This is a genomic window from Granulibacter bethesdensis, from assembly GCF_001889525.1.
Lineage (GTDB): Bacteria > Pseudomonadota > Alphaproteobacteria > Acetobacterales > Acetobacteraceae > Granulibacter > Granulibacter bethesdensis_C.
On sequence record NZ_CP018192.1, the window covers coordinates 112,977 to 170,647 of the forward strand.

Sequence of the window (57,671 nt, forward strand, 5' to 3'; positions counted from 1 at the left end):
ACCGATATCAATCGGATGTATCTCGAAAGCCATACGCTGCATGTGGAGCGCCTGGGCCGTGGTTGTGCGTGGCTTGATGCCGGAACATGTGACTCCCTGCTGCATGCCGCGACCTTCGTGCAGACCATTCAGGATCGGCAGGGTCTGCTGGTGGGCTGTCCGGAAGAGGTTGCCTTCCGGATGGGCTTTATCGATGCGGATCAGCTGAAGGCGCAGGCGCGTCTGCTTGCGAAAACCGAGCTGGGCCGCCTGCTGGCCGAGCTGGTCGAAGGGGCGCAGTAAGCGCTTTTTCTGTCTGTTGATTCTCTGGATGACCGACATAATTCAGGTGTGCGATGAAATTCGAACGGCTGGCTATCCCTGAGGTGATTTTGGTGACGCCGGACCGGTTCGGCGATAATCGGGGATTTTTCTCCGAGACCTATCAGCATCGCAAATACGCTGAAGGCGGGATCGCCGGAACTTTTGTTCAGGACAATCACAGCCTGTCTGCCCAGCGTGGCACTATTCGTGGCCTGCATTGTCAGGTGGCGCCGAATGTGCAGGGCAAGCTGGTCCGCTGCGTGCGGGGAGCGATCTGGGATGTCGCTGTGGATGCGCGCACTGGCTCCCCGACTTACGGCCAGTGGGTGGCGGCGGAGCTATCGGCGGAGAACTGGCAGCAGCTCTGGGTTCCCGGCGGCTTTCTGCATGCATTCTGCACGCTCCAGCCGGATACGGAAGTCATTTACAAGGTCACCGGCGATTACGATAAATCCGCCGAGCGCGGCGTGATCTGGAACGATGCGGAACTGAACCTGCCCTGGCCCGTTGCGCCCGAAGAGGTTGTGACATCCGAGAAAGATCTCCAGTTGCCGCCTTTCTCGGCGGCAAAAGGCTGGTTCACCTACGGGGAGCAGTGAGCATGAGCGGCCCTATTCTGGTGACGGGTGGCAGCGGTCAGGTCGCCCTTGCGCTTGAGGAAGCCGCGAAGGCACGAGATGTTTCTGTCCGACGGGTAGGGCGGCCGGAATTCGATTTCGACCGTCCAGACTCGATTGAAACCGTGTTTCGTGAGGTATCACCTTCCTTGGTGGTCAATGCGGCCGCCTATACGACGGTCGATGCGGCCGAGAGTGATGTCGCGGCGGCGGAGCGTGCCAATCGCGACGGTCCCGCCCGGCTGGCCGAGCTATGCGCGGTGGCGGGGATTCCGCTGATTCACATCTCCACTGATTACGTGTTCGACGGCAGCAAAGGTGCGCCGTATGTGGAGACCGATCCAACCAACCCGACCGGTGTCTATGGCCGGACCAAGCTGGCGGGGGAGGATGCGGTGCTGGCCACCTGCCGTCAGGCCATCGTGCTGCGTACCGCGTGGGTCGTGTCCCATACCGGCAAGAATTTCGTGAAAACAATGCTGAATGCCGCCCGCAAGACCGACACATTGCGGGTGGTAGCCGATCAGCAGGGCAATCCCACCAGCGCCGCCGATCTGGCGGAAGCCATTCTCGACATCGCGAAAAAGCTGGAAAAAGGCTGGAACGACACCTATTTCGGCCCGACCCATGCGGCTGGAACCGGTGCCACCACCTGGCATGGTCTGGCGGAAGCGGTGTTCGAACAGGCGGCGAAGCATGGTGCTCCCCGGCCTGCCGTGCATCCTATCAAGACGTCTGACTGGCCGACCCCGGCCCGTCGCCCGGCTGATTCCCGGCTGGACTGCACGCGGCTGGAAACGGTGTTCGGGGTGCGCATGCCGGACTGGCAGGGCAGCATCGCACTTATCGTTGATCAACTCAGCACGGAAGGCGCGCCGGGCTGACCGGATTGAGCACGGCCGAACCGCCTGTCGCCATTTTGCTGGCGACCTATCAGGGTGCCCGCTACCTGCCGGAGCAGCTGGATAGTCTGCTGGAGCAGACTTATCAGAACTGGGTGCTGTTCTGGCGGGATGACGGTTCCACCGATGCGACCATTGCCGTGATGGACGCATTTGCGGCAAAGGCCGGGCCGGAGCGGTGCCGCCATGCCGGAGGTCCATCCGGATTGGGGGCATGCGGCAGCTTCATGTGGTTGCTGTGCCATGCCCATGCGGCGATGCCGGAGGCCCTGCTGGCCTTTTGCGATCAGGACGATGTCTGGCTGCCCCAGAAGCTGGCACGCGCCATAGCGCGGATACAGATGCTTGATCCCCATATGGCCGGTCTGTATTGCGCACGGCAGAGGCTGGTGGATGGTGATCTGAAGCTTCTCTCTGTTTCTCCCCCCTTTGATCCGGGGCTGGAGCAAACCCTGTCATTGCCGCGGGCACTGGCGCAGAATGTCGTGACCGGATGCACGGCGGTGCTGACCCCTGCATTGGGCTCGCTGATGCTGGTCAGGCCTCCGCCGGAAGATGGCATGCATGACTGGTGGGCCTTCATTCTCACGGCCGGTTGTGGCGGTGTGCTCATGACCGATGACAAGGCCGTCATGCTTTACCGGCAGCATCAGGATAATACGGTGGGGGCCCCTTCCTCGACGCTGGTACGGGCTATTGCAGCGTTGCGTCGTGGACCGCGGCGTTTCATGACCCTGTTCCGGCAGCATCTGGCCGTGCTGGCAGAGATGGAAACCTGCCTTACTCCTTCCGCCCGCAACGATCTGGCGCGGATGCGGCATGCCATGCTGGGCGGCCCGATCTCCCGGGTCCGCGGGTGGTTTATCCCCGGACTGCGTCGCCATGGCCTGGCCGAGACCTGGCTGTTCCGCTTGTGGTTTCTGCTCGGCTGACGGGGGTCGTGGCGCACTCTTGACGATGTCACGACGGGTCGCACCTAATCTCCGGGTGCTTGATGGAGCAGGAAAAGACGATGACAGGCCCGGCCCGTGTGCAGTCAGTCTCGTTCGGGCGGCGTGCCGTGCTGGGTGCGGGCGCCGGTCTGGGATTTTGTCTTTGTTGCCTGCGCCCGACCCGCGCCGCAGCGCCTGACTGGGTTTTTCAGGAGGCTGCGCCGGGCATTTTCGTCCGCCATGGCGTGGATGAGGACGCGACCGCCGAGAATCAGGATGCCATCGCCAATATCGGCTTCGTAATCGGCCAGCATTCGGTCGCGGTGATCGATCCGGGCGGCTGTCTTGAGGACGGGCGGCGTCTGCGGGCGGCCATTCGCTCGCGGACCAGCCTTCCGGTCAGCCATGTGATCATCACCCATGTCCATCCTGACCATGGCTTCGGGGCAGGGGCTTTTCTGGACGACCATCCGGTGATTGTCGGCCATGCCAGACTGGCGGCAGCCCTTGCGGCTCGGGGCACGTTCTATCGCGACAAGCTGGATGAGATTCTCGGCCAGGGTCGGGCAGGGCCGGTGGTGATGCCGACCATGCCGGTCCGGGACACAGCGGAGATTGATCTGGGCAATCGCGTGCTGGCGCTGACGGCGCATCCGAAGGCGCATACGGATGCCGATCTGTCGGTGCTGGACCGCTCTACCGGTACGTTGTTTACCGGAGACCTGCTGTTTGTCCGCCGTGTTCCGGCGCTGGATGGCAGTCTCAAGGGCTGGCTTGGCGTTTTGAAGACGTTACCGGCGATCCACCCGGCACGGATGGTGCCGGGTCATGGCCCGGTGGATGCGGCCTCCCTGACTGGATGGAGCGCCGGGGTGGAAGCCTTGCGGCTGTATCTGGACACGCTGCTGACGGAAACCCGCAAAGCTATTGCTGATAATGTCCCGATCGGTCAGGCCGCGCATCAGGTAGCGGTCGGGCAGAAGGACCGCTGGACGCTGTTTGCGGATTATAATGGCCGCAATGTCGAGGAGGCCTATCACGAACTTGAATGGGAATAAGGGCGCTGGCGCGTTTGGGCGCTTGACTTGCGCGGCAGTTACGCCGAGGGTCGCAAGCATCCGAGGGGGGCCCTGGCAGAGGGCTGAGATACCGTCAGGCCGCCATTATGGCAGGCGCATGGTGACCCTGACACCTGATCCGGTTAGCACCGGCGTAGGGACGGGATCGCGCCGAAAACGGGCATCGCCCGAACGGCACCCTTTCTCCGCGTTGGTTCTGTAGTCGGTTCGCGGAGCTTGAGGAAACGCGCATGACCGTTCAGACCAAACCCACCACTGTCACGCTTGGCCCGATTACGGGCTCCCGCAAGATTTACGTGCCTGTCGAGGGACGGGACGATATGGCGATCCCGTTCCGGGAAATAGCGCTCGATCCTTCCGCGGGGGAGGAGCCGGTGCGGGTCTACGACACATCCGGCCCGTATACCGATCCATCCTCGCATATCGATCTGGAGCAGGGTCTGCTGCCGCTGCGCGCACCGTGGCTGACCAGGCGTGGTTATGCCAGCGTCACCCCGCGCGAGGTGACGGCGGCCGATAACGGCTATGCCCCGGCGGATCGTCTGGTGATGCCCTGTCCCGCCCCGCATACCGTGTTCGAGGGCAAGCCGGCCCAGTTGGTCACCCAGCTTGAATTCGCCCGTGCCGGGATCATCACGGAAGAGATGATCTATGTCGCGCATCGCGAAAACATGGGCCGTGCCCGCATGCTGGAAGGGGCTGAGGCCCGCCGCGCCGATGGCGAGGATTTCGGTGCCAGCATCCCCGCCTTCATCACCCCCGAATTCGTGCGGGCCGAGGTAGCGGCAGGCCGGGCCATTATTCCGGCGAACATCAATCACCCGGAGATCGAGCCGATGGCGATCGGCCGGAATTTCCTGGTGAAGATCAACGCGAATATCGGCAACTCCGCCGTGACGTCCTCTGCCGCGGAAGAGGTGGAGAAAATGGTCTGGGCCACGCGCTGGGGCGCGGATACGGTGATGGATTTGTCCACCGGCCGTAACATTCACAATATCCGTGGCTGGATCATGCGGAACTCGCCGGTGCCGATCGGCACCGTGCCGATCTATCAGGCGCTGGAGAAAGTCGGCGGCGAGGCGGAAAAGCTGAGCTGGGAAGTGTTCCGCGACACGCTGATCGAGCAGGCGGAACAGGGCGTCGACTATTTCACCATCCATGCCGGTGTGCGGCTGGCTCATGTGCCGCTGACGGCATCCCGTGTGACGGGGATCGTCTCGCGCGGTGGCTCCATCATGGCGCGCTGGTGCCTGTCCCATCACCGTGAGAGCTTCCTGTATGAGCGCTTCGACGAAATTTGCGAGATCATGCGCAAATACGACGTGTCGTTCTCGCTTGGGGACGGGCTGCGTCCCGGCTCCATCGCCGATGCCAATGATGCCGCGCAGTTCGCCGAGCTGGAAACGCTGGGTGAGCTGACCAAAATCGCCTGGGATCACGGCTGTCAGGTGATGATCGAGGGGCCGGGCCATGTGCCGATGCATAAGATCAAGGCCAACATGGACAAGCAGCTGGCCGTCTGTGGTGAGGCGCCATTCTACACGCTTGGGCCGCTGACCACGGATATCGCGCCCGGCTACGACCATATCACCTCCGCGATTGGCGCGGCGATGATCGGCTGGTTCGGCACCGCCATGCTTTGCTACGTCACGCCCAAGGAGCATCTGGGGCTGCCGGATCGTAATGACGTCAAGACCGGTGTCATCACCTACCGCATTGCCGCCCATGCCGCTGATCTTGCCAAAGGCCATCCTTCGGCCCGGCTGAGGGATGATGCAGTCAGCCGTGCCCGCTTCTCCTTCCGGTGGCAGGATCAGTTCAACCTGTCGCTCGATCCGGATACGGCGCAGGCTTTCCATGATGAGACCATGCCGAAAGAGGCGCACAAAGTGGCTCATTTTTGCTCGATGTGCGGCCCGAAATTCTGTTCTATGAAGATCACGCAGGATTTGAGGGAAGAAGCCGCACGCATGGCGGGGATGGAGTCGAAAAGCGCCGAGTTCCGCGACATGGGTGCGACGCTGTATGTGCCGGAACACGCCCCGGCGAAGGAGGACCGCTGACCGACCGATCTGTTTCCCCGGATCTTGATCCCTCTGCCGTGATTCTGGAGGCGATTGGCCAGCTTCCGGATGATGAGATCGATCTGGCGGATGCCGCGTTGCAGCTTGCCCGCAGGGGCAGGCTGCTGGCAGGTGAGTCCTCCCGTGCGGTCGAGGAGCAGATTATGGCAGCGCGGGCGCATCTGACGGAGCTGGCGCAGGATGGCGCCATGTTGGCTGCGGGGATGGAGGAAACAGACCTTTCAGCGCGGGCGGGGATACTGGCCGGGTTGTTGCAGGGCAGCCACCGCTATACGGGGGATGATACCCGCTTTCCCGATTTCGCCGATCTTCTACGGGTGATCGAACGGCGGGCCGGGTTGCCGGTGGCGCTCGGAATCCTATGGATTCACACTGCACGGGCGGCGGGGTGGGAGGCGTATGGCCTGGATTTTCCCGGACGGTTTCTGGTTTGTCTTGAGGAAGAAGACGGGCAGGGGGCCAGTGCGGAGCGGCGCATTGTGCTGGATGTCTTTGAAGGCGGGGTACCGATGACTGTGCCGGCTCTTCGCGATCTGCTGAAAAAGGCTGAGGGCGCCTCTGCCGAGCTACGACCTGATCAATTTCGACCGATGAGCAATCGGGGGGTGTTGCTGCGCCTTCAGAACAATCTGCGGGCACGGTATCTTGAACTGGGCGCGATGGAGGATGCGCTGGCCTGTTCTGAATCGATGTTGATGATTGCACCTGATGAAGCCCCTTTATGGCGGGAAACCGCGCTGATGAATCAGCGGTTGGATCGCGTTTCCGCCGCGCTACGGTGTTTCGAGCGTTTTCTCATCCTTGATCCGGATAGCGAGAGCGCGCGCCGTGCGCGTGCGGTGATGCAGGATCTGCGTTCACGCCTGCACTGATTTCGCCAAAAAAGCCATCGCTGCAAGAGTCATCGAAAGATCGTGGCCTAATCACCGTATCCGGCTTTAGCCTGACAAAGGTTGCATGATGCAGCATGGAGGTCTGGCAATGACCAGAAGCGGATTGTTCACGGATCTGGCGCAGGATCTTGGTACGGTGACGAAAGCGCGGCATCGTCTGGATATGGCCTGCCGTCGTCCGGAGCAGGATTGTGTGGCGTCCCTGTTGCCGCTCGCTTCCCTGTCCGACCATGCGGCATCACAGGCCGATACGCTGGCCCGGTCTCTGGCAGAGAGGCTGCGTGAGCATGGGCCAGGCAATGGTCTGTCGGCGCTGATACATGAATACGATCTGTCCAGCCAGGAAGGCGTCGCCCTGATGTGTCTGGCAGAGGCGCTGCTGCGTATACCCGATGATGGAACGCGGGATGCGCTGATTCGTGATAAAATCGGTCATGGCGACTGGCATACGCATCTGGGTTGGACACGCCCTTTGTTTGTCAATGCGGCGACATGGAGCCTGGTGCTGACGGGGCGGCTGGTAGCCCCCTCCCCTGCCTCCAATCTTGGGGCGGTATTAACCAGACTGATCGGACGGGCGGGGGAGCCCGTGATCCGCCATGCGATGGATCGGGTTGTTCGTTTGCTGGGTACGCGCTTTGTCGCGGGCGAGACGATCGAAGCGGCGTTGGCTGTTACCAGCCTGCTCTGGACGCAGGGATTTCGTCATTCCTACGACATGCTGGGTGAAGCGGCGATGACCCGCGCCGATGCAGATCGATATTATCGTGCCTATGAACATGCGATTGACTGCATTGGTGCTACCTTGCGGGCGCGTGGATATGAGTCAGCGGAGGATATGACTGCCCTGCTTGAGGCGCCGAGTATTTCGATCAAGCTTTCAGCCCTGCATCCGCGCTATGAACATACGCAACATGCGCGGATTATGCAGGATCTGCCTCCGCTTTTGAGAAATCTGGCCGCGATGGCCCGGGCAAACGGGATCGCCCTGACTATCGATGCGGAGGAAGCGGATCGGCTGCCTCTCTCGCTGGATGTATTGGCGGCTTTATGTGCTGATCCTGTGGTGGCGGGGTGGAATGGCATCGGTTTGGCCGTGCAGGCTTATCAGCGCCGTGCGCCAGCGGTGATCGAAAATTTGATTGATCTTGCCCGCCATCATGGCAGGCGCCTGATGGTACGGCTGGTAAAAGGGGCCTATTGGGACAGCGAAATCAAACGTGCACAAATCGACGGACTGGAAAGTTTTCCGGTTTTCACACGAAAATCTTATACCGATCTTTCCTACGTTGCTTGTGCACGGATGTTGCTGGAAGCGCCTGATGCCGTGTTCCCGCAATTTGCCACGCATAATGCCCGCACAGTGGCTACGATTATCGCGATGGCAGAGGAGATAACCGGCGTATCATTCAATCCTGACCAATATGAATTTCAGTGTCTCCACGGCATGGGCGAGGCACTTTATACCGATGTGGTACGGCCTGATGGTCTGAACAGGCCGTGCAGGATCTACGCCCCCGTTGGTACCCATGAAACTTTACTGGCTTATCTTGTGCGTCGCCTGCTGGAGAATGGTGCGAATACGTCTTTCATCAATCGTGTTGCTGACACCGCGATTTCCCTCGACCAACTCATTGCTGATCCGGTGGAACAGATCCTCGCGATGCGGGCGGAGTGCGGTACACCTCATCCCAAAATACGGTCTCCACGAAGCCTGTACAGGCCGGAGCGGGACAATGCATGGGGGATTGATCTGACAGATGCCACGAGGATGGCACAGCTTGCCGAAGCATGCATCACGCTGTCCTCAAGACGGTGGATGGTTTCCGTAGAGGAATGTGCGCGCGGAGAACGCATTTCGATCCGTAATCCGTCTGCTCCATGGGATCATATCGGCGACGTCGTTTTCGCCACGGCGGAGGAGGTAGACCGTGCAATAGCGTGCGCCAGGCAAGCGGCTCCCTTATGGGCTGCGGAGCCTCTCTCCCGTCGCGCAGCCTGCCTGCGAGAGGCTGCAGATGCGATGGAACGCGATGTTGCCCTGTTCATCAGTCTGGCTGTGCGTGAAGCAGGCAAGACGATCCCGAATGCTATTGGAGAGGTGCGGGAGGCCGTTGATTTCCTGCGCTACTATGCGGCCGGTATCGAGAATGGATGGAATGCGCAGACGCATCCTCCGCTGGGTGTGGTGACATGTATCAGCCCGTGGAATTTCCCGCTGGCCATTTTCACAGGCCAGGTTGCGGCGGCTTTGGCAGCGGGAAATGCCGTGCTGGCAAAACCCGCTGAGCAAACACCGCTCATCGCGGCTGAGGCGGTTGCTGTCCTGCATCGTGCCGGTGTCCCCACGGCGGTGTTGCAGCTTGTTCCTGGCGATGGCGCAGTAGGGGCGATGCTGGTGGCCGATTCACGCGTTGATGGAGTCGTTTTTACCGGCTCTACCGAAGCAGCCCATTCCATTCAGCGTTCTTTGTCACATCGTTTGAATATGCATGGTGATCCGGTTCCGCTGATTGCCGAAACCGGTGGACAAAACGCCATGATTGTCGATAGCACCGCTTTGCCGGAGCAGGTGGTGTCTGATGTTCTGATGTCGGCTTTTGACAGTGCCGGTCAACGTTGTTCGGCCCTGCGTGTGCTGTGTCTTCAGGATGACATTGCTGATCTGGTCATCACCATGCTGCGTGGAGCCTTGCAGGAGCGTATGACGGCACGTCCCGACCGGCTTGACACTGATATAGGTCCTGTCATCAGCGCTGCTGCCAGAGACGCGATTGAGGACCATATTGCAGCGATGGCGCGGGCAGGCTGCATAGTGCATCGTGCGGCTTTGCGGCAGGAGACGGAGGATGGTTTCTTCGTTGCTCCGACCATCATAGAGCTTGGATCACATCCAATCCCCGACAAGGAAATTTTCGGGCCTGTTTTGCATGTGCTGAAATTTCACAGGGATGATCTGTCCGATGTGATCGCCAGGATCAACGCAACCGGATATGCGCTGACCTTTGGCATTCATAGCCGTATCCAGGAAACCGCCGATCATGCCTGCATGAAAATTACGGCCGGCAATATATATGTCAATCGCAGTATGATCGGCGCCGTTGTTGGTGTGCAGCCTTTCGGAGGGCACGGTCTGTCTGGTACCGGTCCGAAGGCGGGTGGTCCACTTTATCTTTCCCGTCTGGTGGCGCATGCGCCACCATCACCCGTGAAACAGTTTTTTATTGAGGAAGAAGAAAACGCTGTACCAGTCCCGATGAAAGTCTGGCAGGCATGGGTAAAGCAGAAGGGAATTGAACCTTTGTCTCTCCCAATCTTGCGGTATGATCGGGATATGGTGCTGCCTGGACCGGTGGGAGAGCAGAATATTTATCGCCTGTCACCCCGATCCACTCTGTTATGCATCGCTTCCGATCTGGAAGGACTATCGTATCTGGTACAATCGGCTCTGGCGGCGGGTATAAAGCATATTGTGGTCTCCATTCCCGCTGACATCACAGGTGTATTCAACACATTGCCGGATTCATTGCGTTCGACCGTGGTTTTGGCTGCATCGGATCAGGAGGGGAATCCGGATGCCGTGCTTTTTGAGGGGGATGATGCGGCCCTGATCGCATTGCAGAAACATCTTGCGCATCAATCCGGCAAAATCGTGCCAGTCTATCGTATCCGCAGGCAGGGCAGAGATATCCCGTTGCTGGCTTTGGTGACAGAATGCACGATCAGCATCAACACGGCTGCTGCCGGGGGGAATGCCGCCCTGATGGCAATGACATAGGCAGTGACGGCTTAAGCATCCATGGGCTGATACGAAAAAAGGGAGGACGCACCAGGCATCCTCCCTTCTTCGTATCCAAGCGGGATAATAAGCCGATCAGTGGTCGCCGTCCGGGGCGTCGCTGTTCAGCTGCACCCAGTTCTGCACGCCCATGCGATTGATCATGTCCTGCTGGGTTTCGATGAAGTCCACATGGTGTTCTTCGTCACGCAGGATGGAGGCCAGAAGATCGCGGGTCGGGAAATCGCGGATGCTTTCGGCATAGGCAATGAATTCACGCAGATCGGCGATGGCGGTGACTTCCAGTTCCAGATCGCGCTGCAGAACTTCTTCCGGCGTTTCGCCGATCAGAACATGGTTCAGACGCTGCACATTCGGCAGGCCTTCCAGAAACAGGATGCGCTTGATCAGCTCATCGGCATGCTTCATTTCTTCCACGGATTCCTTGAATTCGTGGCGGCCCATTTTCGTCATGCCCCAGTTTTCGAGCATGCGGGCATGCAGGAAATACTGGTTAATCGCGGTCAGCTCGTTGGTCAGAACCTTGTTAAGATTCTGGATCGTTGTGGCATCGGCCTTCATTGGTCTCATCTCCCGTTTTCAACTGCGGCGGACCCTATCCGAGGGGCCGGGGGCGGATAAAGCCTGATGATTGCAAGCAGATCGCAGCTAGGGCGGGGTGAAACTGTTTCGCATTACCGCTTGTGCGGGAGATGAGAGGAAGATGCATTTACAGGAAAGTATATTCCTATGATTTTTCAATGCATTGCTTCCACGAAACCGGCTCTGGCAAGCCCGTTCAGTCGCCCGCTTCGAGACTGAGAATGCTTTCGTCATTTGCAACACTGGGTATCATTTTAAGCATGGCCTGGGCGCATCTGCCGCATTGCGCAGTGCAGCCGCAGGCTCGGTACAGCTCTGCCAGACGGCAGGCGCCAGCCTGAGCGGCGGCGCAAACCTGTTTATCCGTCAGGCCGTTACAGATGCAGATATACATCGATGGGGCAAACCTGGATTCGAATAAGGCGGGTGTGAATGAGGCTGCTTAGCTTGGTTGGTATGAAAATGCAAATAGATTGCAATTGCAGATGACGGCATTGGGCGGCAGCGTGTTTTCACGGCATGATGAGGCCGGATAACAACCGGTATCCGACGATTCGTCATGGGACGGCAGGGGCCGGCAGGCAGGGAACAGGGCGATGGCAGGCGGCTTGCGGGTGGCGGTCCAGATGGACCCGATGGACAGCATCAACATTGCCGGCGACAGCAGTTTTGCGCTGATGCTGGAGGCACAGGCCCGTGGCCATGCGCTGTGGCACTACGAAGTCAGGCATATGGCCTTGCGGGAGGGGGGAGGGCAGCTGAATGGCGCGACAGGGGCACGGCTGCTGGCGCGGGCACATCCGGTTTCGGTACGGAGGATCGACGCGGCCTATTACACGTTTGGCCCGACGGAGATTCTCGATCTCGCGACCATGGATGTGGTGCTGATGCGGCAGGATCCGCCTTTCGACATGGCCTATATCACCGCGACCCACATGCTGGAGCATATCCACCCTCACACGCTGGTGGTGAATGATCCGGCAGGCGTGCGGAACGCGCCGGAGAAAATTCTGGTCACCCATTTTCCTGATTTGATGCCGCCGACACTGGTGACATGGGATGTGGAGGCGATCCGCGCTTTCCGTGCCGAGCATCGTGATATCGTGGTCAAACCGCTCTACGGCAATGGGGGGGCCGGGGTGTTCCGGGTCAAGGAAGATGATGAAAATCTAAGTTCTTTGCTGGAAATGTTTTTCTCCCGCTCGCGGGAGCCCCTGATGGTGCAACGCTATGAAGCGGCGGTGCGGCAGGGGGACAAGCGCATCATCCTGATCGATGGGGAGCCGGTGGGTGCGATCAACCGTGTGCCTGCGGCCGGAGAAAGCCGCAGTAACATGCATGTCGGTGGCCGTCCTGAAGCCGCGGGGCTGACGGCGCGGGATCGGGAGATCTGTGCCGCGATTGGTCCAGTGCTGAAGGAGCGCGGCCTGATTTTCGCGGGGATCGACGTGATCGGGAACTGGCTGACGGAGATTAACGTCACCTCGCCGACCGGGCTTCAGGAAATTGGCCGGTTCGATGGGGTCAATCTGGCCGCTCGCATCTGGGATGCCATCGAAAGCCGCAAGGCAGCATTGGCGGCCTGATACAGATCAGGCAGGGCAAGGCCATGATTGATCTGGTTCTGTTCGATATGGATGGGGTGCTGGCGGAGGTCGATAAATCGGCTCGTGCCGCATGGCTCGGGGCGCTGGCCGGATGCAGGGCGGAGGATGTTCAACAGGCCCTGTGGGACTCGGGCTTTGATGATCAGGGCGATGATGGCCGTCTGCGTGGGGAAGCCTATCTGACGGCATTCGGGCAGGTGCTGGGCTATCCGCTTTCTATGCAGGAATGGGCGGAAGCCCGTCGCATTGCCACCCGGCCAAAACCGGAGGTGCTGTCGCTGGTGGCGCGGCTCCATCCCCGGATTGGACGGGCCGTTCTGACCAACAATGCGGATATTCTGCCCGCCTGCATGGCGATGATCTGTTCGCCGGTTGTAACCCTGTTCGGCGGTCAGATTTATGCCAGCGGCGCGTTCGGCAGTGCCAAGCCAGATCCGGCAGTGTTCCTCGCCTGCCTGAAGGAGATAGGCGTCAGGCCGGAGCATACTCTGTTCATCGATGATCGTGCGATGCATGTGGAGGGTGCCCGTCAGGCTGCATGCCATGGGCTGCTGTTTACCTCGGCCGAGGCTCTGGAGGCGGAGTTGAACCGGTATGGTCTGCTCCGTCCGGTGGCTGAGATGTCAGCATAAATGGTGCATTGGCGGCGGTTTTTACGCGTCCCGATGCTGACGATCAGCGTAGGGGTATCTGGTTGCACACCAACCCCGACCCGGATGCCATGGCCGCTCATGATCGCGCATCGTGGTGGAACCGGGGATGCCCCTGAAAACACGATTGCGGCGATCCGGCAGGCAATGGCGCATCGGGTGGATGCCATATGGCTGACAGTGCAACTGAGCCGTGATGGGATTCCGGTTTTGTATCGCCCGGCTGATCTGTCTGCGTTGACGGATGGCGCTGGAAAAACAGCGGCTTTCACGGCTGCCGATCTGTCCCGGATCAATGCCGGTTGGCAGTTTCGCCGCGGAGATTCCTATCCCTGGCGCGATCATCCGGTTGGTATTCCGACATTGCGGGAGGCTTTGCGGGCCATTCCGTCCGATATGCCGATCATTCTCGATATGAAGGCTCTGCCTGCTGCGCCCCAGACCAGGGCGGTGGCGTGGGTTCTGGAGGAGGAGCAGGCATGGGGCCGGGTCACGATTTATGCGACTGATGCGGCCTATCAGCAGAGCTTCGCAGCCTATCCGCAAGCAAGGCTTTTCGAGTCACGCGATGCGACGCGGGCACGGTTGCTGGGTGTTCAGCTTGATCAGCGCTGCGATCATCCTCCGCCCGCGCATGCAAGGGTGGCGTTCGAATTGCACCGTTCCCTGATTGTGGTGGAGCATTTCACATTGGGAGAAGGCCGTTCCACGGTCCAGGCAACGATGTGGACGCCTGCCACCATTGCCTGTTTCCGCCGTCATCCGGATGTGAAGATCGTGGCGATTGCGGTGGACAATGCCGACGATGACAGGCTTGCCGCCTGTCTCGGGGTGGATGCCATCTTGACGGATTCACCGCAGCACATGGTGGCCTTGAGGCAGCAGGAACCGGCAGGGCCACGCTGTGACAGGATCAGCCACGAAAGATAAACCGGCCCGGCTTATTCCGCGGCCTCGGCCTGAGAAGTACGTGCTGGCGGACGCACGCGTAGACGGCGGATGCGGCGCGGATCGGCTTCCAGCACGCGGAATTCCATGCCGGAGGAATGACCGATCACCTCGCCACGGGCGGGCACGCGCCCAGCCAGCGTGAATACCAGCCCGCCGACCGTATCGATATCCGCTTCCCGTTCGTCCTCTGTCAGGACGGCACCGAGGCGTTTCTCGAAATCCTCGATCGGAATGCGGGCATCCAGATCGAGCGTACCGTCAGGCCGTTCCGTGATGGAGGGAGCGGCCTCGTCATGTTCGTCGCTGATGTCGCCGACGATGGTTTCGACCAGATCCTCGATCGTCACCAGCCCGTCGACACCGCCATATTCGTCGATCACCAGTGCCAGATGCATATGGTGCTGCCGCATCTGCAACAGCAGTTCCAGAACCGGCATATGGGGGCCGACCAGCAAAGGTTTGCGCAGAATATCCGTCAGCCGGAATTCCGCCGGATCACCGATATAACCGAACACGTCCTTGATATGGACCATGCCGATCGCGTCATCCAGCTCCTCATTATAAACCGGCAGCCGCGAATGGCCTTCCTGCCGGATCAGCGCCAGCACGTCCTCGAACGCGGTGTCGGCGCGGATGGCGACGATATCGGCGCGGGGGACCATGACATCATCCGCCGTGGTGCCGCGCAGGCGCAGCACATTGCCGATCAGGGCGCGTTCCTGCCGGTCCAGCTCCGGCAGTTCTCCCGGCAGCTGGGCGTGATTGGCGGCTTCCTGCACCAGTTCGGCGATGCTGTCGCGCACGCTGTGCTCGACGGCTTTGTGCAGCAGGCGTTGCCGCAGCCGGGCCATGACGCTACCGCGCGGGATCGGCAGGCGAATGGGGAAAGGTTCCTCGTCGTTCATGACCGTTTCCACGGATTGGGCATGCCCAGACTGCGCATGATGCGGGCTTCTTCCGCTTCCATGCGTCTGGCGTCTCCGGCGTGATGGTGATCGTGCCCGTGCAGATGCAACACGCCATGCACCAGCAGATGGGCCAGATGATGCGCCGGGCGTTTGCGGGCGGCCTTTGCTTCCCGCAGCACGACGCCGAGCGCGAGAACGATTTCGCCCCCTTCAGCACCGGGCATTCCGACCGGTTCGAAAGTCAGCACATTGGTTGGTTTGTCCTTGCCGCGATGCCGGGCATTCAGGCGGCGCACATCACGGTCACAACTCAGCACCACACAATCCGCCGTGCTGCCCGCTGCTCTGGCGACCCGGCGGATCAGCCTGTCGGCATGCGGGATATGCCGCCGCCAGGCCGGCTCCGTGACGATGATCTCGGGCACGATGTAACCGGGTGAGACCCCGTCCTCATCCGTATCCGAAAGGAACCCCGCGGGCGCAAAAGAGGCACTCGCGGGGTTGGGACTACTTGCCGGGTCCATTGATTTCTGACCGTGCTCCTGATCGTGTGCGCTGTTCCGTCTGGCCATGTGTGTCCGCATCACGGCTTCGGTCCTGCTGGGCGGCCGAGCGCTGGTCGTAAGCGTCTACAATGGCCGCGACCAGCGGATGGCGCACCACATCCCGCTTGTCGAAACGGCAGATGCCGAGGGCGGGAATGCCCTCCAGCGTGTCCAGAGCGTCCCGCAACCCGGAGCGCTGCCCGGCCGGAAGATCAATCTGGCTGAGATCACCGGTGATGACCATGCGTGTGCCCTCGCCCATGCGGGTCAGGAACATCTTCATCTGTACCGGGGTGGTGTTCTGGGCCTCGTCCAGAATGACGAAGGAATGGGCCAGGGTTCGGCCTCGCATGAAGGCCAGCGGTGCGACTTCGATTTCGCCGGTGGCCATGCGCCTTGCGGCCTGATCGCCCGGCATCATGTCGTGCAGAGCGTCATAAAGCGGGCGCAGATAGGGATCGACCTTCTCCTTCATGTCGCCGGGCAGGAAGCCGAGCCGTTCCCCGGCCTCGACCGCCGGGCGGGAGAGCACGATCCGGTCCACGCGCCCCGCCTGAAGCATGGCCACGGCCTGAGCCACAGCGAGATAGGTTTTGCCGGTTCCGGCAGGGCCGATGCCGAACACCATTTCCTTGGTGCTGAGCATTTCGATATAGGCAGCCTGCCCTGCGCTGCGCGGGCTGAGCGCACCGCGTCGTGTGCGGATGGAGGGCAGATCGGCCAGCGGCAGGCGCGGCGAGCGATCTCCTTCCTCGAAACGGCTTTTGGTCAGGCGCACTGCTGCATCTACGTCACCCATGGTCACGTCCTCACCCCGTTCGAGCTTCTGCCACAAGGCAGCAAGCGCCAGTTTCACCGCTTCGACCAGATCGGCTTCGCCCGCGATGGCAATTTTGTTGCCACGACAGGATATGCGCACCCCCAGCCCCTGTTCCAGCCGTACCAGATGACGGTCATGATCGCCCAGAAGCTGCGGCAGTAACAGATTGTTGGCGAACTGCACCGTCACGGTTCTGTGGTCCCGCTCTCGGTCACCGGGGCGATAAGGACTGGTCTTTCCCGGCGCAAGCGCCGCCTGTGGGGGGGCGGAGGAAGCCCCTGCTTTCGGCAGGGAGGAGGCGAGAGCCGGGGAAATTTGGGTCACGCGCAGGTGAGCTCCTTTGGATGGGGTGCGCAATCCGGAAGAGTGGCGGACAGGGAGTTGGTGTGCGCGGCAGTGATTGTCACCGGCACTTCCTGTCCGATCAGGGTTGCAGGGGCATCCAGATGCACTGCCTGCAACCAAGGGGATCGGCCGCCGATCTGCCCCGGATGCAGTCCGGGGGTGACCAGCAGCACATTGACGGTCTTGCCGATGCAGGCGGCATTGAATGCTTCCTGCTGGGTGCGGAGCAGGGCCTGCAACCGTTGCAGACGCTCATCCATCACAGGCTCCGGCACGTGGCTGTCACGCTCCGCCGCGGGGGTGCCGGGGCGGGGAGAATATTTGAAGCTGTAGGCCTGTGCGAAGCCGACGCGCTCGATCAGGCGCATCGTATCCTCGAAATCCTCATCGGTTTCGCCTGGATGGCCGACGATGAAGTCGGATGACAGGGCCAGATCGGGCCGTGCCTCCCGCAGACGGTCGACGACCCGGACATAATCCTCTGCCGTGTGGCGCCGGTTCATGGCGGCGAGGATACGGTCGGAGCCGGACTGAACCGGCAGATGCAGGAAGGGCATCAACTGCGGAATATCACGATGCGCGGCAATCAGATCATCGCTGACATCGCGGGGGTGGGAGGTCGTGTAGCGGATGCGCAGCAGATCCGGAATGTCCGCCAACGCCCGGATCAATCGGGCCAGTGTCCAGACCTCACCGTCCTCTCCCAGCCCGTGATAGGCATTGACGTTCTGGCCCAGCAAGGTGATCTCCCGCGCCCCGCCGCGCACCATGCGCCGCGCCTCCGCCAGCACGGAACTGGCCGGACGGCTCACCTCCGCACCGCGTGTATAGGGAACAACGCAGAAGGAGCAGAATTTGTCGCATCCTTCCTGAATGGTCAGAAAGGCCGCCCGTCCACCCGCCAGACCCGGCCCGTGCTGAGGGGCAGCGGCTTCGGGCAGGTAATCGAACTTGTCCTCTGGCGGGAAATCGGTCTCGATCACCCGCTCCCCGTTCATGGCCCGCCGCACCATGCCGCCAAGCCGGTGATAGGTCTGCGGCCCAAGGACGATATCGACATAGGGCGCGCGGGCGAGGATCTGTTCCCCCTCCGCCTGTGCCACGCATCCGGCTACGGCCAGCAGCATGGGCTGCCCTTCCCGTGCGCGGGCTTCTTTCAGCAGGCGTAGACGTCCCAGTTCGGAGAAAACCTTTTCCGTGGCCTTGTCACGGATATGACAGGTATTGAGCACGATCATATCCGCGCCTTCCGGCTCGGCATGCGCGGTATAGCCCAGCGGAGACAGCACATCCGTCATCCGGGCGCTGTCATACACATTCATCTGGCAACCCCAGGTGATGACGTGCAGACGCTTTGTATTGGCGCGTACGGGCGTATCTCCGGTGCCGGGCCGGTCCTGATCGGCGGTGGATAGGGTGGTCTGTGACAGGCCAGTCATGGGCAATTCTCCATCCTCCCTGTGCGGAAGGCTCCGGCACGAGAAAAAACAGCAATTGCCTCAGGGCGCGGTTGGGTCAAGCGCAATGGCCGAATAGGTCTCCCTGCAATAATCGTAGTGTCGGCTCGGGAGGGGGATTTCTGTCAAGCGCGATCTGATGGCAATCTCATTTTTTAGGGCGTGATGCGTTTTTCAGGTCCAGGTGGATCGGGCACACGCCCTTGTTTAAGCGCATCTGTTCCGGCGGTGACGGCGGCATAAACTGCATTGGTCAGGGCCTTGCGATCCGGAAAATCGGCGGGTTCCAGTGGCGGATGCAGCATGACGGAGGCACGTAGCCCTTTCCATTGTGCCAGCCGCCAGAAATGCGCCCCGATCGAGGTCGCACCGTAATAGGCGAAAATAGCCCGGGTGGAGCGTCCGGTCGGCATGGAAGCCAGCCGGTCGTAAACGATGGAGACAGGCTGCACCAGCGGCGGATTGGGTCCGACCGCCAGCGACAGGAAGGCAGACCGGAATGGCAACACGCGGGAGCCATCGGAGGTCGTACCTTCTGGAAACAGCACCAGATTATCGCCGTTTTCGAGGCGGGATGTCATGGCATCCCGCTCCTTCAGGGTAGAGCCGCGCTGGCGACTGACGAAAATGGTCCGTCCCAGTCGGGCCACGGTCTTGACCACCGGCCAGTCCGCAACATCGTCCTTGGAGACGAAACAGGCATGCAGTGTAGAGCCGAGGCAGACGATATCCAGCCATGAGGAATGGTTGGACACGAACAGAACGGGCCGTGCCCTGGTGCCGTCCTTCAATCGGCCGCGTTTGGCCTTCTGCCCGATACAGCGGACTTTCAGCCCCATCAGACGGCCGAACACCCACCAGAAAATCCGCGCGAAGCGCACTTTGGCCGGGCCGGGCACCACCACCAGCACGGACTGGATGGTGATGGCCGTCAGCGTCCACAGAAGCAGGAAAACGGTTCGGCGAATGGCACGAACCCGGCGAAGAATCCGGCCATGGGGACGGAAAACTCCTTGCCATTCATCCGGTTCGGATGCGGTCCGGCTATCGCCTGGAGGCTCAAACGGGATGAGCAGGGGACGTGTCGGGATCGTCTGGTCAGCTGTCATGAAGCACAATCATCACACGCGATTCATTACACAGCCAGACGTATATGCCCAGAGGCTCCACCGCAACGGCGTCACCCTGTTGCCATAAAACCGTCAAATCGGGTTTGTCATCGGAATACCGGCGTCATCGTGGTGCGTTGCATAAGCTTATGATTATTCATCCATTACGGTATCGGGTTGGTAACGATTGTTCACGAGCCTGTTATCATTTGGTTCCTGAAGATTTTTGGGGGTTTTCAAAGCCGGTCAGGCTGGTAGGGAGAAAGTATGACCAGACGCGCCCCCTCTGACGCGCCCGCCCTTCTGTGCCCGGCGATCCGCTGTGGTTCCGTTTCTCGCCCGCGAGCGGTTTTCCCTTTACTGATCCGGATCGTCATGGCCGGGGCCGGAATGCCGGCGCTTTTCATGCATGGAGAGGCTTTGAGGCTGGTTTCATCCGCATGGGCGGCCGACCCGCAACCCTATACGGTAGAGCTGGCCAAAACCGGCGATGCCGCCATTGATCAGGCCCTGACTGACAGCGCGACCCTGATCAGTCTGCGCACGTCCTCTCCGGTCGGTGGATTTGCACTGGTCGCGCGGGCGCAATCCGATCTGGATCGGTTGCAGACCGCCCTGAACAGTTTCGGTTATTACAAGGGCAAGGTGACGATCCGGATTGCCGGAAAGACCCTTGATGACCCCGATCTGCCGACCCTGATCGAACGGGCTCCGAAACAGCCGCCTTTGACGGTGACCATCGCTATTGAGAAAGGGCCTCTGTTCCACCTTCGGAATGTTCGCGTGGAAACACCACCGGGTACCACCCTGCCGGATATGGCCCGCAACGTGCTGCCGGTCAAAACCAGCGATCCCGCGATTGCGGCCAATGTACTGGCGGGGCAGTCGGCTTTGCTCAATGCCTTGCAGAATAATGGCTATGCTCTTGCGAAAGTGCAGGCGCCGGAGGCGTTCGAGCGTCCGGATCAGAATGTGCTTGATGTCGTCTACAAGGTGACGCCGGGGCCGCGGGTCGATCTGGGGCCGATTACGTTCTCGGGTCTGAAGCATACCAACGCGTCCTATGTGGAGCGGCGCTTGCTGCTGAAGTCCGGGCAGGAATATCAGGCCGATAAAATCGGCAGGGCGCGTCAGGATCTGTTGGCAGCCGGGATTTTCAGCTCTGTCCGTATGCGGGCGGCTGATCGCCTGAATACCGAGGGACGCCTGCCGCTGCGGATCGAGTTTACTGAAAGGCCGCGCCATGGCGTGTCTCTGGATGGGCTATACTCGACCGATCTTGGCGGCAGCCTGACCGGGACCTGGACCTATCGCAATATTTTCGGCAACGGTGAAACCCTTGCCCTGTCGGCGGCAGCCACCGAGGTTGCAGCGCAGGTGGCTTCCCAGCCCGGTTACAATATCGGAGCGGTCTATACGATTCCCGACTGGTTACGGCGCAATCAGTCGCTTCAATTCTATGCCACCGGCGTGCGGGAGTATTTTTATTCCTATGACCGCACTGCAATCATCGTCGGGGCGACATTGACACGGAAACTGAGCGATCACTGGAATGGCAGCATCGGCCTGACCGCCATTCAGGAAAGGGTCGGGCAGCAGGGCGTCAGGACCAATTACACGCTGGTGCAGGTGCCGGTGACGCTCAAATACGATGATACCGGCAGCCTTTTCGAGCCGACCCATGGCTATCGCGCCATTATCAGCGCCACACCGACGGAAAGTCTGCCTTCCGGCGGCAGTGGAGCCTCGAAGACCTTTGTTCTGATGAAGGCGCAGGGATCGACTTATATCAATCTGTCACGGCGGGAAGGGCGCAGTATTCTGGCGCTGCGTGCCCTGGTGGGGGCGGCGCCGGGCGTGTCGCTGATGGATCTGCCGCCTGATCAGCGTTTCTATGCTGGTGGCAGCGATACGATCCGCGGCTATAAATACCAGTTCGTCGGGCCGACTTTTCCTAACAATGATCCGACCGGCGGCACGGCCGTGGATGCGGCGACGGTGGAACTGAGGCAGCGTTTCGGCTCCAGCTATGGCGTGGCGCTGTTCGTCGATGCGGGTCAGGTCAGCCAGAATGGCGGCCCGTTTTCGGGTGATCTGCGGGTCGGTGCAGGTATCGGCGCACGTTATTATACTGCGATCGGACCAATTCGGGTGGATTTTGCCCTGCCGCTGATGAAACAGCGGGGCAACAGCAGCTTCCAGGCCTATATCGGCATCGGGGAGGCTTTCTGAGATGCGCCGTGTCCTCAAATGGCTTCTCGGGATCGTCCTGACGCTGCTGGCTCTGCCAGTGCTGGCTCTGGTGCTGTTGGTGATCGGGTTGAATACCGGGATCGGACAGAGACAGGTGGACCGGCTGGCAAACTCCATGACCGGCGGCATGGTCATGATGCAGGGGTTTGGCGGCAGTTTTCCGGATGGTCTGCGTATCGCCCGTCTGGAACTGCATGATGCGAAAGGAACCTGGCTGGAGATCGACCGGCTGGCGCTGGACTGGCGGATTTTGAGGTTGCTGGGGCGGGAGGTCTGGATTGACGCCCTGACTGCCGACCGCATCGCCATTCCCCGTCTGGCGCAGGCCGCACCGGGCGGGGAGGAGACGCCTGCCTCATCCGGGCAAGGTTTTTCGCTGCCGGTGCAGGTTGTGCTGAATCATCTGCGGATCGGCAGGCTGGAGGTTGGCAAACCGGTCGCGGGCACGGCTCTGGTGGCCATGCTGGAAGGGCGGGCCGCGATCCGCAAGCTTGATCTGGCCGCTCCAACCCCTGACCAAATCGCACAGGCGGATCTGGCGCTCGACGTCCATCGTCTGGATGGACCGGATCAGGGGGCCGACCATTATCATCTGGATGCGGCGGTGGATCAGACCCGTATCGCCGCCCATGTCACCACGCAGGAGGCAGTGCATGGCCTCATCGCCACCATGGCGGCCCTGCCGGGTGTTCAGGGGATCAATGCCGATATCAAACTCGATGGTCCGTGGCAGGCGGCCCATGTTGCCGCCACTGTCTCGGCCCTGCCATTACAGGCGGAGATCAAGGGGACGGTCGATACGCTCGGTCGTTCCGCCCTGCTGGATGTAGAGGCTCATGCGGGGGCCATGGAGCCTCGCCCGGATGTGCAATGGCGCTCTGTGACGCTGACGGCGCATGTGGCCGGTCCGTTTCTCAAGCCAGATGCGAAAGCGCATATCGTTCTGAAGGGTCTGAGTGCAGCCGGAGCTTCGTTGTCCGCGCTGACGGCGGATGTCGATGGCAATGCCGGATATGTCACCTTGCGCAGCCGGGTGGAGGATTTGCGGATTCCCGGCCCGAAACCGGATCTTCTGATGGCTGACCCCCTGTTGCTGGATGCGTCGGTGCGTCTGGATGATTCATCCCGTCCCGTGACGTTCACGCTGTCGCACACGCTGCTCGCGTTGAAAGGCGATGCACGGACCGCGGGAAAGATGACCGTTCATGCTGCCTTGTCCCTGCCCGATCTGACACCGCTGGCGGCGATTGGCGGGGTTGATCTGAAGGGCGATGCCGCGCTGCAACTTCAGGCGGCGATGGAGGGGGACAAGGCTCAGGCCGATCTGAATGGTACCATATCGGTCACGGGTGGCATGGCCCCCATTCCCGCGTTACTGGGCGAAAAAGCGCGCGTGGCCCTGTCTGCCCATATGGATGGCCAAGGGGATAGGCAGGGGGAGGGGCGACGTATCACCCTCTCCAACCTTGCTCTTCATGGCAGGACCTTGTCTGTCGGGGCGAAAGGCGGCCTGAACGGTCAGACTGTGGCACTCGACTGGACCATCGGGCTGAGCGATCTGCATGCACTGGCGGCGACGCTCAAGGGGAATATACAGGCGGCTGGCAGCGTGACCGGTCCGACCGGCGATCTGACCGCCCATGCCGCCATTGATGGAATCGTGGAGGCGCATCAATCCGGGCAGGAGGTTAAGTCCGGTCCATTGCATCTCGCTCTGGACGCGGTGCATCTGCCTTCGGCACCGGAGGCACATCTGATCGCCACCGGTACGCTGGACAGGGGACCGGTGGCGCTGGATATCAAAGCCAGCCGTCGACCCGATGGAGCGATGCAGGCTTCTATCGGCAAGGTTGACTGGAAATCTCTCCATCTGGATGGGGCTATGGCGCTGGCGGCGGGGGCGAAAATTCCCCATGGTGCGCTGGTGTTGAATTTTACCAGGCTGGATGACCTCCGACCTTTGCTCGGCCAGCCGATCAGTGGCTCTGTCGCGGCGAAGGCGGATTTTTCTGATGCGCTGGCAACCCTTCATCTCACTGCCACGCGTGCGGGCTTACCCGGAAAGGCCGCTGTCGCAAAGGCTGATCTGGATGCGACCGTCAAATCGCCTGTCGCTGATCCCGATGTGAATGCCAGGCTCGAGGTCAGAGGTATCGCTGCCAGCGGCACAACCGGCAATGCTACTCTTTTCGCCCAGGGGCGGCAGAGTGCACTGGCTGTAAGATTGAACACGGCGCTTAACGGCGTGGCGGGGGCACCGCTTCAGGCCAGTCTGGCGGCACTGCTGGATGTGCCGGCCGGACAGGTGGCCCTCTCGGCATTGCAGGCTGGCTGGAAAGGTCAGACGGCGCGGCTGCTTGCGCCGGTTCGCATCGGCTACAAGGATGGCGTGACGGTGGACCGGCTGCGGATGGGCGTGGCGCAGGCCGTACTGGATGTATCGGGCCGGGCTACACCGAAGCTCGATCTGCGGGTGGCCCTGACCAATCTGACTGCCGATCTGGCCCGGGTCGTGGCACCGGATGTGAAGGCTGCCGGGCGGCTGGATATGCAGGCCATTTTGAAGGGGGAACCTGCGCATCCGGCCGGCTCCGCTTCCATCACCGCACGCGGTCTGCGCATGTTGACCGGGGATGCCCGTGCTCTGCCGCCGGCTGATATCGTGGTGAAAGCCGATATGGATGGCCGCATGGCCCGGATCGATACACGTCTGAATGCTGGTTCCACGACCATGACGATTGCGGGCACGGTGCCGGAAGCGGTCTCCGGTCCGTTGAATATCGCAGCGCGGGGGAAGGCAGATCTGCGGATTCTCGATCCGATCCTGTCGGCGCAGGGGCGGCGTGTGCAGGGCATGATGATCGTCGATGCAAGGGTCGGTGGCACTATCGCAGCCCCGAATGCGTCCGGTACGGTACGGCTGACGGGTGGCGATGTGCAGGATGTCACACTGGGTCTGCACCTCGCCCGGATCGAAGCCCTCATCAGCGCAGCAGGGGATACGCTACGCATTGATCAGTTCAACGCAGGGGCCGGACAAGGCACGCTCAGCCTTGGCGGCTCGGTCGGGATCAAGCCGCCGATGCCGGTCGATCTCGCGGTGAAGGCCAGCAACGCCACGCTGATCGCCAGCGATCTGATGACGGAGCGGCTGAATGCCGATCTCACCCTGCGCGGCCAGATTACAAAGGAACTGACCGCCAGTGGTCATATCAAAATCCTGCGCGCCGATATCAGGGTGCCGGAGCATATGCCCTCCAGCGTTGCCGTGCTGGATGTGATCAAACCCGGCCAGAAACCGCCACCACCATCCACCTCATCCGGTCCCGTGATTCGTCTGGATGTGACGCTCGATGCGCCGGAGCAGATCTTCGTGCGTGGCCGTGGTCTGGATGCGGAGCTGGCCGGGCGGTTGCATCTGCATGGTACGGCGAGCAATCCGCAGACCGATGGCGGTTTTGAATTGCGGCGCGGCCAGTTCAGCGTGGCTGGTACGACGCTGAATTTCACCGAGGGCCGCGTGACCTTCGATGGCAGCACGACCGATCCGGCGCTGGATTTCACGGCCAGCTCCACCTCCGGCAGCGTGACGGCCAGCCTGCATGTGGGCGGTCATGCCAGCGATCCGAAAATCACACTCTCCAGCCAGCCCGAACTGCCGCAGGATGAAGTCCTGGCCCGGCTGTTGTTCCAATCCAGCATGGCCAGCCTGTCCCCGTTCCAGCTGGCGGAAATCGCGGCGGCGCTGGCACAGTTGAGCGGTGCGACGGGGGGTGGTGATCCCCTGAACTCGGTGCGCAGTGCGCTGGGGCTGGACCGGCTGTCGGTCGGCGGAGGTTCTCAGAATGGGGCTACCATGCCCAATAGCCGCACCAATCAGGGGCCGTCGGTCGAGGCGGGTAAATACATCGCACGCGGCATTTATGTCGGTGCCAAGCAGAGTGTGGGTGGAGCAAACAGTGTCAGCGCGGCGGAGGTGCAGATCGACCTGACCCGCGGGCTGAAGCTGAAGGCCGATGCCGGTTCCGGGCCGGGAGCCAATGCGGTCGGTCTGTCCTACGGGTTCGATTACTGACCTTGGCGCACCCGCAGCCTGCTCTGATCGGAAGTGGTCTGGGTGATATAACGAGCCGCCTGATTCCGCCTGTCGCCAAACCGGCCTAGACTGCTCCGATGCAGGAAACAGGACCGGATCGACGGTGGTGACAATCTTGAGGCGGATGGGTTTGTGGCTGACCGGCATTGCCTTTCTGCTGGGGGCGGCCATACCGGTGCAGGCGGCGGAGGCGGGCGGCAAGGATGCAGACTGGCCGCATCCTCTGGGTGGCGATCATGCGCAGCGATACAGCGCACTGACACAGATCAACCGGCAGACCGTGAAGCATCTGCGTCCGGTCTGGAGCTTCTCGACCGGTGTGCTGCGGGGTCATGAGGGCGGCCCGCTGGTGGTGGGGGATACGATGTATGTCCACACCCCCTTTCCGAACCGGCTGTTCGCGCTGGATCTGAACAATGACGGGCGCATCCGCTGGAGCTACACGCCGGTGCAGGATCCGGCCGTGATCGGGATCATGTGCTGCGACACGGTCAATCGCGGCCCTGCTTATGCGGATGGCCGCCTGTTCCTGCATCTGGCGGATACGAGTCTGGTGGCGCTGGATGCCCAAACCGGCCAGGAGTTGTGGAAGATCAGAGACGGTGATCCGGCCAAAGGGGAAACTGGCACGTCCGCTCCCCTCGTAGCCGGTGATCTGGTGCTGGTCGGCAATAGCGGGGGCGAATTCGGCGTGCGTGGCCATATGACGGCCTATGCGGTCAAGGACGGCCACCGCGTCTGGCGTGCCTACGCGGTGGGGCCGGATAGCGACACGCTGATGGATCCTCTGCACACCACGCAGATGGGCCAGCCGGTCGGTGCAAATTCTTCGCTGTCGTCATGGAGCGGGGATGCATGGAAACTGGGGGGCGGGCCGTCCTGGGGCTGGATTTCCTACGATCCGGCGCTGGACCTGATCTATTACGGCACCGGCAATCCGGGGGTATGGAATCCGCTGCAACGGCCGGGCGACAATCGCTGGGCCATGAGTGTCTTTGCGCGGGATCGCAAAACCGGGATCGCGAAATGGGTCTATCAGTTCACCCCGCACGATGCCTGGGATTATGACGGGATCAACGAGATGATCCTCGCCGATATTCCGGTGAACGGGCGGCAGACAAAGGCGCTGGTGCATTTCGATCGTAACGGCTTTGCCTATGTGCTGGATCGGGTCCGCGGCATGCTGCTTCAGGCAAAGCCGTTCGATCCATCGCTGAACTGGGCGAAAGAAATCGACCTCTCGACCGGAAAGCCGGTGCGTAACACCCGCTATGAACCGAAGCAGGAAGATAAAGCGACCAAAGACATCTGTCCCAGCTCTCTGGGCGCGAAAAACGAACAACCGGCTGCTTTCTCACCGCAGGCAGGGTTGTTTCTGGTACCGGTCAACCGCATCTGTATGGATGAGGAACCGTTTCGCGTCTCCTATCAGGCGGGGCAGCCTTATGTGGGGGCAAACCTGACCCTGTATCCCCCACCCTCTCCCCCGCTGGGGACGAAAGATCTCGGCGCGTTCATCGGCTATGATGCCGGTCAGGGCCGGATTGTCTGGACGGATACGGAGCCTTTTTCCGTCTGGTCCGGAGCGCTGGCGACGGCGGGAGGCGTGGCGTTTTACGGAACGCTTGAAGGCTGGCTCAAGGCGGTGGATGCGAAGGATGGTTCCTTGCTCTGGCAATACAAAACCCCGTCCGGGATTATCGGCAACGTCATGACTTATCGCCATCATGGTCGTCAGTATGTCGCGGTGCTGTCCGGTGTCGGCGGATGGGCCGGCATCGGTCTGGCTGAGGGGCTGGGGGCGGAGGATAGCGAAGGCACCGGGGCTGCGGTGCTGAACCGTGCCCTGAACAATTATACACGGCTTGGCGGTGTTCTGACGGTTTTCGGCCTGCCGTGACGGGTATGTCCCCCCGACGTCCGGGTCGTCTGGATAAAACGGGCTGGATCGGGTTGATCCTGCTGGGGGCGATCGTGCTGTCGGCTGTTTTCGCACCCTGTCTATCCCCTTATCCGCCCGGATTGCAGCTTTCCGACGGGCTGGATGCTGATGGAGCGCCGCTACCGCCCTGCTGGCGCTTTCCGCTGGGGACTGATCTGCTGGGGCGGGATGTGCTGTCCCGGTTGTTATGGGGCGGACGGGATGCGCTGCTGATCGGTGGGGTGGCCAATACCGTTGCCGTGATGACCGGAACCCTCATCGGGATGTGCGCCGCCATGGCGACAGGACGGGTGGGGGGCTGGATCGGGGCCGGGCTGATGCGGCTGACTGATCTGGTGGCCTCGATCCCCGTGCTGCTGCTGGCGGTGACGGTTTCGGCGGTGTTACGCCCCTCCATCTGGGTGGTGATGCTGGTGGTGGCGCTGGCAGGATGGGCGCCGGTCGCAAGGGTGATTTATGTTGAAACCTCCGGCCTGTCCGCGCGCCTGCATGTGCGGGCGGCCCGTGCTTTGGGGGTGGGCTGGGGAAGGATCGTGCTGCGGCATATCCTGCCGCTGCTCGGGCCGGTGATTGTGGTCTGGGGTACGCTCGGGATTGCAGGCTCGGTATTGCTGGAAGCGACATTGTCGTATCTCGGGGCCGGCGTGCAGCCGCCGGAAGCATCCTGGGGCAGCATCATCAATGAAAATCAGGCTTATTTGCTGATTGCGCCGTGGCTGGTCTTTGCGCCGGGCGGAGCGATCCTGCTGCTGGCGGCAGGGGCGAATTTGACCGGTTCTGCGTTGAAGCGCCGCTGGATGCCGGGCGCTACGGAGCTGGATTCCTTGTGAGCCTGTTCATCCTCCGGCGGTTGGTACAGGCCGCGTTGACCTTGCTAGGGGTGGCGGCGCTGGCCTTCCTGCTGATCCATCTGATGCCGGCGGATCAGGCACGCAGTGTTGCTGGGCGCTCGGCAACGCTGGAGCAGGTGGCGCGGATCCGTCATGCCATGGGGCTGGACCGGTCCCTGATGGCGCAATTCTCCGGCTGGATCGGCGGGTTGGTAAAGGGTGATCTGGGGCAGTCGCTGGTGCAGCGTGTACCGGTGGCGCTCCTGATCGGGGAGCGTCTGCCTGCCACTCTTTTCCTGTTGGTGGGGGCTGTGCTGGCGGAGATTGCGATCGGCCTTCCTGCCGGTCTGCTGGCGGCTCGCGCTCCGGGCGGGTGGCTGGACCGGATAGTGATGGGTGGATCGGTGATCGGCGTTTCTCTGCCGCCTTTCGTGGTGGCGCTGGGTATGCTGATGCTGTTCTCGGTCTGGCTGGGCTGGTTTCCGATCGGAGGGTATGGGGGTGTGCGGCACTGGGTACTGCCCTCTGTCACGCTCGGCCTGCTGGGGGCCGGCTGGTATGCACGGATGGTCCGGGCTGCCGCGCTGAATGTGGTTGCCGCTGATTACATCCGCACGGCCCGTGCCAAAGGGGCGGGAGAAACCCGGATCATGATCCATCATGTGCTGCGGAATGCCGCTTTGCCGGTATTGGCGCTGGCGGGAACTGATATTGCAGGGTTCCTGTCCGGGGCAGTGGTGGTGGAAAGCGTGTTTGGCTGGCCCGGCATGGGGCAACTGGTGTGGCAGGCGATCCCGTTGCTGGATGTTCCGGTCATTCTGGGGGTGACGATGGTGGCGGCGGCCGGAGTGGTGCTGACCAGCCTGCTGGTCGATCTGCTGGCCCCGCTGATCGATCCGCGCATAGGGCTGCCGCGATGATGCTGACCCGCCGCGCCTGTCTGTCTGTTACCGGTCTGGCCGGTGCTGCCGCTCTGGTCTGGCCGGACCGGTCATATGCGGCCTCTTCTCTCCGTCGTGGGGGGACGCTCACCATCGCATTTCGTGATGATATTGCCACGCTGGATCCGGCCATCGGCTATGATTTCCAGAACTGGGCCCTGATTCGTGCCTTGTTCTGCGGCCTGATGGATTACGAGCCGGGCACCACGACCCTGCGTCCTGGTCTGGCCGAGACTGTTTCCCTATCGCCGGATGCGCTGGTCTATCGTTTTACCCTGCGGCGGGGGGTGCGGTTTCACCATGGCCGGGAGGTTACAGCAGCGGATGTCGTCTACTCGCTTCGCCGCACCATCCATCCGGCGACGCAAAGCCCGGGTCAGAGTTTCTACGCCGCCATCGAAGGTTTCGGCTCCTTCATTGCCGGAGAAACGCAGGCATTCCCTGGTCTCTCCGCACCCGATCCGCACACGGTGGTGATCCGGCTCTCCAGACCCTATGCGCCGTTCCTGCATGCGTTGGCGCTGAATTTTGCTTCGGTGGTGCCACGGGACATGGTGGAGCGGTACGGTGCGGATTTCGGCCGTCATCCTGTGGGCTGCGGCGCTTTTCGTTTCGATACATGGCGAATCGGGCATAGCGTTGTGCTGCACCGTTACGAGGGGTATTACGACGCTGGTCTGCCCTATCTCGACCGGATCATCGCCGAAATAGGGCAGGAGCCGCTGACCGCCATGCTGCGGCTGGAACGTGGCGAGATCGACGTGGTGGGCGACGGTATTCCCCCGGCCAGGCTGAATGCGATCCGGCGTGATCCGCGTTTTCAGGGGCTGATCGGCATCAGGCCGAGATTGGCGACGACCTATCTGGCGATGAATGTGACAAAGCCGCCTTTCGATACGCTGCTGGTCCGGCAGGCGGTGGCCCATGCGATCGACAAGACCCGCATCGTGCGGCTGATCAATGGCCGGGGCGAGCCGACCGACCAGATTTTTCCACGCGGCCTGCCCGGATATGATCCCTCATTCTCCGGGCCTGCTTACGATCCGGCACGGGCGCGGAGCCTGTTGCGGGAAGCGGGCTGGAAGGACGGATTTCAGACGGACCTCATGACCGCTGCCACCGATCCCAACCCGCGTATCGCACAGGCTCTGCAGCAGGATCTGGCAGCGATCGGTATCCGGGCTTCCCTGCGTGTGCTGGCTCGTCCCGCGATGATCGAGGCCGCCTGTTCCGGCACCGGTGCGCCGCTGATCTGGTCGGGTGATACCGGATGGAGTGCCGATTTTCCTGATCCATCGGATTTTTATGGGCCAATCCTGTCGGTGGCGGCCTCTGCGCCGGGCGGATGGAACTGGGCCAGATATCGCAATGCCGGCATCGACGCTCTCGCGGCGGAGGCGGATGCCATGGCGGACCCATCACAAGCTCAGGAAAGGCTGAAAAGGTGGCAGGCGATTCAGGCGGCCATTTTGGCCGATCAGCCCTGGGTGCCGCTTTATAATCCACTGTTTTTTGTGCCGCATACGGCCCGTATTCAGGGGGCAGAGGCCCTGTTCACCGATCCGGTGGTAACGCCGGTGAACTTCATGCATGTCTATGCGGTTGAGGGCTGACAGGATGCCTGAACGGAGAAACCGGATGACACGGGGTGCCTATGTTTTCAGCGGATTGGTCGTGGCGGCTGCCACTCTTGTGGCAAGCATCGTTTCGGCCCAGACGCGGATCGGGTCGATCAATACCAGCTTCCGCTGGCTGGGGCCGGATGACAGGATCATTGTCGAGCGTTTCGATGATCCGAAAGTGCAAGGCGTTTCCTGCTACCTGTCACGTGCTGCGACTGGCGGGATGAAAGGCTGGGTCGGGCTGGCCGAGGATCCCAGCCGTTTTTCGGTCGCCTGCCAGCGCACCGGCCATGTCACGCTGCCACAGGATCTTCCGAAACAGGAGACGGTGGCGTTCGTCTCCTCCTCCCTGTTTTTCAAATCGTTCCAGATCATCCGGATGGTCGATCCTGACCGACCAGTGCTGGTTTATACCGTGGTCAGCACGAAACTGGTGAAGGGATCGCCCTTCAACGCGATTTCCGTGGTCGGGCTGGACGGGCCTTAACGCCCTCCCTCAGCCGACCAGCGCCCGGATGGCATCGTGATAGGCGGGGGCCGCCCAGTTCGTTCCCCCCTCCAGCCGGGCGCGCTCCCGGCCCTGCCGGTCGATGATCAGTGTGGTGGGGATTCCGCGCAGTTTCAGAGCGGTCTGGGCTTCCCCGTCATGATCCAGCCATGTGCCGAGATGGACGATGCCGTGCTTGCGGTAGAAATTATCCACCGCCTGCACGCCGCCCTGATCGGCGGAGAGCGGCAGCACGACGATTCCCTCATCTTTCACTGCGGCGGCGAGCTGATCCAGCGAGGGCATTTCCGCAACGCAGGGCGCACACCATGTGGCCCACAGATTCAGCACCACACCCTTGCCGTTGAAATAGGCCATGCTGCGTGTATCCCCCATGGCGTCGGTAAAGCGGAAGGCGGGCAGCCTGGCGGGCGGGTCGACCGGTTTCAGCCCGTGTGGCAGTTCCCCCATTGTTGCGCCGCTGGCTTGTGACAGGGCCAGTTTGCGCCCCATGACGCCGCCCGCTAGGGTGCCGCCAATGGCCGCCAGCATCGTGCGGCGGGTTTTTAAATGCTTGCTGACAGGCATGACGACAGGCCTTCCTTCATGACGAATGATCAGACGACCACCACCGGCGATTCAGGGCAGAGATCGGCCAATATGCAATGGGGCGGACGCTTTGCTGCCGGTCCTGCCGCGATCATGCAAGAGATCAATGCGTCGATCGGTTTCGATCAGAAATTGTGGCGGCAGGATATTCGCGGCTCCATGGCGCATGCGGCGATGCTTGCCCATGTGGGTATCATATCCGGGGAAGACGCGCAGGTCATCCGCTCAGGTCTTGAGCGAATCGCTGCCGAGATCGAGGAAGGACAATTCACTTTTTCCGTCGCGCTGGAAGATATTCACATGAATATCGAAGCCCGGCTGACCGAGCGGATCGGTGAGGCCGGGAAGCGTCTGCACACTGCACGCAGCCGTAATGATCAGGTTGCGACCGATTTTCGTCTGTGGATCAGGGATGCGATTGACGGGCTGGATTCGCAGCTGGCCGACCTGATGCGGGCGCTGACGGATCGCGCCGCCGGCCATGCGGCGGACCCGATGCCGGGCTTCACCCATCTTCAGACCGCACAGCCGGTGACGTTCGGCCATCACCTGCTGGCCTATGTCGAAATGCTGGCACGGGATCGTGGCCGTCTGGCCGATGCACGCAAACGCCTGAATGAATGCCCGCTCGGCTCGGCGGCGCTGGCGGGAACATCCTTCCCGATCGACCGCCGTATGACTGCTGCGGCGCTGGGCTTTGATCGACCGACGCGCAATTCGCTGGATGCGGTGTCGGATCGTGATTTTGCGCTGGAGTTTTTATCGGCGGCCTCCATTTCCTCGATGCATCTGTCGCGTCTGGCCGAGGAAATCGTCATCTGGTGCAGTGCGCCCTGGCGGTTCATCTCCCTGTCCGATGCCTACACCACGGGCAGTTCCATCATGCCGCAGAAGCGCAATCCGGATGCGGCAGAGCTGGTCCGCGCCAAGGTCGGCCGTGTGATGGGTGATCTGATCGGCCTGATGACGGTGATGAAAGGTCTGCCGCTGGCCTATGCCAAGGACACGCAGGAGGATAAGGAACCGGTCTTCGACGCGGCGGAAGCCTGGACATTGTCCCTGGCCGCCATGGCCGGGATGGTGCGGGACATGACCCCGAATACCGAGCGCATGCGTTTCTTCGCCGGTAGCGGCTTTGCCACCGCGACCGATCTGGCCGATTACCTGGTGCGGGCGCTGCATCTGCCGTTTCGCACCGCGCATCATGTCACCGGGCGTCTGGTGGCGAAGGCGGAGGCAAAGGGAATCGACCTTGCCGAGCTGTCACTGGAAGAGATGCGGGAAGAAGAACCGGCCATCGGCGAGGATGTGTTTTCCGTGCTGACGGTCGATGCCTCCATTGCCTCGCGTCGGAGCGAAGGCGGCACCGCACCGGAAAACGTCGCGCAGCAGGCCGCATGGTGGCGGGATCAGTTGAAGGAGACGGTTTGATGACCTGTTTGCGGGCATTTTCCCTGATGGTACTGCTGCTAGGGCTGGGGTTCGGCCTGACGGCCTGCGGCAAGCGTGGTGCTCCGTCCCCCCCTGGGCCACCGGACCAGATTACATATCCCCATACCTACCCGAGCCGCTGACCAAGGAATTGCTGTCATGGACATGCATGTGACGGATACGGACCGACCGGATCCCTCGGTGATGGAACTGATTGCCGCGCGCCCGAGCCTTTCCATGCATGCGATGGATGGATTGCTGCTGGATGATGTGCCGCTGAATGCCATTGCCGATGCTCAGGGCACGCCGTGCTGGGTCTATTCGGCGGGGACGTTCCGGCGGCGTTACCGGCTGTTACGTGATGCGCTGGCGGAGGCCGGAATCGCGCCGCATATCCATTTCGCCGTGAAGGCCAATGACCACCTTGCCGTGCTGCGTCTGCTCGGCAATGAGGGGGCGGGCGCGGATGTGGTCAGCGGCGGTGAACTCAGCCGTGCGCGGGCGGCTGGTATTCCGGGGGAGCGGATCGTGTTCTCCGGTGTTGGCAAGACCGCGGCAGAGCTGACACTGGCTCTGTCCGAAGGGATCGCCCAGATCAATGTGGAGAGCGCGGAGGAGCTGGAGATGCTCTCCGCCATTGCCTGCGGTATGGGCCGCACGGCGCGGATCGCGCTGCGGGTCAATCCGGATGTGGATGCCGGTACGCACCCCAAGATCACGACCGGTCTGGCCGATAACAAATTCGGTATTCAGGCCGGGGAAGTGCCTGCCCTGTATGCGCGGGCTGCGTCCCTGCCGGGGATCGAGCCGGTCGGCCTCGCCATGCATATCGGCAGCCAGATCAATGTCATGACCCCCTTCCTGGCCGCGTTCCGCCGTATGGCGATTCTGGTAAAGGCGCTGCGGGATCAGGGGCAGACAGTCAGGCTGGTGGATTGCGGGGGTGGTCTGGGGATCGATTATCGCGGCGATGTCACCTCCACCCCGGCGGCGCTGGCGGGAGCGATGAAGGCGGAGCTGGGCGGTCTGGACGTGCAGCTTGTGCTGGAGCCGGGACGCTGGCTGGCCGGCCCTGCCGGTGTGCTGCTGTCCAGCGTCGTGCTGGTGAAGCAGTCTCGCCCGCGTCCCTTCGTGGTGCTGGATGCGGCGATGAACGATCTGTTGCGGCCCTCCCTGTATGAGGCATGGCACGGAATTGTGCCTCTATCCGCTGTCGAGGCCGCGCATGTGCCGATTGACTGCGATGTGGTGGGTCCGGTCTGTGAAACCGGTGATACCTTTGCGCGGGCCCGGTCGCTGCCGCCGCTGCAGGCCGGCAGCCGGGTCGCAATTCTGGAGGCGGGGGCTTACGGTGCGGTGATGAGCTCCACATATAATGCCAGACCACTGGCGGCTCAGGTACTGGTTGATGATGGACACTGGACGGTGATCCGCCCGCGTCAGACGGTCGATGCGTTATGGCGTGATGAGGTGATTCCGCCGCATCTCACCCGACAGGGCTGACAGCAGCCCGCAACAGGCAACGGAGAGGCAGCCGTATGGAGTATCGGGCCGGATGACGGCGGAGAATCCTTCCACGCTTCCCCCAATACTCGCGCAGCGGCGGCGTCAGGCATTGCGCGTGCTGCGGCTGGAGCGGCTCTGTCGTGCCGCCTGGCCGCTTCTGCCTGCCACCGGGTTTTTTATCTGCCTTGTTTTGCTGGATGTCTGGACGTGGCTGCCGCCATGGCCGCATCTGATTCTGCTGATCGTATTCTGGGTCGGGCTTGGCAGTTGGGTGGTATGGCGGTGGCATGTTCTGCCGAAACCGCTCCGGACCGATGCCGACCGGCGGCTGGAGCAGGATGCCGGACTGGCCCATCGCCCTTTAGCCACGCTGGATGACCGGCCTGCTCGGGGCAGTCCCCCCATGGCGCAGGCTTTGTGGCAGGCCCATACACACTTTGTGCTGGATCAGGTGCGGACCCTCCGTCGGGCGGTGCTACGTCCCGGCATTGCTGTCAGGGATCGTTTCTCCCTGCGGGCCTTGTCCCTGGTTGTATTAGCGGCACTGGGGGTCAGTGCCGGGGGAGATTTTTCCACTCGGCTGGCGCACGCACTCTGGCCCGTTTTGCCCCCTGCGCCATCCGTTCCGGGGCCGCAGGTGCAGGCATGGATTACGCCGCCCGCCTATACCGGGCTGCCCCCGATTTTCCTGCATGGCGAAACCGATGCGTCGCATCACCCTTACGCGGTTCCGGTCGGTTCAGTGCTGTCTCTGACCGTCTCCGGTCTCGATACGCCGCCGGGGCTGGAACTGGATGGTCACAGAACCCTTTTGCCCCGTCTGGCCGAGGGCAGTTTTCAGGCCGCCATTCCATTGGGGCAGCAGGCTGTCATCCCGGATGCATCTCTCACATTGCGAGCGGCCAGCGGGGCTGTTCTTGCTACATGGCGCATCAGGAGGGTGGCCGATGCACCCCCGCAGGTTACTTTTACCGCACCGCCGGAAAAGGCGGTGCATAGCTATGCGGTGCGTATTCCGTGGCAGGCACGGGACAATTACGGTATCGCCGGGGTGAGCGCGGTTGTGCATCTGACTGAACGGCCCGATCTGCCTCCGGTGACTGTGCCGTTACCGGTTCCAGCCGGACATCCGCGTGTCGTGGGAGGCGCGACGGAGAGCGATCTGACTGCCAATCCATGGGCCGGGCTGCCGGTGACCCTGACTTTGACGGCAAATGATACGGCGGGACAGACCGGTCAGTCGGAGCCTGTGTCATTGATTTTGCCGCAGAAGCCGTTCCGTAATCCGGTGGCAAGAGCATTGCTGTCGATCCGCCAGTCTCTGGCGCGTCGGCCGGAAGATAGGCGCAATGCGGTTGGTTCGCTGGCGGAGCTGGGGGCTCAGCCCGATATTCTGGCCGATGATCCAGGAGGATACCTCAATCTGCGCGCCATTACGTCGGAGCTGGCACGCAACATTTCTGCTTCTGCGATCAACGATGCGCTCAACCGGTTGTGGCTGCTGGCCCTGCATATCGAGGAAGGCGGCGCCGAGCGTACGGCCCGCGCTCTGTCCGCGGCCCGTCAGGAACTGAGGGAGGCGCTGAACCGGCAAAAAAACGGCGCGCCCCCGGATCAGCGTGAAATGCAGCGGCTGATGAGCCAGCTTGAACGCGCCCTGTCCGATCATTTGCAGCAGATGGCGGAGCAGGCGAGGCGGGAGGCAGCGATACCCGCCCCGGAGGACCGTCATGCCCCCCTGATGGACCGTTTGCGCAAACTGGACGAGCAGATGCGGCAGGCTTTGAAAGAGGGCCGGATGGAAGATGCCCGCCGCGCCATGGCGTCGCTGGATCGCGCTCTGGACCGGTTGCAGCATGCAAAGCCGATGACGGCGGAACAGAAGGCCCGCCGTGCGAAGCAGCAGCAGGCCAGACGGCAGGCGCAGGAACAGATGAAGGCGTTGCAGGATCTGACCCGCCGGCAGGCCGGATTGCTGGATAATGCGCAGAAGCGTGCCGAGGCGGCTCAGCAGGATGCCCCCCGCTTTCCGGATTTCGGCCCGGAGAATGATCCGGATGACGGACCGCCCGATCAGCAGGGTCAGGGAGGCAGCCAATCTCAGTCGGGACAACCCCCCTCAGGACAGCCGGGCCAGCAGGGCAGACGGGCTGATCCGGCCGAGGCCCTGCGAAAAGCGGATGAGACCACCCAGCAGGATGTGCGTCACAAACTGGCCGACCTGATGCAGCAGCTTAGCGAAAAAGGTGGGCAGATTCCACGCGGGATGGCGCAGGCTGATGCCGCGATGCGTGAGGCGATCGATGCGATGCGCCGTGGCCGTGACGATCAGACAGTCGATGCGGAACGACGGGCGCTCCAGAAACTGGCGGAGGGCCAGCAGGATATCAATCGCCAGCAGCAGGCCAATAAAGGGGGCCGGCCCGGTCAGGATCAGGGCGGAGAGGAACAGGAGGATGGCGATGAGGATGCGGTGACGCTCGGTGCCCCCTCTCAAGGCCAGCGCCGGGAGTCGGGTGACGGGCAAACGCCCGGCGAACAGGCTGGTGACAATGACAGTGATGGGGCAGGTGATCAGCATGACCGGCGTGATCCATTCGGACGCAGCCGCTCCGTGGGATCGGCTGCGGGTGATGAGAATGGCGATGACGTCCGTCTGCCTGGGCAGATGGAGCCGATGCGCAGCCGGGATGTGCAACAGGAATTGCGCCGCCGTGGTGCCGAGCGTAACCGCCCGCAGGAGGAACTGGATTATATTGACCGGCTGTTGCAGCAGTTTTGATCCACACCTATCGATGCATTTCAGACTTTTCCCGATCATGCCAAAATCGTTTTTCAGTCGGCAGGGTGCGGTGAAGGCGAGGGTGCTGACATGATCCGGTTTGAGCAGGTCGGGTTGCGCTATGGACCATTGCGTCGGGCAACGGGCAGCACGACTCTGCGTGATGCGGATCAGCCCGGTTTTGTTGAGCCGGGGGAAGTGCTCCGGGATGTTTCCCTGACAGTGCCGGATGGTGGTTTCCGCTGGCTGCTCGGTCCTTCCGGTGCGGGGAAAAGCAGTCTGCTGCGGTTGATGTACGCGGCGATCCGTCCCACCCGTGGCCGCATCATGTTGCTGGGGGCTGACCTGGCTGTGACACCGCGGGCGGCATTGCCTGTCCTACGTCGGCGGATCGGAGTGGTATTTCAGGATTTTCGCCTGTTGCCGCATCTGAACGCGTTCGACAACGTCGCCTTGCCTCTGCGGATTGCGGGCCGCCCGGAGGGCCAGATCAGGGCCGATGTGGCGGAGTTGCTGCGCTGGGTCGGTCTGGCCCGCAAGATGAATGCTCGCCCTGCTGAATTATCTGGTGGCGAGCAGCAGCGTGTAGCGATTGCGCGCGCGGTGATCGGACGCCCCTCCTTGATTCTGGCGGATGAGCCGACCGGCAATCTGGATGAAGCTCAGGCGGAACGGCTGATGCAGCTTCTGAAGGAGTTGAACCGGTTGGGAACGACGATCGTGGTGGCGACGCATAATGACGGGCTGGTGGCCCGTCATCCCGCACCCGCCTTGCGTCTGGCCCACGGCCATGTGCTGGCTGACGATACCGGATGGACTCACGGTATGATGGGTCGGGAATCCGGGTTTTCCTACGGTCTTGCAGCGCCGGAGGAAGCAAGATCGCCAACATATCCTCATGATGCTTCGGCTGGGCAGCCCGGGCTGCATGGGGCTGCGCCGCTGCAACCGGTAAGAAACGGCGCGGCTGTCGAGCGATCCTTCAGAAACAGACCGGCCGGGAGCCGTTTCCTCTGATGCGCTGTGATGCCCGCCGCTCATGAGCACCCGTCAGGAAAGACAACGTCGCCGGGCCGAGGAACGCCGCACCCGCCGGCTGCGTCCGATGCGCTTCGACGATCTGGGGCTGCGTCGTGCCCTGTCGGACCGGCTGCTGCCTTTGCTGGTGGCAGCAATGGCGTTTCTGGCGGCTTTGGCATTCGCAGGTTATGTCGCAGCTGATGCTTTGGGTCGCCATTGGCAGGAAGGCGCTGCGGCCTCCATGACTGTGCAGGTGCCACGGCCGACAGCGAGTGCCGATGATAAAGCTACGCCGGAGGCTGGCGGGAATAATCAGGCGGATACGCGGCGTGATGCCGTGCTGGCCGTGCTGCGCGCCACGCGGGGTATCGCCTCGGCCGAGCCGATGTCGGATCAGGAACTGACCGCGCTGCTGCGTCCCTGGCTCGGCTCGGACGCCGAAACATTATCCCTGCCGCTCCCGGCTGTGATCCGTGTGCGCCAGAATGCGGCCGGAAGTCCGGGGGGTGGCCAGGGGGATGGTGCGACGCTGGATATGACTGCGCTGGCGGCGGCGCTGGAGCGGGTTGCCCCTGGTACCGTTGTGGAAAGCCACGGTGTCTGGCTGGGCCGCCTGACCGCGCTGGCACACAGCCTTCAGCTCTGCGCCGGACTGGTATTGATCGTCGTGACACTTGTTGCGGTCTGTGTCATTGCGGTGGCGACACGGGCGGGGCTGATGGCCCGACGGGAGGCAATTGAAATCGTGCATGGGCTGGGTGCTACGGATGGTTATATCGCTCGGCGCTTCGCGGGGCGTACCACAGCCTTGGCCGCTGCCGGGGGCTTGGCAGGAGGGGTGCTGGCTCTGCCGGTGTTGATCTTCATGGGGCGGCTGACAGCGCCATTTGGCGGACTGAATGAGGCGGAGTCTGTGCAGGGTGGTGTGGCCGGGATCGTCTCTTGGTTGCCTCTGGCGCTTTGGATGACGATTCCCTGCATGCCGATGGGGGCTGCCTGTATCGGTTGGCTGACTACCCAGATGACTGTTCGCCGTTGGTTGAGGCGCCTGCCGTAGCGATGGGATATGCTGCTTCCTCCCTGTCGAGAAGGATGGGCCGGGCCGTGGTGAGCGTGCTGAACGGGTTCGGCCTGCTCGGTGGTTTTGCTCTGCTGGTCCTGTCCGGCGGATTTTTATGGTTTGCATGGCAAAGCCAGCATGTTCTCCGGGCGCCGTCCCATGCGGATGGCATCGTGGTTCTGACCGGCGGGGCGGAGCGTGTCGCAACCGGATTGAGGCTGCTGGCGGCTGGGCGAGGCAGCGTATTGTTGATTTCAGGCGTGGCGAAGGGGGCGTCGCTGGCCACGCTCGCCCGTGTTGCCGGCATTGATCCGACCCCTTTGGAGGGGCGGGTCACGCTGGGATATGAGGCCGCCACCACGCGCGGTAATGCTCTGGAAACAGCCGACTGGGCGCATGAGCGACAATTGAGAAGCGTCATCGTCGTCACGGCGGGGTATCATATGCCCCGCGCATTGGCCGAGCTGCGGCGTGCCATGCCCGATGTGATACTGTATCCAGAGACAGTGCACCCGGATCAGGGGGGCAGTCTGCTCAATGTTTTGAAACTGCTGTCCTCTGAATATGTGAAATGGTTGGGGGCGGAGCTGCATCTGTCCAGCCTGACGCCGGTCCGTGAAACGTGATGAGCTGACAGGATCTGCCAGGAAATGATTTTTCTTCGCTCACTGCTGTTTAACGCAGTGTTTTTTGCCGTCACGCTGGTGCTGAGTCTGTATGGATTTGTGCTGCGCTTTGTCGCCCCGCATCGTTTGATCGACGATGCCCGTCTATGGTCGCGTATCATGATCGCGGCGGCCCGGCTGATCTGCGGTATTCATGTCCGTGTGCGTGGGCTGGAGAACCTGCCGCCCGGACAGCCGGTGCTGATCGCTTCCCAGCATCAATCCGCGTTCGATACCATGGTATGGTTCGGGCTGGCCTCCTACCCGGTCTATGTTCTGAAAAAGCAACTGCTGAAAATCCCTGTTTTCGGGCCGTTGCTGCCACTGACGGGGATGATTCCGGTGGATCGGGATGGTGGCATGGCTTCGCTGCGTAATCTGGTCAGTGCATCGCTGGAGGCAGCCTCCTTGAACCGGCAGATCGTGATTTTCCCGGAAGGCACCCGCACGGATCCGGGCGTGGAGGTGCCGCTGCATCCCGGTATTTATGCGGTGGCCTCGAAAACGGGGCTGCCGATCGTGCCGGTCACGACCAATTCCGGTCTTTTCTGGGGACGCCGTGCATTCCGTAAATATCCGGGCACGATCAATGTTGATATTCATCCGCCCCTTTCACCTGGCAGCCGGGCCGTAACCATGGAGGCTCTCCGCAGCCTGTATCATCGTGCTGGCAATGACATAGCAACATTTGTCCACACCTCGGAAAGGGCTGTGGATAAGTCTGTGGTTTAGTCTGAAGGAATCGTCAGGAAAAAATCGAACTGAATTATATAACTTATTGATTTAAAATAAAAAATCATGGTGATGGACAAGGTATGAAGGATTCCGGGCACGATGGGGATGAATGGCCGCGCGACGGCGGCCCTGAATGCCCTTAAACTGCTCTGGATGAACGATTTGCTCGCACATCCAGCACAGCGGAGCCTCCCATGAGACGTCTCTGGTTCCGTCTTGTCCTTCTTGCCGTCGTTCTGGCAGGGGCTGATTATGGACTCTGGCAGTGGACTGTGAACCGTCTGGTGGAGCAATCGCTGCTCTGGACACAGCAGCGACCGGATGGGCTGATGCTCAAGGTCCGTGCGGCTGCGTTATCCGGTGGCTGGCCGCTGCGGGCGCGGATCACCCTGCCGGAGCCGGAACTGTTTGTCGGCGGATATCCTGTCTGGCAGGGACAGGCGCTTGAGGTCGAGGTATCGCCGTGGCACCCCCTGCAACTGCTTATGAGGCCACAGGGACCGCAGGCTGCTTTTCCTGAATCACCCTGGAAGATCATGATGCAACCCGCCAGTGCCAGTGTCACCTTGCCGGTCAGGCTTGCCTGGGATGGGTGGTGGCCGGTTGCACTGGTGCCGGATATGGACCCGTCCATACATACCCTCGATCTTCATATGACCGCTCAGGATGTGCGTCTGCGGCCCAATGGTTCCGGCTGGACAAGCGCTGATCCCGCCCCGCACCCTGATACGGGACTGCCTGCAGGATACGATATCATCACCATCAGCAGGGTGGGGATGCATCTGCGATTGGATCAGGCTTTGGCCGTGCAGTGCAGTCTTGATGATGTCGTGTTGCCATCTGTCCGCCAGTGGCCGTTCGGAAAAACGGTACAGCATGTAAATGTGGCTGCCAGAATTGATCCATTTCCTTTTTCGAACGTTCAGCCCCAGGAGAAAATCAGCGCGTGGCGAGCCGAGTCGGATGTGTTCAGAATATTGGATGCCACTCTGACATGGGGTAGCCTGCGTGCGAGTATGGCGGGACAGGGAGGGCTGGATGACTTTCTGCAGCCGGTCATGCAGGGCGTGGTGACGATAGCATCACCCGAGGAGACGATCACATCATTGCGTGATCAGGGCTGGATGGCGCCCGGATTATATATGGCTGCCAAAACCATGCTTGGCCTGTTTGTCCAAGCGACAGACGCTCCGGGGCGTGCGACACAGAAGGATAGTGTTGATCACGCCGATACGGCCCGGAGCCGTCCTGCGTATGTTTCCGTGCCTTTCCGGCTGGCCGACACTGTCTTGATGATCGGACAGGTTCCGGTTCTTAAAATACCACCTCCCCCTTGGGCGCATAGCCTACGGTAGCGGCTGTCGCCCAGCGTTGAAGGAAAAACATGATGCCCGGTATGGATGCTATTTTCCTGGCGCGGCTCCAGTTCGCTTTTACCGTCGGCTTCCATATTGTTTTCCCAGCTTTCTCCATCGGGTTGGCCAGTTATCTGGCGGTGCTGGAAGGGCTTTGGCTGAAAACAGGGCGGCCTGTTTATCTGGATCTGTTCCGCTACTGGTCAAAAATCTTTGCCGTCGGTTTCGGCATGGGTGTCGTCTCTGGTCTGGTGATGTCCTATGAATTCGGGACGAACTGGGGTGCTTTCGCGGCCAAGGCCGGTCCCGTCATCGGTCCCCTGATGGGATACGAAGTGCTCACTGCTTTCTTTCTGGAAGCCGGTTTCCTGGGCATCATGCTGTTCGGCATGGAGAAAGTGGGGCGGAAACTGCATTTCCTCGCCACCTGTCTGGTCGCTCTTGGCACGCTGATCAGCGCCACCTGGATTCTGGCGGTGAATTCGTGGATGCAGACCCCTGCCGGTTATACAATCGATGCGGCAACGGGACGTTTTCTGCCTGCGGACTGGATGGCGGTCATTTTCAACCCCTCCTTTCCTTTCCGTTTTGCCCATATGGTGCTGGCGGCCTTTCTCAGCGTGGCTTTTGTGGTGGGTGGTACCGGGGCCTGGCATCTGCTGCGCGGGCGTCGCAATGACGCCGTGCGGACGATGTTTTCCATGGCGATGTGGATGGCCGCACTGGTCACGCCACTTCAGGTGCTGGTCGGTGATGCGCAGGGTGGGAATACGTTAAAGCACCAGCCAACAAAAATCGCGGCGATGGAAGGATATTGGCGCAATGGTGCTCCGGGGGCCGGTGTGCCGATGGTCCTGTTCGCCCTGCCGGATCAGAAGGCGCAGGAGAACCGGTTCGAGATTGCCATTCCGCATGTCGCCTCTCTGTATCTGAAGCATGACTGGACGGGTACCATTCCGGCCTTGACGGATGTGCCGCCTGAAAACCAGCCCCCGGTGATCGTGGTGTTCTTTGCGTTCCGCATTATGGTCGCGCTGGGTATGCTGATGCTCGCCGTAGGATTGTGGAGCCTGTATGAGCGCTGGCGCGGGCGGCTGTTCGATACAGTCTGGTTGCATCGTGCGGTGCTGACGCTGGGGCCTGCCGGGTTTGTGGCGCTTCTTGCAGGCTGGGTAGTCACGGAAGTCGGGCGGCAGCCTTACACCGTATACGGGCTGTTGCGCACGGCGGAGAGTTCCTCCCCTATCGGCCTGCCCGGTATGGCGATTTCACTGAGTGCATTCGTGATCGTCTATCTGATCGTCTATGCTGCCGGAATCAGCATTCTGCTGCGTATGATGGGCAGGCCGCCTGAACACGGGGAAACCCCGCCTGCGCCCGAGCCGAGCCGTGCGGCCGGTATCGTGCCGGGGCCTGCCGGTGCCGTTGATGATCTGCATCGTGATAATCACACCATCCGCCCGGGGAGTGTCGTATGATCACCGAAAACCTTCCCTATATCTGGGGCATGATCATAGCCGTAGCGGTGCTGGCCTATGTCCTGCTGGACGGGTTCGATCTGGGATGCGGCATCCTGTTTCTGGCGGAGCGCGAGGAGGAGGACCGGGATGTGATGGTGAATTCCATTGCGCCGGTCTGGGATGGCAACGAAACCTGGCTGGTCATGGGGGGTGGGGGATTGCTGGCTGTGTTCCCCGTTGCCTATGCAATTCTGTTTTCCGCTTTCTATCCTACCATTATCGCCATGTTGCTGGCTTTGGTGTTTCGCGGCGTCGCGTTCGAGTTCCGTTTCAAGGCCCATACTCTGCGCGGGCGCAGGTGGTGGGACCGGGCTTTCTGCCTCGGCTCACTGGTCGCGGCGCTGTGTCAGGGCATGACGCTGGGTGGCATCCTTCAGGGTGTGCACCATAATGGTTTTGCCTATACGGGAGGCTGGTTCGACTGGCTGACCCCTTTCACCGTGTTGTGTGGGGTAGCGGTCGTTGTGGGATACACGCTGCTGGGAGCCTGCTGGCTGATCCTGAAAACCGAGAACGGGCTGCATGTGCGTGCCCGCCATTATGCGAAACCGCTTTTCATTCTTCTTTTGTTGCTGATTGCCGCTGTGAGCCTTTGGACTCCGTTGTTGAACGAAACCTATCGGCTGCGCTGGTTCTCCTGGCCCGGCATTGTTCTGACGGCCCCTGTTCCATTGCTGGTGGCGGCGATGGCACTGGGATTCTGGCGGTCCTTGCAACAGAAACGGCATGCTGCCCCGTTGCTCTATGCGATGGGGATGTTTTTGCTGTGCTATGTCGGGCTGGGGATCAGCCTGTTTCCCAATATCGTTCCACCAGCCCATGGTACGACACCGCTTTCGCTGGTTGATGCTGCGGCGCCTGCGGCCAGCCAGATGTTTCTGCTGGTCGGGGCGGTTGTGCTGATTCCGATGGTGCTGGGCTATAACGCCTATTCCTACTGGATTTTCCGAGGGAAAGTCCGGCACGGTGAGGGCTACCACTGATGCGGAGCAGCCTGCGCCGACTGGCCTGGTTCGCCGGCTTGTGGGTGGCTGGCGTAGTGGCCGTGGGAGGGGTGGCGGAGCTTCTGCACTGGGTGATCCGCCACACCATGACGGGCTAGAATGGCAAAAGGGGCGCTGCCATGGTGCCCCTTTCTGCTGTCGTCAGGCCTGATTGATTTCGATCAGATTGCGCCGGATACGGCGGCCACGTTCGATTTTATCGACGATGTAATCCTCATCGCCCCAGCGCACAGCACGCGCCATGGCCTGAGCATCCTCCGTAAAGCGGGCCAGCATCTCCAGCAGGGCGTCCCGGTTATTGAGGAAAATATCCCGCCACATGGTTGGGTCCGAAGCCGCGATCCGGGTGAAATCCCGGAACCCGGAAGCCGCGAATTTCAAAACCTGCTGGCGGCTTTCATCAGCCAGATCGTCGGCGGTGCCGCAGATAGTGAAGGCGATCAGATGCGGCAGATGGCTGACGATGGCCAGCACGCGGTCATGATGGGCTGGTTCCATGATCTCGACTTGAGCCCCACAGCCACGCCAGAGGGCAGAGACTGCTTCGATGGCTTCTTCAGCGGTATCGGGGGGAGGGGTCAGCAAGGTCCAGCGATCCCGAAACAGGGTGGAAAAACCTGATTCCGGGCCTGAATATTCGGTGCCCGCCAGCGGATGGCCGGGCACGAAATGCACATGCGGGGGCAGCAGGGGGCCGACATCCCGGATCACGGATTGTTTGGTGGAGCCGACATCCGTCAGGATGCAACCCGGTGCCAGATGAGGGGCGATCTTTTCAGCCACCTCGGCAAAGGCGCCGACCGGGACACAGAGAATCACGGCATCCGCATCCTGCGCCGCCTGTGCCGGATCGGCCTCGCAACGATCGGCAATTCCCAGTCGGGCAACACGCTCCAGAATATCGGCTCGGTCACAGGCAATGATTTCATCGGCCAGCCGGTTTTCCCGCACCGCCCGGGCCAGAGAACTGCCAATGAGACCCAGACCGATCAGGGTGAGACGGCGAAAGACCGGAGAAGCTTCTGTCATGATGCGGCATCGCTGTCGGCTTGTGCCTGCACCATGAAAGCGCGCAGGGCTTGGGCTACCAGATCACATTCCTCGTTTGTGCCGATGGTAATGCGCAGATAGGCGGGCAAGCCGTAACTGGCAACGCGGCGCACGATCAGCCCCCGTGTGCGCAGCCAGCGATCGGCGGCGATCGCGCGTGCTTCGCTGCCGAAATCTGCCAACAGGAAATTGGTGACGCTCGGCAGAGTGGGAATGCCGATATCGAACAGTGCTTTAGCCAGTTTTGCACGGGCGGCGCTGTTATGGGAGCGGCTGCGTTCGACCCAGCCCGGTTCCTCCAGCGCACCGATCGCAGCTTCCTGCACGGCGGCATTGACGGTGAAAGGCCCGCGCACCCTATTCAACACATCCACGATGGCAGGCGGTGCATAGGCCCAGCCGAGCCGCAGCCCACCCAGCCCGAAAATCTTGCTGAAAGTGCGGGTCATGACTGTATTGTCGCCAGCATCGACCAGTGCCACGCCGGGATCGTAATCGGGGGCATCGACATATTCGGCATAGGCCGCATCCAGCACCAGCAGCACATCAGGCGGCAGGCTCGCCCGCAGACGTGTAATTTCGCTGGTGGGGAGCATGGTGCCGGTGGGGTTGTTCGGATTGGCGATGCAGATCACCCTTGTGCGCGGGGTCACGGCGTTCAGCAGTGCATCGACATCGGTGGTCAGAGCCTGTTCCGGCACCTTCACCACTTTGGCCCCGGCATAATGGCCATACATCTCGTACACACTGAATCCGTGCACGCTCATGATCAGTTCCGAATCCGGATTGCTGTAGGCCATGCAGAGATGCGCGATCATTTCATCCGATCCGACACCGCAGACGATGCGGGCCGGATCGATACCGAAATAACGCCCGATGGCCTCTCGCAACGCGTGGGAGCCGCCATCAGGATAACGGTGCAGGCTGGACACGGCCTTCAGATAGGCCTGCTGCGCAGCAGGAGGCGGCCCGAATGCGCCTTCATTCGAGGAGAGTTTGATCACCTGTTCGACGCCGGGCAGCTTTGATTCTCCGCCGATATAGGGGTGAATGGCCTCGATACCGGGATTGGGACGGGGATTGCTCATGCTGTGCTTCCTGCCTGTGAGGCAGGGACAGGAACTGCATAGCATCCCAGTACGACAGGTGGACGCAGCAGAGGGGTCAGGGCTGCCAGCCGGGGATCGGAATCCTCAACAAATCCAGCGACATCCGCCAACACATGGGCGTCATCCGCCCCCGGTATACGACGCAGGATCGTATTGCCGACTGAAAAACCGGCATTGATCAGCATTTGTGTCAGCCTTGCCCGGCTGATGTCGGAAGCGATTTCCAGCCCCAGTAAAGCGCGGTCATTGCCGGACGGATCGGGTGCGATGGCTGCCACCGCCATGGCATCGGCACGGGGGGCGCCTTCAGGCCGGGGGTTCCAGACTGGCAGGCGGGCGACAATATGGATGCGGGGGGCATCATGGTGCAACAGGGCGGTCCACCATGCGGCGCGGGGCGATTCGTCATCAACCGGGGCCGGGACCACCGCCACCATGGTTTGTCCGCTGCTGACATCGGCAATGGCCTGGGCCGGGCTGCCATAGATGCGCAATGGCGTCAGGGCCCCGAAATGCTCCCGCGCGATCTGGGTCATGGCGGCGGAACCGTCATCGCTGTCGCAGACCGAGACGGTAAAATTGCGCTGCATACTGTTCGATCCGGCGAATAGCTCCCGCCAGATACGTATGATGGTCTGTTCCGGGAACTGTCCCTGATGGCGTCCGAGCAGGCGGCGAATAATTGCCGCTTCCCGTCCTGGTCGGATCGAGACACCGCTCTTTGTTGTGGCAATGGAACGGACTGTTTCTGCTCGCTGGATCAGGAGATCATGCAGTGCATCATCGATGGTATCCAGTTTTGCGCGCAGCATGCCCAGCGCTGCTTCGGCCTCGCCCGTGGAAGCGGGAGACGATGCATCCGGTGGAGACAGAACACGTGAGGCAAGACCAGACAGAATGGGGCGCATGACGATATCGGGCCAATATTCGGGCGCCTGCTGTGCAGGGGCCAAATCCTTATGAAGATCGACCTGATAGCCGAAGCATGCCTCGCTGCAAAGCATTGCAGTATCAGCCATGGTGGTTGAGCATGGGCGGGGTGGTTGCATGACGGGCATCAGAGGGCATAGTCACCCTTTGCCGGGAGCTGCCCCCCGGAGTCATGACCGGTGAAGCGATCTGTGAATACAGCGCCACAAAATGATGTTTTCGTGTTTCGGGATGGCCTGCCGCTGGATAATGGCGGCAGCCTGGACGGGATTCGCATTGCCTATCGTACCTATGGCGCGCTGAATGCAGAGGCCAGCAACGCGATTCTGGTGTGCCATGCGTTGACGGGGGATCAATATGTGGCTGATCCCAATCCCGTCACTGGCAAGCCTGGATGGTGGTACGGTGTAGTAGGACCGGGCTGCCCGATTGATACCAACCGTTATTTCGTCATCTGCTCCAACGTGATTGGCGGTTGTATGGGCAGCACCGGGCCGCGTAGCCCCCATGATCCGGCCTTGCCGGATGATGCGCCCGGTGTGGAGTTGTGGGGAACCGATTTCCCCAGCCTGACCATCCGGGACATGGTGCGCGCCCAGAAAAAACTGATCGAGCATCTCGGCATTGCACGCCTGTTTGCGGTGATTGGTGGTTCTTTCGGTGGGATGCAGGCGCTGCAATGGGCGGCGAGCTATCCGGATGCTGTGTTCGCGGCGATCCCGATTGCCACGGCGTCTTTCCATTCGGCGCAGAACATTGCCTTCAACGAGGTCGGGCGGCAGGCGATTTTCGGTGATCCGAACTGGAACGGGGGGGCCTACTGGCGCACCGGTCACATGCCGGAGCGCGGTCTGGCGGTCGCCCGGATGGTGGCCCATATCACCTATCTCAGTGAGCAGGCTCTGGCGCGGAAATTCGGACGCCGGGTACGTCGTGACGGGATGGGGGGGGAGACCGCCGCCAATCTGTTCGGAGAGATGTTCGAGGTCGAAAGCTATCTGCGCTATCAGGGTGGCGCGTTCGTGAAGCGGTTCGATGCCAACGCCTATCTGACCATCACCCGGGCTGCGGATCATTTCGATCTGGCGGAAGAATATGGTGGGGATCTTGCGGCGGCGTTTGCTGGCACGAAAACACGGTTCTGCGTGATCTCCTTCAGTTCCGACTGGCTTTACCCCACGGCCGAGAGCCGCCATATCGCCCGCGCCCTGAACCGGGTGGCGGCGAATGTGAGCTTCGTAGAAGTGACCTCCGACAAGGGACATGACGCGTTTCTGCTGGATGAACCGGATTTCCATCGGGTGCTGAATGGTTTTCTTGAGGGATGTGCCGATCATGCCGGGCTGGCGTTCAATGGTTTTGGCGATGGCTCCGCCTTGCTGCGGGTGGAGGTATCATGAACAACCTGTCCTCTCCGCCCGAGCCTTCGCACGCCATGCGGCATAGTGGGCGGAACATGCGGCTTGATCTGCGTCTGATCGCGGAGATGATCGAGCCGCGTAGTCGTGTGCTGGATATTGGCTGTGGTGACGGTGCCTTGATCGAGCATCTGATGCGCACCCGTGGCTGTGATGCACGCGGGATCGAGATCGACATGGCGGAGGCAACGCGGGCGGTCGCACATGGCCTGTCGGTGATGCATGGTGATGCTGATGAGGATCTGGCGCATTACCCGGATGATGCGTTTGATTATGTCGTGTTGTCCCGCACACTTCAGGCAGTCGAACGCCCCCGGGAAGTGTTGCGTCAAATGTTGCGCATCGGCAGTCGGGCGCTGGTGAGCTTCCCCAATTTCGGGCACTGGCAGGTGCGGCTTCAGCTGCTGATGCGGGGGAGAATGCCCATGACCGGAGTCTGGAACCGTGCATGGCACGAGACCCCGAATATCCATCCCTGCACCATCCGCGATTTCTTCGAGTTGTGCGGGCAGGAAGGCTATCAGGTCGAACAATGGCTGGCAGCGGGGGAGGCCGGTCAGCGTTCTCCGTGGCGGCGCTCAGCTAGGCTTGCCAATCTGTTCGGGGAACAGGGCCTGTTCATGCTGCGCAAGGCATGAAAAAGCCCCGGCCTGACAGACCGGGGCTTGAAATCCAGGCGTGGTCAGTAGCGGTCACACCGTATTTGATGAACGACCGACGATGAAGCGGTAGATTGCCAGAATGATGATGGCGCCTACGACTGAGCCGATAAAGCGGGCGCCATCCTCGGGACCATACCAATGCAGAACGCGGCCAAGCCAGGTGGCAACCAGAGAGCCGCCAATGCCCAGCAGAATGGTGACGATGATACCACCCGGATCACGTCCCGGCATGATCAGCTTGGCCACTGCCCCAACGATCAGACCGATGAGAATAGTCCACAGAAGCGAAAACATTGCGGTGCGCCTTTGATGCAGGTCTCCAGACTGATCATGACGCATGAACACTGAAAAGGTTCTGTCACGACTCAGTTTAGGTGATGCTGATCAATGAAAGACACTCAAAGACACAGTTTTGTTGACAGATACAGATAGAAGGCCTGTTCGCTGAAAGAAATCGGATGTTTGCCTGTGCTTCATGGAATGGGGTTCCAGCGTGTTAAAGGCCAGTATGATTGGATACTTTACCAGAAATGCCATCACCATCGCTTTGGATTGATCAGCATGGTTGATATCGCTGTCTTCCGACATTGGCTCATATTTATCCATGTCATATAGGGTTATTTTCATACATCATAACAGCCTCTTGAGCAGTCTTGACCTTGTAATGTTGAAATGGCGTGAAAATCGAATGCAGCACAGGTTTTTATCGAGCTAGATAGCATCAATATAGAATTCATGATAAACGGTGATATGTTTTTAGAATCAAATATTGATATCAGGAATTTCCGTATCGTCTTCAAAAAAATCAAGCATACAAACTTTAATACCCCAAATTGTACGAAGTTTTACCCCTGAATATAAAGTTGAAAAAGTGGAACCGCCTCTGCTATTCTGAACAACCATGGATTGTCCGTTGAAAATAATCTGTCTATATCCACGAATCATGAAATTCATTTCACAGATGCCGCCAGCTGTCATGAATTTCAATCGGCTGATATACTTCAAAGTATCAACAACAAGCGGATTTTCGGGAAGAGATAAAGCGATCTGGGAAAAATGTATGATTGTAGTAGTTGTTGTGTTTGGATTGATAACAGGCTGCGGTGTCTTCAATACCTTTCCTTGTATATTTCTATTAGAATAAAACCATGCCCAGTTATTTTTGTAATTATTGTTATCGTAGAAATAAATATTATTTTTTGTCAAATTTCTAATATAGAAAACTTTTGTTTCTTCTAAAGAAGCGGTGTAAGTGCCTATTTCTTCTAAAAGGCCGATCATTGCTCCGCTGTTCAAATTGGTAGTCATATTGTGTTTCTCCTTTTATGGATCTTCTAAAGATATTTTGATCCGTCAATAACAAAATAAAGAAAGGATGATGTTAAATTCTAATCAGAACTATATGATCATGTCCGGAACGGTTTGATCATTTGTGAATACATCTATGATACATAAATCATAACCCCATATTGTTCTTAGATTTATATTTGAGAACAGATTGCAAACAGAAACTTCATTGCCATCCGTGCTTCGGCCTTTTTCAACATCTTTACCATTTTCTGTAATGGTGATGCGCCTGAATCCTCCAAATGTAAAATCAATAAAACAGTCGATGCTATTTATTGTAAAATGAAACTGCATATATTTATTATTTATTCCTTGAGTGCTACCTTGAGATATATATATTATAGCATTTGTTGTTGAGTAATTATATATAATGGGCTGTGGAGGTTTTATTACAAGCGCATTGATTGATTGATCTGCAGAAAACCAAGTGAATTTAGGTTTATCATCGTAAAAGTATATTTTGTTGTCTGTAAGATTCCGTATATAAAATACAGTTGTCCCTACCAGTGAAGGCGTATGTGCAGGAATACCTTTCAAAAAACTGTTGAAGGCCCCGGTATTTAGATTTTCTGTCATGGTTTTATCTTTCTAAACGGTGACGATAAAAAATTAATGAATTTTACACAGTATTATGTTTCAAACGAAGTAACTTTGAATTTACTATTTTCGTCGATTGTGTTACTTCTTGTTTCTATATTATTATTTCCATCCCTTGAAACTAGACCTATATACATTCCTGTATCGGCACGAAGAGCAATAGTGTCTTTATCAAAAACTTCCAATTTAAATACGCAGAAGGGATCCATCTGGCTTTTTGCAGCCTCGATTGTTTGTGCATATCCCCGATATATTCTACTCAAATATGCATTATTGACCGCATAAAGGGCGACGTTTTCCTCGCCAAGAAATATAAGAGAAAGATTGCACCAACTATCAATGGAGGACTTCGCCGCTTCAATTGTCTGCTTACCATCTCTGGCAATAACGGAAAGGAATAAATTATTGGAGGCTTTAAGAGCAATCTTTGCTGTCACATAATTGACCATCATTTTATCCTTATGTTGATAAAGTGGTTATTTTGCCAAGCAGAAAAATTTGATTCACTTGCAGGGTGGGTTGTTTACTTTTAGTAAATTTTTGATGAACTCTTATAGTAAGACAATCAACAAATTTTTTCTTGCGTAAAGAAAAATAACCCTGTTCTAAATAAAAAACAAGTTAATATTTTTTGTGTTATAAAATTTTAACTTAATAAATACTTTTTGCTATATTTTTTTATATTATATTCTACTTTTGGTAGGAATTAATGTCCTAATAATTGATAGACAAGTTTCCAAATAAAATTTTCTGTGTGCTTTTGATAAAGTCGCTCGCAATCTGGTCTGTTTAAAACGAACGAGGATCAGCACCTAATATTAAGAGAGGCAAGCCTTCAACATACAGGAAAAACGGCGATATCAGAGAGCTACTGAATGAAATTGTGTATGTGCTACATTGTTGTACACTGACCTCTGCATAGTATAGAGATCATTATTTTGCGCCATAAGAACCCTGTCCATCAATCAGAGCAAAGTAATGGTATTGCCTGTCGGGCATTCGTGCACTGGGGATTTCCACATGGCGGCTGCGAAAGACGCCACTGCATCAGTTATATCTTTCCGAGCTGCAGGTGAATTGTGGATTTGTCTGCCTCCTCTCCGTCAGATAAAGTCTTTGGCGCGGCCGCATGCAGGATGAGCACGGCACGCAGGCCGGGGTTGTTATCTTCAAGTCGCAGGACACCACCATGTAGTTGAGCCACTGCTTGCACCAGAGCGAGACCAAGACCTGATCCGGGCGTGCTGCGCGCTGTTTCACCGCGGAAAAAACGCTCTGTCGCCCGGTTGCGGTCGGCTTCCGGAATACCGGGGCCGTTATCTGCAACCAGTGCAAAAATATCTGCTCCATTACGCCAGCCGCTCAAATGCAGCGTGCCGCCGGTGGGAAGGAATTTGATGGCATTGTCGAGCATATTTGCCAAAGCCTGTTGCAGCAGGCTGCGATCACCGAAAATCGGCAGCGGATTGGGGCAGTCGAACACGAACAGAAGGTTTTTCTCTTCGGCCAGCGGTTCGTACAGCTCACAGAGATCAGCCAGAATGGGTTGAAGGTCCGTGGTGGCAAAAGCTGATCGTCTCGCGCCGCTTTCAATTTCCGCGATCCGCAACAGGCCCTGAAAAATTGCGGTGACACCATCCAGATCGGCAATGGCGCGCTCGACCGCGGCAGCCAGTTTGGTGTCTTCCTCGCTATAGGTCAGCGCATCTTCCAGACGGGCGCGGACCCGGGCAATGGGGGTGCGCAGATCGTGGGCGATGGCGTTGGAGACCTGCTTCACGCCCTCCATCAGACGACCGATCCGGTCCAGCATGTCATTGACGGTTTCGGCCAGACGATCAAACTCGTCTCCCCGCCCGGAGAGTTTGACACGGCGGGTTAAGTTCCCGGCCCCGATGGCGGCGGCAACAGAGGAGATATCGGCCAGTGACCGCCGGAACAGCCCCCTGACCACCAAAGCCCCCGCAATGCTCAGGGCGACAACGACCACCATGGCCCAGACCAGCGATCCGGTCAGCAGATCCCGCAGCCGTGCCCGCGCCTGTACATCGCGCCCGATCAGAAGATGAAAGCCGCTGGGCAGGTCGAAGCGGCGGATACGCGCCAGAGACTTGGTTCCGGCCCGTTGGATCGACAATTCGAACCAGGTATTGGTCGTGTTCATCTGGCTTGGCCAATGCGCCAGATTACCGGCGATTCGCCTCTGCTCGGGATCAGTCAGTAGATAGATCGCATCATCATCCAGATTTTCACTGAGACGTTCCTGAATCCCCTGCACAAGGGCAGGCAGTCCACCATCGTTCCAGCGCTCCGCCAGCCCCTGTGCATCGGTGAGAATGGCTGTCTCGGTCTGGCGGTTCAGCAGACCGGCCGTGGTCCACCACAGAAAAACCGCCAGAGCCAGGGCGCTGATGGCGAACAGCCCCGCATAGAGCATGGCGAAGCGCACGCTGGCGGAGGGCACCAGCGAGAGATTGCGCCGGAAGGCCCGCAGCCACAGACTCCAGCGGCGCAGCAGGGACCGCCGGGGAAGGGAGGGCAAGTGCCCCCCTTCAGCCATCCGCCCGGAGCATATAGCCGGCGTTTCGCACGGTATGGATCAGGCTGACGGTAAAGGGTTTGTCCACTTTCTGTCGCAGGCGGGAGACATGGACGTCGATCACGTTGGTCTGCGGGTCGAAATGATAATCCCATACGCCTTCCAGCAGCATGGTGCGGGTCACGACCTGATCGGCATGGCGCATCAGGAATTCCAGCAGACGAAACTCCCGTGGCTGAAGGTCTATTTTCTGGCCGCCGCGCTTTACGCCGCGGGACAGCAGATCCATTTCCAGATCTGCAACCACCAGCTTGGTGGTCGGGGCATCGGTCTTGCCGCGTCGGGTCAGTGCTTCCACACGGGCCAGCAGCTCGGAAAAGGCGAAGGGTTTGGAGAGGTAGTCATCGCCGCCCGCTTTCAACCCTTTCACTCTCTCATCCACACCACTGAGCGCGGAGAGAAACAGAACCGGTGTATTGACATCCTGGCTGCGCAGGGTTTCCAGCAGGCGCAGACCATCGATGCCGCCCGGCAGCATACGATCGAGCACGATGGCATCGAAATTTTCGCTGGCGGCCATGAACAGCCCGTCCCGTCCGTTATCCCGGTGCTCTACCGTATGGCCTGCCTCGCGCAGTCCTTTCACGATGAAGCCGGCTACGTCCTTATCGTCTTCAACAAGTAAAATGCGCATTCTTCAGCCTGCGTGTTCTGCCGGTCGGCGACCGACGGTGATCTCTATATCGACGTCACGTCCCTGACGCTGTACTGTTAGGCGGGCAGTGCTGCCGGGGGGTATGGCGGCAATGGCGCGGATCAGACTGCGGGCGCTCTGCACGGCAGCGCCGTTGACGGCCTCCACCAGATCGCCAGCACGAAGCCCGCTCCGCGCTGCTGGTCCATTTCTGTCGACACTGGCGATCAGCACGCCTGCCATATCGGTCTGGCTGGAATCCTCAACGGCGACCCCCAGCCAGCCGCGGTCGATATGGCCTTTGCTGCGCAGGATTTCCACCACATGGGCGGCCAGTTCGGCAGGGATGGCGAAGCCGATTCCGACGGAGCCGCCAGTGGGGGAGACGATGGCGGTGTTCAGCCCGACTACCTGCCCGGCCATATTAAAGGTTGGGCCGCCGGAATTGCCGGGATTGATGGGTGCATCAAGCTGCAGAAAATCGTCGAACGGGCCTGCCCCGATGTCGCGCCCGCGAGCGGATACGATCCCCGCAGTGACGGACCCGCCCAGCCCGAAAGGATTCCCGGCGGCAAGAATCCAGTCCCCGACCTCCACCACATGGCTGTCGCCCCATGTGACATAGGGCAGCGGGCGGCTGGTATTCACCTTGATGACGGCAATATCGGTCAGATCGTCAATCCCCAGCACACGGGCCGGAAGTTCCGAACCATCGGAGAGGGAGACGATGATACGGTCGGCATGGCCGACCACATGGTTATTGGTGATGATGATGCCCGATGGATCGAGGATGAAGCCCGATCCTGCCCCCATGACCTGTTCCCTCCGTCCACGCAGTTTGTCGCGAAACTGCTTTTCGAACGGCGTGCCTTTCAGCTCTGGCGGCATCTGCGCCAGTGCTTCCTGTGGTGAGAGCGATTCGGTAACGGCGATATTCACCACGGCCGGCATGATTTTCTTGACCAGCGGGGCAAAGCTGTCCGGTGCCGTGCGAGCCTGACAGGCGCTGGTGGACAGCAGTATTGCCGCCAGCATGACGGTGCAGAAAGCACGGCGGCGATTTGGGCGGCCATTTGGCATGCAATCAGAAACCTTAAGAATCTGTCATTCTAAGCGTAACCCACATTCGATCCCATGGCGTCAAGCCTTCAGCGCCAGGACAAAATTTTTCTTGAAATTTTTTATGATCGGTTTTGCCGTCCCATCTTCAGCGGAGGGGGAGAAATTCATCCTTCTGCCGGATTTTCCGGCCAGCGATGCCGGGGATAGCGCCCGCGCATGTCGCGGCGGACATCGGCCCAGCCTCCCTGCCAGAAACCGGCCAGATCGGCGGTAATGGCCACTGGCCTTCCGGCGGGTGAGAGCAATGCCAGTCGCAGCGGAATACGTCCACCGGCCAGTTGCGGCGTGTGCTGCAACCCGTAGAAAGCCTGCGCCCGGGCGGAGGCGACCGGTACAGGCTGCAGATAATCCACGCCTGCGCGTGTATTCCCGGCCAGCGACAGATGGGTGGGCATCTCCTTGTCCAGACGCTGCGCCAGTTGCCATGGCAGGGCGGCCCGCAGCATGGCGGCTACATCGAGGGAGGCTGGTTTAACGCCTTGTCCCAGCCATCCGCCGAGCCAGTCCGGAGCGGTGGCGGCCAGAGCATCATCGGACCAGTCCGGCCAATTTTGCTCCGACTCCAACTCCCGCATCCGCTCCACCCGGGCGCGTAGCTGCCGGGCGGTATCGCTCCAGACCAGAGCGGCGAAGGCGGCCTGTGCCATAGCGTCGGAGGCACCGGGATGGGCGGCAGGATCGGCTTTCTCCAGACGATCTTCCAGCACTAGTGCGCCCAGACGCAGCTTGCGGCGGATATAGACCGCGCCGCTGGTGGAATCA

The 57,671-nt window shown here is 60.3% G+C and carries 50 protein-coding genes and 1 riboswitch (2 of these 51 cut by a window edge); of the genes, 31 read left to right on the plus strand and 19 right to left on the minus strand.

Features of this window, described 5'->3' with window-relative positions; all coding sequences use genetic code 11:
- From rfbA to putA, 8 genes are all read left to right on the plus strand, one after another.
- A protein-coding gene (gene rfbA / locus GbCGDNIH6_RS00525) for a glucose-1-phosphate thymidylyltransferase RfbA (protein ID WP_072562472.1) crosses the window boundary here: on the plus strand, positions 1-282 show its 3' portion. Its footprint begins 594 nt before the window's first position; 282 of the gene's 876 nt are visible here — the last part of the coding sequence; its start codon lies beyond the left edge, outside the window; the stop codon is at positions 280-282.
- A gap of 53 nt (positions 283-335) precedes the next feature.
- Positions 336-902 (plus strand): dTDP-4-dehydrorhamnose 3,5-epimerase, encoded by a 567-nt coding sequence (rfbC, locus tag GbCGDNIH6_RS00530; RefSeq protein WP_072562473.1) that lies wholly within the window; start codon positions 336-338, stop codon positions 900-902.
- Positions 899-1,804, plus strand: a complete 906-nt coding sequence (gene rfbD / locus GbCGDNIH6_RS00535; protein WP_408874814.1) for a dTDP-4-dehydrorhamnose reductase — start codon at positions 899-901, stop codon at positions 1,802-1,804. Before rfbC ends, rfbD begins: the two co-directional genes overlap by 4 nt.
- 5 nt (positions 1,805-1,809) lie before the next feature.
- Positions 1,810-2,754 (plus strand): glycosyltransferase family 2 protein, encoded by a 945-nt coding sequence (locus GbCGDNIH6_RS00540; RefSeq protein ID WP_232449869.1) that lies wholly within the window; start codon positions 1,810-1,812, stop codon positions 2,752-2,754.
- 80 nt (positions 2,755-2,834) lie between these two features.
- Entirely contained in the window at positions 2,835-3,812 is a 978-nt protein-coding gene (locus GbCGDNIH6_RS00545; protein ID WP_232449871.1) for a quinoprotein relay system zinc metallohydrolase 2, read from the plus strand.
- 53 nt (positions 3,813-3,865) lie between these two features.
- Positions 3,866-3,990, plus strand: a riboswitch (TPP riboswitch).
- Between the two features lie 73 nt (positions 3,991-4,063).
- Positions 4,064-5,896, plus strand: a complete 1,833-nt coding sequence (thiC, locus tag GbCGDNIH6_RS00550; RefSeq protein WP_072562477.1) for a phosphomethylpyrimidine synthase ThiC — start codon at positions 4,064-4,066, stop codon at positions 5,894-5,896.
- Positions 5,897-5,934: 38 nt separating this feature from the next.
- Positions 5,935-6,789 carry a SirB1 family protein gene (locus GbCGDNIH6_RS00555; RefSeq protein ID WP_081369892.1) on the plus strand — a complete coding sequence of 285 codons (855 nt, stop codon included), beginning with the start codon at positions 5,935-5,937 and terminating at the stop codon, positions 6,787-6,789.
- Between the two features lie 85 nt (positions 6,790-6,874).
- Positions 6,875-10,588: a bifunctional proline dehydrogenase/L-glutamate gamma-semialdehyde dehydrogenase PutA gene (gene putA / locus GbCGDNIH6_RS00560; RefSeq protein ID WP_072562478.1), complete on the plus strand. Its 3,714-nt coding sequence runs from the start codon at positions 6,875-6,877 to the stop codon at positions 10,586-10,588.
- A gap of 96 nt (positions 10,589-10,684) precedes the next feature.
- Here putA and bfr read toward each other — a convergent pair whose 3' ends face one another.
- Positions 10,685-11,170 carry a bacterioferritin gene (gene bfr, locus GbCGDNIH6_RS00565; protein ID WP_025285694.1) on the minus strand — a complete coding sequence of 162 codons (486 nt, stop codon included), beginning with the start codon at positions 11,168-11,170 and terminating at the stop codon, positions 10,685-10,687.
- 217 nt (positions 11,171-11,387) lie between these two features.
- On the minus strand, positions 11,388-11,585 hold the full coding sequence (locus GbCGDNIH6_RS12745) for a (2Fe-2S)-binding protein (protein WP_072562479.1): 198 nt from the start codon (positions 11,583-11,585) through the stop codon (positions 11,388-11,390).
- Between the two features lie 202 nt (positions 11,586-11,787).
- Here GbCGDNIH6_RS12745 and gshB point away from each other — a divergent pair, with 202 nt between their 5' ends.
- From gshB to GbCGDNIH6_RS00585, 3 genes are all read left to right on the plus strand, one after another.
- A complete protein-coding gene (gshB, locus tag GbCGDNIH6_RS00575) occupies positions 11,788-12,777 on the plus strand; it encodes a glutathione synthase (protein WP_072562480.1) in 990 nt (329 codons plus the stop codon).
- 23 nt (positions 12,778-12,800) lie between these two features.
- Positions 12,801-13,430 (plus strand): HAD family hydrolase, encoded by a 630-nt coding sequence (locus GbCGDNIH6_RS00580; RefSeq protein WP_072562481.1) that lies wholly within the window; start codon positions 12,801-12,803, stop codon positions 13,428-13,430.
- A 99-nt stretch (positions 13,431-13,529) separates the two neighbouring features.
- On the plus strand, positions 13,530-14,378 hold the full coding sequence (locus GbCGDNIH6_RS00585; protein ID WP_232449873.1) for a glycerophosphodiester phosphodiesterase family protein: 849 nt from the start codon (positions 13,530-13,532) through the stop codon (positions 14,376-14,378).
- 11 nt (positions 14,379-14,389) lie between these two features.
- On the opposite strand, the gene GbCGDNIH6_RS00590 is transcribed toward GbCGDNIH6_RS00585, so the two are convergent.
- The 5 genes from GbCGDNIH6_RS00590 to GbCGDNIH6_RS00610 all read right to left on the minus strand — a co-directional run bounded on the left by GbCGDNIH6_RS00590 (position 14,390) and on the right by GbCGDNIH6_RS00610 (position 19,583).
- The gene (locus GbCGDNIH6_RS00590) at positions 14,390-15,304 is read right to left on the minus strand and encodes a hemolysin family protein (RefSeq protein WP_072562483.1); all 915 of its coding nucleotides are present in this window, start codon (positions 15,302-15,304) and stop codon (positions 14,390-14,392) included.
- Positions 15,301-15,831, minus strand: coding sequence for an rRNA maturation RNase YbeY (gene ybeY, locus GbCGDNIH6_RS00595; RefSeq protein WP_198355777.1), 531 nt, complete (start codon positions 15,829-15,831; stop codon positions 15,301-15,303). The genes GbCGDNIH6_RS00590 and ybeY overlap by 4 nt, the downstream gene beginning before the upstream one ends.
- Positions 15,815-17,002 carry a PhoH family protein gene (locus GbCGDNIH6_RS00600; protein ID WP_072564197.1) on the minus strand — a complete coding sequence of 396 codons (1,188 nt, stop codon included), beginning with the start codon at positions 17,000-17,002 and terminating at the stop codon, positions 15,815-15,817. The genes ybeY and GbCGDNIH6_RS00600 overlap by 17 nt, the downstream gene beginning before the upstream one ends.
- Positions 16,993-18,456 carry a tRNA (N6-isopentenyl adenosine(37)-C2)-methylthiotransferase MiaB gene (miaB, locus tag GbCGDNIH6_RS00605; RefSeq protein WP_072562484.1) on the minus strand — a complete coding sequence of 488 codons (1,464 nt, stop codon included), beginning with the start codon at positions 18,454-18,456 and terminating at the stop codon, positions 16,993-16,995. The genes GbCGDNIH6_RS00600 and miaB overlap by 10 nt, the downstream gene beginning before the upstream one ends.
- Before the next feature lie 173 nt (positions 18,457-18,629).
- The gene (locus tag GbCGDNIH6_RS00610; protein ID WP_232449875.1) at positions 18,630-19,583 is read right to left on the minus strand and encodes a lysophospholipid acyltransferase family protein; all 954 of its coding nucleotides are present in this window, start codon (positions 19,581-19,583) and stop codon (positions 18,630-18,632) included.
- A gap of 267 nt (positions 19,584-19,850) precedes the next feature.
- Between GbCGDNIH6_RS00610 and GbCGDNIH6_RS00615 the strand changes: the two genes are divergently transcribed.
- From GbCGDNIH6_RS00615 to GbCGDNIH6_RS00645, 7 genes are all read left to right on the plus strand, one after another.
- Positions 19,851-21,815, plus strand: coding sequence for an autotransporter assembly complex protein TamA (locus GbCGDNIH6_RS00615; protein ID WP_081369893.1), 1,965 nt, complete (start codon positions 19,851-19,853; stop codon positions 21,813-21,815).
- Position 21,816: 1 nt separating this feature from the next.
- Positions 21,817-25,911, plus strand: coding sequence for a translocation/assembly module TamB domain-containing protein (locus GbCGDNIH6_RS00620; protein ID WP_072562486.1), 4,095 nt, complete (start codon positions 21,817-21,819; stop codon positions 25,909-25,911).
- Positions 25,912-26,038: 127 nt separating this feature from the next.
- Positions 26,039-27,832: a PQQ-dependent dehydrogenase, methanol/ethanol family gene (locus GbCGDNIH6_RS00625; protein ID WP_332455401.1), complete on the plus strand. Its 1,794-nt coding sequence runs from the start codon at positions 26,039-26,041 to the stop codon at positions 27,830-27,832.
- Between the two features lie 5 nt (positions 27,833-27,837).
- Positions 27,838-28,704 (plus strand): ABC transporter permease, encoded by an 867-nt coding sequence (locus GbCGDNIH6_RS00630; RefSeq protein WP_072562488.1) that lies wholly within the window; start codon positions 27,838-27,840, stop codon positions 28,702-28,704.
- Positions 28,701-29,624 carry an ABC transporter permease gene (locus GbCGDNIH6_RS00635; RefSeq protein WP_072562489.1) on the plus strand — a complete coding sequence of 308 codons (924 nt, stop codon included), beginning with the start codon at positions 28,701-28,703 and terminating at the stop codon, positions 29,622-29,624. The genes GbCGDNIH6_RS00630 and GbCGDNIH6_RS00635 overlap by 4 nt, the downstream gene beginning before the upstream one ends.
- A complete protein-coding gene (locus GbCGDNIH6_RS00640; RefSeq protein ID WP_072562490.1) occupies positions 29,621-31,258 on the plus strand; it encodes an ABC transporter substrate-binding protein in 1,638 nt (545 codons plus the stop codon). The genes GbCGDNIH6_RS00635 and GbCGDNIH6_RS00640 overlap by 4 nt, the downstream gene beginning before the upstream one ends.
- Before the next feature lie 25 nt (positions 31,259-31,283).
- A complete protein-coding gene (locus GbCGDNIH6_RS00645; RefSeq protein ID WP_072562491.1) occupies positions 31,284-31,754 on the plus strand; it encodes a CreA family protein in 471 nt (156 codons plus the stop codon).
- Positions 31,755-31,763: 9 nt separating this feature from the next.
- On the opposite strand, the gene GbCGDNIH6_RS00650 is transcribed toward GbCGDNIH6_RS00645, so the two are convergent.
- Positions 31,764-32,342: a TlpA disulfide reductase family protein gene (locus GbCGDNIH6_RS00650; protein ID WP_025285710.1), complete on the minus strand. Its 579-nt coding sequence runs from the start codon at positions 32,340-32,342 to the stop codon at positions 31,764-31,766.
- An 18-nt stretch (positions 32,343-32,360) separates the two neighbouring features.
- Between GbCGDNIH6_RS00650 and argH the strand changes: the two genes are divergently transcribed.
- From argH to cydB, 11 genes are all read left to right on the plus strand, one after another.
- The gene (gene argH / locus GbCGDNIH6_RS00655) at positions 32,361-33,794 is read left to right on the plus strand and encodes an argininosuccinate lyase (protein ID WP_072562492.1); all 1,434 of its coding nucleotides are present in this window, start codon (positions 32,361-32,363) and stop codon (positions 33,792-33,794) included.
- The gene (locus tag GbCGDNIH6_RS12540) at positions 33,794-33,937 is read left to right on the plus strand and encodes a hypothetical protein (RefSeq protein ID WP_164504075.1); all 144 of its coding nucleotides are present in this window, start codon (positions 33,794-33,796) and stop codon (positions 33,935-33,937) included. Before argH ends, GbCGDNIH6_RS12540 begins: the two co-directional genes overlap by 1 nt.
- A gap of 22 nt (positions 33,938-33,959) precedes the next feature.
- Positions 33,960-35,297 (plus strand): diaminopimelate decarboxylase, encoded by a 1,338-nt coding sequence (lysA, locus tag GbCGDNIH6_RS00660; protein ID WP_072562493.1) that lies wholly within the window; start codon positions 33,960-33,962, stop codon positions 35,295-35,297.
- 52 nt (positions 35,298-35,349) lie between these two features.
- Positions 35,350-38,082 (plus strand): DUF4175 domain-containing protein, encoded by a 2,733-nt coding sequence (locus GbCGDNIH6_RS00665; RefSeq protein WP_072562494.1) that lies wholly within the window; start codon positions 35,350-35,352, stop codon positions 38,080-38,082.
- Positions 38,083-38,172: 90 nt separating this feature from the next.
- Positions 38,173-39,099, plus strand: a complete 927-nt coding sequence (locus GbCGDNIH6_RS00670; RefSeq protein WP_072562495.1) for a cell division ATP-binding protein FtsE — start codon at positions 38,173-38,175, stop codon at positions 39,097-39,099.
- 22 nt (positions 39,100-39,121) lie between these two features.
- Positions 39,122-40,159, plus strand: a complete 1,038-nt coding sequence (locus tag GbCGDNIH6_RS00675; RefSeq protein WP_332455402.1) for a cell division protein FtsX — start codon at positions 39,122-39,124, stop codon at positions 40,157-40,159.
- Positions 40,138-40,788, plus strand: a complete 651-nt coding sequence (locus GbCGDNIH6_RS00680) for a YdcF family protein (protein WP_232449877.1) — start codon at positions 40,138-40,140, stop codon at positions 40,786-40,788. Before GbCGDNIH6_RS00675 ends, GbCGDNIH6_RS00680 begins: the two co-directional genes overlap by 22 nt.
- Before the next feature lie 24 nt (positions 40,789-40,812).
- Positions 40,813-41,559, plus strand: coding sequence for a lysophospholipid acyltransferase family protein (locus GbCGDNIH6_RS00685; RefSeq protein WP_072562496.1), 747 nt, complete (start codon positions 40,813-40,815; stop codon positions 41,557-41,559).
- A 197-nt stretch (positions 41,560-41,756) separates the two neighbouring features.
- Positions 41,757-42,917: a DUF2125 domain-containing protein gene (locus GbCGDNIH6_RS00690; protein WP_072562497.1), complete on the plus strand. Its 1,161-nt coding sequence runs from the start codon at positions 41,757-41,759 to the stop codon at positions 42,915-42,917.
- A 29-nt stretch (positions 42,918-42,946) separates the two neighbouring features.
- Positions 42,947-44,395: a cytochrome ubiquinol oxidase subunit I gene (locus tag GbCGDNIH6_RS00695; RefSeq protein ID WP_072562498.1), complete on the plus strand. Its 1,449-nt coding sequence runs from the start codon at positions 42,947-42,949 to the stop codon at positions 44,393-44,395.
- Complete coding sequence (gene cydB / locus GbCGDNIH6_RS00700) at positions 44,392-45,420, plus strand: cytochrome d ubiquinol oxidase subunit II (protein ID WP_081366604.1); 1,029 nt, start codon at positions 44,392-44,394, stop codon at positions 45,418-45,420. The genes GbCGDNIH6_RS00695 and cydB overlap by 4 nt, the downstream gene beginning before the upstream one ends.
- A gap of 162 nt (positions 45,421-45,582) precedes the next feature.
- Here cydB and GbCGDNIH6_RS00705 read toward each other — a convergent pair whose 3' ends face one another.
- The 3 genes from GbCGDNIH6_RS00705 to GbCGDNIH6_RS00715 are packed head-to-tail and all read right to left on the minus strand — an operon-like array spanning position 45,583 to position 48,619.
- The gene (locus GbCGDNIH6_RS00705) at positions 45,583-46,470 is read right to left on the minus strand and encodes a prephenate/arogenate dehydrogenase family protein (protein ID WP_072562499.1); all 888 of its coding nucleotides are present in this window, start codon (positions 46,468-46,470) and stop codon (positions 45,583-45,585) included.
- The gene (gene hisC, locus GbCGDNIH6_RS00710; protein WP_072562500.1) at positions 46,467-47,579 is read right to left on the minus strand and encodes a histidinol-phosphate transaminase; all 1,113 of its coding nucleotides are present in this window, start codon (positions 47,577-47,579) and stop codon (positions 46,467-46,469) included. Before hisC ends, GbCGDNIH6_RS00705 begins: the two co-directional genes overlap by 4 nt.
- Positions 47,576-48,619 carry a chorismate mutase gene (locus GbCGDNIH6_RS00715; RefSeq protein WP_232449878.1) on the minus strand — a complete coding sequence of 348 codons (1,044 nt, stop codon included), beginning with the start codon at positions 48,617-48,619 and terminating at the stop codon, positions 47,576-47,578. Before GbCGDNIH6_RS00715 ends, hisC begins: the two co-directional genes overlap by 4 nt.
- Before the next feature lie 90 nt (positions 48,620-48,709).
- Here GbCGDNIH6_RS00715 and metX point away from each other — a divergent pair, with 90 nt between their 5' ends.
- Complete coding sequence (gene metX, locus GbCGDNIH6_RS00720) at positions 48,710-49,930, plus strand: homoserine O-acetyltransferase MetX (RefSeq protein WP_072562501.1); 1,221 nt, start codon at positions 48,710-48,712, stop codon at positions 49,928-49,930.
- Between the two features lie 56 nt (positions 49,931-49,986).
- Positions 49,987-50,586, plus strand: coding sequence for a methionine biosynthesis protein MetW (gene metW / locus GbCGDNIH6_RS00725; protein ID WP_072562502.1), 600 nt, complete (start codon positions 49,987-49,989; stop codon positions 50,584-50,586).
- A gap of 54 nt (positions 50,587-50,640) precedes the next feature.
- Here the strand turns inward: metW and GbCGDNIH6_RS00730 are convergent, their stop codons facing one another.
- The 8 genes from GbCGDNIH6_RS00730 to hrpB form a co-directional block, all read right to left on the minus strand.
- The gene (locus GbCGDNIH6_RS00730) at positions 50,641-50,904 is read right to left on the minus strand and encodes a GlsB/YeaQ/YmgE family stress response membrane protein (protein ID WP_072562503.1); all 264 of its coding nucleotides are present in this window, start codon (positions 50,902-50,904) and stop codon (positions 50,641-50,643) included.
- Positions 50,905-51,372: 468 nt separating this feature from the next.
- Positions 51,373-51,918 carry a hypothetical protein gene (locus GbCGDNIH6_RS00740; RefSeq protein WP_072562505.1) on the minus strand — a complete coding sequence of 182 codons (546 nt, stop codon included), beginning with the start codon at positions 51,916-51,918 and terminating at the stop codon, positions 51,373-51,375.
- Positions 51,919-52,008: 90 nt separating this feature from the next.
- Positions 52,009-52,533, minus strand: a complete 525-nt coding sequence (locus tag GbCGDNIH6_RS12290) for a hypothetical protein (protein WP_157692283.1) — start codon at positions 52,531-52,533, stop codon at positions 52,009-52,011.
- A gap of 53 nt (positions 52,534-52,586) precedes the next feature.
- Complete coding sequence (locus GbCGDNIH6_RS00750) at positions 52,587-53,006, minus strand: fascin domain-containing protein (RefSeq protein WP_081369894.1); 420 nt, start codon at positions 53,004-53,006, stop codon at positions 52,587-52,589.
- 599 nt (positions 53,007-53,605) lie between these two features.
- A complete protein-coding gene (locus GbCGDNIH6_RS00755) occupies positions 53,606-55,096 on the minus strand; it encodes a sensor histidine kinase (RefSeq protein WP_232449879.1) in 1,491 nt (496 codons plus the stop codon).
- A gap of 10 nt (positions 55,097-55,106) precedes the next feature.
- Positions 55,107-55,787: a winged helix-turn-helix domain-containing protein gene (locus tag GbCGDNIH6_RS00760; RefSeq protein WP_011630854.1), complete on the minus strand. Its 681-nt coding sequence runs from the start codon at positions 55,785-55,787 to the stop codon at positions 55,107-55,109.
- A gap of 3 nt (positions 55,788-55,790) precedes the next feature.
- Positions 55,791-56,822, minus strand: a complete 1,032-nt coding sequence (locus GbCGDNIH6_RS00765; protein WP_232450017.1) for a trypsin-like peptidase domain-containing protein — start codon at positions 56,820-56,822, stop codon at positions 55,791-55,793.
- A gap of 191 nt (positions 56,823-57,013) precedes the next feature.
- Positions 57,014-57,671, minus strand: the 3' end of a protein-coding gene (hrpB, locus tag GbCGDNIH6_RS00770) for an ATP-dependent helicase HrpB (RefSeq protein WP_081370139.1). It continues 1,763 nt past the right edge of the window; the window shows 658 of its 2,421 coding nt (coding positions 1,764-2,421); the start codon falls outside the window, past its right edge; the stop codon is at positions 57,014-57,016.

Bases quoted from the DNA above. Each gene is read 5' to 3' on its own strand.
- GbCGDNIH6_RS12540 (WP_164504075.1), top strand. From the start codon at position 33,794: ATGACCTGTTTGCGGGCATTTTCCCTGATGGTACTGCTGCTAGGGCTG.
- putA (WP_072562478.1), top strand. From the start codon at position 6,875: ATGATGCAGCATGGAGGTCTGGCAATGACCAGAAGCGGATTGTTCACG.
- GbCGDNIH6_RS00750 (WP_081369894.1), bottom strand. From the start codon at position 53,006: ATGATGGTCAATTATGTGACAGCAAAGATTGCTCTTAAAGCCTCCAAT.
- GbCGDNIH6_RS00705 (WP_072562499.1), bottom strand. From the start codon at position 46,470: ATGACAGAAGCTTCTCCGGTCTTTCGCCGTCTCACCCTGATCGGTCTG.
- GbCGDNIH6_RS00760 (WP_011630854.1), bottom strand. From the start codon at position 55,787: ATGCGCATTTTACTTGTTGAAGACGATAAGGACGTAGCCGGCTTCATC.
- GbCGDNIH6_RS00685 (WP_072562496.1), top strand. From the start codon at position 40,813: ATGATTTTTCTTCGCTCACTGCTGTTTAACGCAGTGTTTTTTGCCGTC.
- GbCGDNIH6_RS00610 (WP_232449875.1), bottom strand. From the start codon at position 19,583: ATGACAGCTGACCAGACGATCCCGACACGTCCCCTGCTCATCCCGTTT.
- hisC (WP_072562500.1), bottom strand. From the start codon at position 47,579: ATGAGCAATCCCCGTCCCAATCCCGGTATCGAGGCCATTCACCCCTAT.
- GbCGDNIH6_RS00695 (WP_072562498.1), top strand. From the start codon at position 42,947: ATGATGCCCGGTATGGATGCTATTTTCCTGGCGCGGCTCCAGTTCGCT.
- rfbC (WP_072562473.1), top strand. From the start codon at position 336: ATGAAATTCGAACGGCTGGCTATCCCTGAGGTGATTTTGGTGACGCCG.
- GbCGDNIH6_RS00620 (WP_072562486.1), top strand. From the start codon at position 21,817: ATGCGCCGTGTCCTCAAATGGCTTCTCGGGATCGTCCTGACGCTGCTG.
- GbCGDNIH6_RS00590 (WP_072562483.1), bottom strand. From the start codon at position 15,304: ATGAACGACGAGGAACCTTTCCCCATTCGCCTGCCGATCCCGCGCGGT.
- metW (WP_072562502.1), top strand. From the start codon at position 49,987: ATGCGGCTTGATCTGCGTCTGATCGCGGAGATGATCGAGCCGCGTAGT.
- GbCGDNIH6_RS12745 (WP_072562479.1), bottom strand. From the start codon at position 11,585: ATGTATATCTGCATCTGTAACGGCCTGACGGATAAACAGGTTTGCGCC.
- GbCGDNIH6_RS00545 (WP_232449871.1), top strand. From the start codon at position 2,835: ATGACAGGCCCGGCCCGTGTGCAGTCAGTCTCGTTCGGGCGGCGTGCC.
- GbCGDNIH6_RS00615 (WP_081369893.1), top strand. From the start codon at position 19,851: ATGACCAGACGCGCCCCCTCTGACGCGCCCGCCCTTCTGTGCCCGGCG.
- GbCGDNIH6_RS00580 (WP_072562481.1), top strand. From the start codon at position 12,801: ATGATTGATCTGGTTCTGTTCGATATGGATGGGGTGCTGGCGGAGGTC.
- GbCGDNIH6_RS00675 (WP_332455402.1), top strand. From the start codon at position 39,122: ATGAGCACCCGTCAGGAAAGACAACGTCGCCGGGCCGAGGAACGCCGC.
- GbCGDNIH6_RS00690 (WP_072562497.1), top strand. From the start codon at position 41,757: ATGAGACGTCTCTGGTTCCGTCTTGTCCTTCTTGCCGTCGTTCTGGCA.
- GbCGDNIH6_RS00730 (WP_072562503.1), bottom strand. From the start codon at position 50,904: ATGTTTTCGCTTCTGTGGACTATTCTCATCGGTCTGATCGTTGGGGCA.
- GbCGDNIH6_RS00715 (WP_232449878.1), bottom strand. From the start codon at position 48,619: ATGGCTGATACTGCAATGCTTTGCAGCGAGGCATGCTTCGGCTATCAG.
- GbCGDNIH6_RS00665 (WP_072562494.1), top strand. From the start codon at position 35,350: ATGACGGCGGAGAATCCTTCCACGCTTCCCCCAATACTCGCGCAGCGG.
- lysA (WP_072562493.1), top strand. From the start codon at position 33,960: ATGCATGTGACGGATACGGACCGACCGGATCCCTCGGTGATGGAACTG.
- GbCGDNIH6_RS00630 (WP_072562488.1), top strand. From the start codon at position 27,838: ATGTCCCCCCGACGTCCGGGTCGTCTGGATAAAACGGGCTGGATCGGG.
- argH (WP_072562492.1), top strand. From the start codon at position 32,361: ATGACGAATGATCAGACGACCACCACCGGCGATTCAGGGCAGAGATCG.
- cydB (WP_081366604.1), top strand. From the start codon at position 44,392: ATGATCACCGAAAACCTTCCCTATATCTGGGGCATGATCATAGCCGTA.
- bfr (WP_025285694.1), bottom strand. From the start codon at position 11,170: ATGAAGGCCGATGCCACAACGATCCAGAATCTTAACAAGGTTCTGACC.
- GbCGDNIH6_RS00740 (WP_072562505.1), bottom strand. From the start codon at position 51,918: ATGACTACCAATTTGAACAGCGGAGCAATGATCGGCCTTTTAGAAGAA.
- gshB (WP_072562480.1), top strand. From the start codon at position 11,788: ATGGCAGGCGGCTTGCGGGTGGCGGTCCAGATGGACCCGATGGACAGC.
- GbCGDNIH6_RS00645 (WP_072562491.1), top strand. From the start codon at position 31,284: ATGACACGGGGTGCCTATGTTTTCAGCGGATTGGTCGTGGCGGCTGCC.
- thiC (WP_072562477.1), top strand. From the start codon at position 4,064: ATGACCGTTCAGACCAAACCCACCACTGTCACGCTTGGCCCGATTACG.
- GbCGDNIH6_RS00640 (WP_072562490.1), top strand. From the start codon at position 29,621: ATGATGCTGACCCGCCGCGCCTGTCTGTCTGTTACCGGTCTGGCCGGT.
- GbCGDNIH6_RS12290 (WP_157692283.1), bottom strand. From the start codon at position 52,533: ATGACAGAAAATCTAAATACCGGGGCCTTCAACAGTTTTTTGAAAGGT.
- GbCGDNIH6_RS00585 (WP_232449873.1), top strand. From the start codon at position 13,530: ATGATCGCGCATCGTGGTGGAACCGGGGATGCCCCTGAAAACACGATT.
- GbCGDNIH6_RS00670 (WP_072562495.1), top strand. From the start codon at position 38,173: ATGATCCGGTTTGAGCAGGTCGGGTTGCGCTATGGACCATTGCGTCGG.
- miaB (WP_072562484.1), bottom strand. From the start codon at position 18,456: ATGACTGGCCTGTCACAGACCACCCTATCCACCGCCGATCAGGACCGG.
- GbCGDNIH6_RS00765 (WP_232450017.1), bottom strand. From the start codon at position 56,822: ATGCTGGCGGCAATACTGCTGTCCACCAGCGCCTGTCAGGCTCGCACG.
- ybeY (WP_198355777.1), bottom strand. From the start codon at position 15,831: ATGGACCCGGCAAGTAGTCCCAACCCCGCGAGTGCCTCTTTTGCGCCC.
- GbCGDNIH6_RS00650 (WP_025285710.1), bottom strand. From the start codon at position 32,342: ATGCCTGTCAGCAAGCATTTAAAAACCCGCCGCACGATGCTGGCGGCC.